At 68.6% G+C, this 55788-nt stretch carries 55 protein-coding genes (2 of these 55 running past the window's edge); 22 read left to right on the top strand and 33 right to left on the bottom strand.

Annotated elements, in window-relative coordinates; translation table 11 throughout:
- Positions 1–401 carry the 5' portion of a Uma2 family endonuclease gene (locus JUB11_RS16390; RefSeq protein WP_207459637.1) on the bottom strand. 202 nt of this gene lie to the left of the window's left edge, so only the first 401 of its 603 coding nucleotides appear in the window; its start codon is at positions 399–401; the stop codon falls past the left edge of the window.
- Positions 402–464: 63 nt separating this feature from the next.
- Complete coding sequence (locus JUB11_RS16385) at positions 465–2423, bottom strand: HAMP domain-containing methyl-accepting chemotaxis protein (RefSeq protein ID WP_207459636.1); 1959 nt, start codon at positions 2421–2423, stop codon at positions 465–467.
- A 246-nt stretch (positions 2424–2669) separates the two neighbouring features.
- On the opposite strand from JUB11_RS16385, the gene JUB11_RS16380 reads away from it, so the two are divergent.
- The 12 genes from JUB11_RS16380 to mazG all read left to right on the top strand — a co-directional run bounded on the left by JUB11_RS16380 (position 2670) and on the right by mazG (position 13051).
- Positions 2670–3467: a YdcF family protein gene (locus JUB11_RS16380; protein WP_247887099.1), complete on the top strand. Its 798-nt coding sequence runs from the start codon at positions 2670–2672 to the stop codon at positions 3465–3467.
- A 192-nt stretch (positions 3468–3659) separates the two neighbouring features.
- Positions 3660–4526: a septal ring lytic transglycosylase RlpA family protein gene (locus JUB11_RS16375; protein WP_348771449.1), complete on the top strand. Its 867-nt coding sequence runs from the start codon at positions 3660–3662 to the stop codon at positions 4524–4526.
- A gap of 62 nt (positions 4527–4588) precedes the next feature.
- A complete protein-coding gene (locus tag JUB11_RS16370; RefSeq protein ID WP_207459634.1) occupies positions 4589–5743 on the top strand; it encodes a D-alanyl-D-alanine carboxypeptidase family protein in 1155 nt (384 codons plus the stop codon).
- 43 nt (positions 5744–5786) lie between these two features.
- Positions 5787–6425, top strand: a complete 639-nt coding sequence (gene tmk / locus JUB11_RS16365) for a dTMP kinase (protein WP_207459633.1) — start codon at positions 5787–5789, stop codon at positions 6423–6425.
- Complete coding sequence (locus JUB11_RS16360) at positions 6422–7540, top strand: DNA polymerase III subunit delta' (RefSeq protein WP_207459632.1); 1119 nt, start codon at positions 6422–6424, stop codon at positions 7538–7540. The genes tmk and JUB11_RS16360 overlap by 4 nt, the downstream gene beginning before the upstream one ends.
- 51 nt (positions 7541–7591) lie before the next feature.
- Positions 7592–9151, top strand: a complete 1560-nt coding sequence (gene metG, locus JUB11_RS16355) for a methionine--tRNA ligase (RefSeq protein ID WP_207459631.1) — start codon at positions 7592–7594, stop codon at positions 9149–9151.
- A gap of 2 nt (positions 9152–9153) precedes the next feature.
- Positions 9154–9954: a TatD family hydrolase gene (locus tag JUB11_RS16350; protein WP_207459630.1), complete on the top strand. Its 801-nt coding sequence runs from the start codon at positions 9154–9156 to the stop codon at positions 9952–9954.
- Positions 9951–10757: an MBL fold metallo-hydrolase gene (locus JUB11_RS16345; RefSeq protein WP_348771448.1), complete on the top strand. Its 807-nt coding sequence runs from the start codon at positions 9951–9953 to the stop codon at positions 10755–10757. The genes JUB11_RS16350 and JUB11_RS16345 overlap by 4 nt, the downstream gene beginning before the upstream one ends.
- Before the next feature lie 100 nt (positions 10758–10857).
- Positions 10858–11103, top strand: a complete 246-nt coding sequence (locus JUB11_RS16340; RefSeq protein WP_207459629.1) for an AbrB/MazE/SpoVT family DNA-binding domain-containing protein — start codon at positions 10858–10860, stop codon at positions 11101–11103.
- A 193-nt stretch (positions 11104–11296) separates the two neighbouring features.
- Positions 11297–11584 carry a type II toxin-antitoxin system Phd/YefM family antitoxin gene (locus tag JUB11_RS16335; protein ID WP_207459628.1) on the top strand — a complete coding sequence of 96 codons (288 nt, stop codon included), beginning with the start codon at positions 11297–11299 and terminating at the stop codon, positions 11582–11584.
- Positions 11581–12054: a type II toxin-antitoxin system VapC family toxin gene (locus tag JUB11_RS16330; RefSeq protein ID WP_207459627.1), complete on the top strand. Its 474-nt coding sequence runs from the start codon at positions 11581–11583 to the stop codon at positions 12052–12054. Before JUB11_RS16335 ends, JUB11_RS16330 begins: the two co-directional genes overlap by 4 nt.
- Before the next feature lie 190 nt (positions 12055–12244).
- Positions 12245–13051: a nucleoside triphosphate pyrophosphohydrolase gene (gene mazG, locus JUB11_RS16325; protein WP_207459626.1), complete on the top strand. Its 807-nt coding sequence runs from the start codon at positions 12245–12247 to the stop codon at positions 13049–13051.
- A 28-nt stretch (positions 13052–13079) separates the two neighbouring features.
- Here the strand turns inward: mazG and JUB11_RS16320 are convergent, their stop codons facing one another.
- From JUB11_RS16320 to ccsA, 14 genes are all read right to left on the bottom strand, one after another.
- Positions 13080–13865 carry an inositol monophosphatase gene (locus JUB11_RS16320; RefSeq protein ID WP_348771450.1) on the bottom strand — a complete coding sequence of 262 codons (786 nt, stop codon included), beginning with the start codon at positions 13863–13865 and terminating at the stop codon, positions 13080–13082.
- A gap of 62 nt (positions 13866–13927) precedes the next feature.
- Positions 13928–14440, bottom strand: coding sequence for a hypothetical protein (locus JUB11_RS16315; protein WP_207459624.1), 513 nt, complete (start codon positions 14438–14440; stop codon positions 13928–13930).
- A 124-nt stretch (positions 14441–14564) separates the two neighbouring features.
- Entirely contained in the window at positions 14565–14825 is a 261-nt protein-coding gene (locus JUB11_RS16310) for a hypothetical protein (protein ID WP_207459623.1), read from the bottom strand.
- A 225-nt stretch (positions 14826–15050) separates the two neighbouring features.
- Positions 15051–16310 carry a GTPase HflX gene (gene hflX / locus JUB11_RS16305; protein WP_207459645.1) on the bottom strand — a complete coding sequence of 420 codons (1260 nt, stop codon included), beginning with the start codon at positions 16308–16310 and terminating at the stop codon, positions 15051–15053.
- 52 nt (positions 16311–16362) lie between these two features.
- The gene (gene hfq, locus JUB11_RS16300; RefSeq protein WP_035675971.1) at positions 16363–16611 is read right to left on the bottom strand and encodes an RNA chaperone Hfq; all 249 of its coding nucleotides are present in this window, start codon (positions 16609–16611) and stop codon (positions 16363–16365) included.
- A 59-nt stretch (positions 16612–16670) separates the two neighbouring features.
- Entirely contained in the window at positions 16671–17417 is a 747-nt protein-coding gene (locus JUB11_RS16295) for an HAD family hydrolase (protein WP_207459622.1), read from the bottom strand.
- Positions 17414–18274: a D-amino-acid transaminase gene (locus tag JUB11_RS16290; protein ID WP_207459621.1), complete on the bottom strand. Its 861-nt coding sequence runs from the start codon at positions 18272–18274 to the stop codon at positions 17414–17416. The genes JUB11_RS16295 and JUB11_RS16290 overlap by 4 nt, the downstream gene beginning before the upstream one ends.
- A gap of 76 nt (positions 18275–18350) precedes the next feature.
- Positions 18351–19727 carry a Trk system potassium transporter TrkA gene (gene trkA, locus JUB11_RS16285; RefSeq protein WP_207459620.1) on the bottom strand — a complete coding sequence of 459 codons (1377 nt, stop codon included), beginning with the start codon at positions 19725–19727 and terminating at the stop codon, positions 18351–18353.
- 124 nt (positions 19728–19851) lie between these two features.
- Complete coding sequence (locus JUB11_RS16280; protein ID WP_207459619.1) at positions 19852–21252, bottom strand: sigma-54 dependent transcriptional regulator; 1401 nt, start codon at positions 21250–21252, stop codon at positions 19852–19854.
- A complete protein-coding gene (locus tag JUB11_RS16275; protein ID WP_207459618.1) occupies positions 21242–23548 on the bottom strand; it encodes a PAS domain-containing sensor histidine kinase in 2307 nt (768 codons plus the stop codon). Before JUB11_RS16275 ends, JUB11_RS16280 begins: the two co-directional genes overlap by 11 nt.
- A gap of 180 nt (positions 23549–23728) precedes the next feature.
- The gene (gene ntrC, locus JUB11_RS16270; protein ID WP_207459617.1) at positions 23729–25174 is read right to left on the bottom strand and encodes a nitrogen regulation protein NR(I); all 1446 of its coding nucleotides are present in this window, start codon (positions 25172–25174) and stop codon (positions 23729–23731) included.
- Positions 25174–26418, bottom strand: coding sequence for an ATP-binding protein (locus JUB11_RS16265; protein ID WP_207459616.1), 1245 nt, complete (start codon positions 26416–26418; stop codon positions 25174–25176). The genes ntrC and JUB11_RS16265 overlap by 1 nt, the downstream gene beginning before the upstream one ends.
- On the bottom strand, positions 26418–27404 hold the full coding sequence (gene dusB / locus JUB11_RS16260) for a tRNA dihydrouridine synthase DusB (protein ID WP_207459615.1): 987 nt from the start codon (positions 27402–27404) through the stop codon (positions 26418–26420). The genes JUB11_RS16265 and dusB overlap by 1 nt, the downstream gene beginning before the upstream one ends.
- A 138-nt stretch (positions 27405–27542) precedes the next feature.
- Complete coding sequence (ccsA, locus tag JUB11_RS16255) at positions 27543–28370, bottom strand: cytochrome c biogenesis protein CcsA (RefSeq protein WP_207459614.1); 828 nt, start codon at positions 28368–28370, stop codon at positions 27543–27545.
- Positions 28371–28544: 174 nt separating this feature from the next.
- Between ccsA and JUB11_RS16250 the strand changes: the two genes are divergently transcribed.
- The gene (locus tag JUB11_RS16250) at positions 28545–29738 is read left to right on the top strand and encodes a bifunctional 2-C-methyl-D-erythritol 4-phosphate cytidylyltransferase/2-C-methyl-D-erythritol 2,4-cyclodiphosphate synthase (RefSeq protein WP_207459613.1); all 1194 of its coding nucleotides are present in this window, start codon (positions 28545–28547) and stop codon (positions 29736–29738) included.
- A gap of 29 nt (positions 29739–29767) precedes the next feature.
- Positions 29768–30247: a CinA family protein gene (locus JUB11_RS16245; protein ID WP_207459612.1), complete on the top strand. Its 480-nt coding sequence runs from the start codon at positions 29768–29770 to the stop codon at positions 30245–30247.
- A gap of 68 nt (positions 30248–30315) precedes the next feature.
- Here the strand turns inward: JUB11_RS16245 and JUB11_RS16240 are convergent, their stop codons facing one another.
- The 9 genes from JUB11_RS16240 to JUB11_RS16200 form a co-directional block, all read right to left on the bottom strand.
- Entirely contained in the window at positions 30316–30780 is a 465-nt protein-coding gene (locus JUB11_RS16240) for a type II toxin-antitoxin system RatA family toxin (RefSeq protein ID WP_207459611.1), read from the bottom strand.
- A 15-nt stretch (positions 30781–30795) separates the two neighbouring features.
- Entirely contained in the window at positions 30796–31752 is a 957-nt protein-coding gene (gene lipA, locus JUB11_RS16235) for a lipoyl synthase (protein ID WP_207459610.1), read from the bottom strand.
- A 62-nt stretch (positions 31753–31814) separates the two neighbouring features.
- Positions 31815–32300, bottom strand: a complete 486-nt coding sequence (locus tag JUB11_RS16230) for a DUF29 domain-containing protein (protein WP_207459609.1) — start codon at positions 32298–32300, stop codon at positions 31815–31817.
- Between the two features lie 37 nt (positions 32301–32337).
- Positions 32338–33735, bottom strand: a complete 1398-nt coding sequence (gene lpdA / locus JUB11_RS16225; RefSeq protein ID WP_207459608.1) for a dihydrolipoyl dehydrogenase — start codon at positions 33733–33735, stop codon at positions 32338–32340.
- 152 nt (positions 33736–33887) lie between these two features.
- Positions 33888–35288: a pyruvate dehydrogenase complex dihydrolipoamide acetyltransferase gene (locus JUB11_RS16220; protein WP_207459607.1), complete on the bottom strand. Its 1401-nt coding sequence runs from the start codon at positions 35286–35288 to the stop codon at positions 33888–33890.
- A 12-nt stretch (positions 35289–35300) separates the two neighbouring features.
- Positions 35301–36692, bottom strand: coding sequence for a pyruvate dehydrogenase complex E1 component subunit beta (locus JUB11_RS16215; RefSeq protein ID WP_207459606.1), 1392 nt, complete (start codon positions 36690–36692; stop codon positions 35301–35303).
- An 80-nt stretch (positions 36693–36772) separates the two neighbouring features.
- Positions 36773–37786, bottom strand: coding sequence for a pyruvate dehydrogenase (acetyl-transferring) E1 component subunit alpha (pdhA, locus tag JUB11_RS16210; RefSeq protein WP_207459605.1), 1014 nt, complete (start codon positions 37784–37786; stop codon positions 36773–36775).
- A 171-nt stretch (positions 37787–37957) separates the two neighbouring features.
- Complete coding sequence (locus JUB11_RS16205; RefSeq protein WP_207459604.1) at positions 37958–38341, bottom strand: septum formation initiator family protein; 384 nt, start codon at positions 38339–38341, stop codon at positions 37958–37960.
- A gap of 206 nt (positions 38342–38547) precedes the next feature.
- Entirely contained in the window at positions 38548–38946 is a 399-nt protein-coding gene (locus tag JUB11_RS16200) for an acyl-CoA thioesterase (protein ID WP_207459603.1), read from the bottom strand.
- A gap of 286 nt (positions 38947–39232) precedes the next feature.
- Between JUB11_RS16200 and parE the strand changes: the two genes are divergently transcribed.
- From parE to JUB11_RS16185, 3 genes are all read left to right on the top strand, one after another.
- Positions 39233–41221: a DNA topoisomerase IV subunit B gene (parE, locus tag JUB11_RS16195; protein WP_207459602.1), complete on the top strand. Its 1989-nt coding sequence runs from the start codon at positions 39233–39235 to the stop codon at positions 41219–41221.
- A 96-nt stretch (positions 41222–41317) separates the two neighbouring features.
- Complete coding sequence (locus JUB11_RS16190) at positions 41318–41584, top strand: hypothetical protein (RefSeq protein ID WP_207459601.1); 267 nt, start codon at positions 41318–41320, stop codon at positions 41582–41584.
- Positions 41585–41614: 30 nt separating this feature from the next.
- Positions 41615–42172, top strand: coding sequence for a hypothetical protein (locus JUB11_RS16185; RefSeq protein ID WP_207459600.1), 558 nt, complete (start codon positions 41615–41617; stop codon positions 42170–42172).
- Positions 42173–42330: 158 nt separating this feature from the next.
- Here JUB11_RS16185 and JUB11_RS16180 read toward each other — a convergent pair whose 3' ends face one another.
- Entirely contained in the window at positions 42331–43041 is a 711-nt protein-coding gene (locus JUB11_RS16180; protein WP_348771447.1) for an alpha/beta fold hydrolase, read from the bottom strand.
- Entirely contained in the window at positions 43038–43595 is a 558-nt protein-coding gene (locus tag JUB11_RS16175) for a hydrolase (RefSeq protein WP_207459599.1), read from the bottom strand. Before JUB11_RS16175 ends, JUB11_RS16180 begins: the two co-directional genes overlap by 4 nt.
- A 453-nt stretch (positions 43596–44048) precedes the next feature.
- On the opposite strand from JUB11_RS16175, the gene JUB11_RS16170 reads away from it, so the two are divergent.
- From JUB11_RS16170 to lptD, 3 genes are all read left to right on the top strand, one after another.
- Positions 44049–45614: a DEAD/DEAH box helicase gene (locus tag JUB11_RS16170; RefSeq protein WP_207459598.1), complete on the top strand. Its 1566-nt coding sequence runs from the start codon at positions 44049–44051 to the stop codon at positions 45612–45614.
- Between the two features lie 5 nt (positions 45615–45619).
- A complete protein-coding gene (locus JUB11_RS16165; protein ID WP_207459597.1) occupies positions 45620–45862 on the top strand; it encodes an Lrp/AsnC ligand binding domain-containing protein in 243 nt (80 codons plus the stop codon).
- 193 nt (positions 45863–46055) lie between these two features.
- The gene (gene lptD / locus JUB11_RS16160; protein WP_348771446.1) at positions 46056–48287 is read left to right on the top strand and encodes an LPS assembly protein LptD; all 2232 of its coding nucleotides are present in this window, start codon (positions 46056–46058) and stop codon (positions 48285–48287) included.
- 58 nt (positions 48288–48345) lie between these two features.
- Here the strand turns inward: lptD and JUB11_RS16155 are convergent, their stop codons facing one another.
- On the bottom strand, positions 48346–48873 hold the full coding sequence (locus JUB11_RS16155; protein WP_207459595.1) for an HAD family hydrolase: 528 nt from the start codon (positions 48871–48873) through the stop codon (positions 48346–48348).
- Positions 48874–49038: 165 nt separating this feature from the next.
- Here JUB11_RS16155 and JUB11_RS16150 point away from each other — a divergent pair, with 165 nt between their 5' ends.
- Complete coding sequence (locus tag JUB11_RS16150) at positions 49039–49764, top strand: hypothetical protein (RefSeq protein WP_207459594.1); 726 nt, start codon at positions 49039–49041, stop codon at positions 49762–49764.
- Between the two features lie 47 nt (positions 49765–49811).
- On the opposite strand, the gene JUB11_RS16145 is transcribed toward JUB11_RS16150, so the two are convergent.
- Genes JUB11_RS16145 through JUB11_RS33375 form a run of 4 tightly spaced genes read right to left on the bottom strand, consistent with a single transcriptional unit; the run spans position 49812 to position 54493 of the window.
- Entirely contained in the window at positions 49812–51872 is a 2061-nt protein-coding gene (locus JUB11_RS16145) for a tetratricopeptide repeat protein (protein ID WP_348771445.1), read from the bottom strand.
- 13 nt (positions 51873–51885) lie between these two features.
- Complete coding sequence (locus JUB11_RS16140) at positions 51886–52239, bottom strand: YdbL family protein (RefSeq protein ID WP_207459593.1); 354 nt, start codon at positions 52237–52239, stop codon at positions 51886–51888.
- Between the two features lie 20 nt (positions 52240–52259).
- Positions 52260–52490, bottom strand: a complete 231-nt coding sequence (locus JUB11_RS16135; protein WP_207459592.1) for a YnbE family lipoprotein — start codon at positions 52488–52490, stop codon at positions 52260–52262.
- The gene (locus tag JUB11_RS33375) at positions 52487–54493 is read right to left on the bottom strand and encodes a YdbH domain-containing protein (protein WP_348771444.1); all 2007 of its coding nucleotides are present in this window, start codon (positions 54491–54493) and stop codon (positions 52487–52489) included. Before JUB11_RS33375 ends, JUB11_RS16135 begins: the two co-directional genes overlap by 4 nt.
- Before the next feature lie 237 nt (positions 54494–54730).
- Here JUB11_RS33375 and JUB11_RS16125 point away from each other — a divergent pair, with 237 nt between their 5' ends.
- Positions 54731–55255, top strand: a complete 525-nt coding sequence (locus JUB11_RS16125) for a peptidylprolyl isomerase (protein WP_247887104.1) — start codon at positions 54731–54733, stop codon at positions 55253–55255.
- A 155-nt stretch (positions 55256–55410) separates the two neighbouring features.
- Here the strand turns inward: JUB11_RS16125 and JUB11_RS16120 are convergent, their stop codons facing one another.
- Positions 55411–55788, bottom strand: partial view of a serine/threonine-protein kinase gene (locus JUB11_RS16120; protein ID WP_348771443.1) — the 3' end only. Its footprint extends 2232 nt past the window's final position; the window shows 378 of its 2610 coding nt (coding positions 2233–2610); the start codon falls outside the window, past its right edge; the stop codon is at positions 55411–55413.

Genomic DNA, 55788 nt, shown 5'->3' with positions numbered 1-55788 from the left:
GCGCCGTAGACGTGAAGCTTCGCCCGCTGCTTGGCCTCATCCTCGGGGGAGAGGATTTCCACGAGCAGTGTGGGCGCGGTCGTGAAACGGCTCCCCGGCACATGCGGCTCACAGGTGGCCGCGATGTCCGCCTGCCTCCAATTGTGCTTCGGGTCCAGCGGAGTCGGAATGCCGGCTTCGGTCAGGGAGCGGCAGCGCATGCCGTCGCGTTTGTTGCGCGCGTCGAGCGCATTGCCGATGTGGCGGTCGAGCGCGGACTGGATGGTGCCGTGTTCCGGGGAGGGCGACGCCTGGGCCACGACCTCGCCGTCGATCAGCTCATAACGGCGGTCATCGCCGAATTCGAGTTCCAGGAACTCCTCGACCGTGGTGACCGGCCGTTTCCGTGCGGCTTCCCCCATGCGGCCCCTCCCTGCGAGCGCGTCGGCACGCGGGGATCCTAACAGAGGAGGGCCGGGCCGGCATCACCCCTTGATCGATGCCACGAACCGGTCGGCGTCGTTTTCCAGCTGCTTCAGCTCCTCCCCCAACCGCCCGGCGGAGTAGATCATCTCCACGGCGGACTTGCCGGTCTCCGCCGCGGTGATGGCCATGGTGCTGACGCTTTCCGACACTTCCTGCGCGTTGTGGGTCGCGCGGTCGACGGCGCCGACGATCTCGCGAGTCTGTTCGAGCTGCTGGGAAACGGCGGCGGACACCTCCAGCGACAGGCCCTCGACCTCCTCGATGGTGTTGCGGATGGCCTGGATGGCATCGACGACGTCGGCGGTGGCGTCCTGGATGGCGGAGACCTGGGCGCCAATGTCCTCGGTCGCCTTGGCGGTCTGGTTCGCCAGGCTCTTCACCTCGCTGGCGACCACCGCGAAGCCTTTTCCGGCCTCGCCCGCACGGGCCGCCTCGATGGTCGCGTTCAGCGCCAGCAGATTGGTCTGGCCAGCGATGCCGTTGATGAGCTTCACGATCTCCCCAATGCGCTGCGAGCTGTCGGCCAGCGCGCGGACGGCCGTGTCGCTCTGGCGCGCCCGTTCGACGGCCCGCTGCACGGCGGTGCCGGTGGTGGAAACCCGCCCGCCGATCTCCCCGATGGAGCCGGAGAGCGTGCGCGACACGCTGTTGACGATGCCGACGACGCTGGAGGTCTGGTCGGCCTTCTCTGCGGTGTCGAGCGCCTGGAGGCGCATCTTCTCCGCCGTGTCGCGCAGGATGTAGGCACCGGTGCGGATCTGATCAGCCGCACCGCTTACCGTGTGCAGCACCCGGTCGAAGGCACCGTCGAAATCCTCGCCGACCGCCCGCAGGGCAGACTTGCGCTCCTCCTCGGCGCGGCGCTCCGCTTCCCGCGCCTCCAGTTCCAATTCCTGATTGCGCTGGAGGTTGTCGCGGAAGACCGCGACGGCGCGCGCCATCGCCCCGATCTCGTCGCGCCGGGCCGTGCCCGGCACCGTCGCCGCGCGGTCGCCCCCGGCCAGCCGCTCCATCACCGCCTCGATCAGCCGGATCGGCGTCGTGATGCTGCGCGCGACGAACAGGCTGACGAGGATGAAGGCGAACAGCAAGGCCGAGCCGGCCAGCAGGATGTTGCGGACGACCTCGTCGCGGACGGCGTTCTGGGTGGCGACCGCGCCCGACATGCCGGCCTTCGCGGCCTCCAGCAGGGAGTCGAAGCGCGGGCCGAGCGCCTGGAAGGCTTCGTTGAAGGTGGCGGCTTCCTTCCGGAAGGCGGAGGTGCCCTCCACGAACTTGGCCAGATCGGCCCGGTAGCCGCGCGCCAGCGTCTCCAGCTTCGTCTGGGTCGCCGGGTCCATGCCGGCATCGGCCAGGAAGAAGGTGAATTCGTTGAAGGCCTTCCGGTGACCGGACAGCATCCCCTCGTCCTGGTAGATGATGAAGTCCTTCTCCATCTTGCGCATGGACTCCATGCGCCCGATCAGCTTGTCGGCGTTCGGCCACTGCTTCAGCTCGTCCTCGATCGCCTTGGCCGAGGCGCGCAGGCTGCCCCGCAGCCCATCCGCGTCGGTGAGACCGAGCGTGGTCGCCGCGGCGACCACCGCGCCGAACCGCTCCTTCACCGCCGCGACGCCGTCGGACAGGCTGTCCAGCTCATCCCCGGGAAGCAGCCCCGCCGACCCGCCCCGGATGTCCGACAGAAGACCGGCGACCTCCGTCACGGTGCCCTCGAAGGATCCCGCGGCCTCGGCGTCCCTCTCCGCGACGAAGCGCAGGGCCTGGACGCGCAACCGGCTGGCCCGCCGTTCCACCAGCGAGGTCTGCTCATGGACCTCCCGGTACCGCTCCAGCTCGGCCGCCGCGTCGAACACCCGCCGGGCTCCCATCGCGACGGTCCCGCCGAGCAGGCCGAGCGTGACGAGCGCGCCCGCGACCAGAAGCGCGATGCGGGTCCCAATGGAGATGTTCGACAGCATGGCCGTCCGGTCCTTCCTCGGAAATGGCAAAGGCCGGCCGTTCCCACAGGGGGAACGGCCGCGCCGCGGACAGTACCGCCAAGGTCAAGACGGCCATGTTGCAGACCCGTGGCGTTTTTGTTGCACGGTGCGGCCCGGCGCCGCCGCGCCTTCGGCATGCACCTAAGGTCAAGCTGGGCAGGCAGATCCTGCCCCCGTATCGTGGCGTCCTCATCGGGCATCATCGGGAACAAGGGGAGAGGGCGCTTGTCCTTCGTCGTTTCGAAGCTGTTCTGGGCGGTGGCCTCGCCCGGCAACCTCCTGGTCCTCGTGCTGGCGGCGGGCACGCTGTCACTGTTCCTGCGCCCGCTCCAGCGGATCGGAAAGGGGCTGCTCGTCCTGACGACGCTGGCCACACTCGCCGTCACGACGACGGGCCTGTCCTCCTGGGTCGTCATGCCGCTGGAGGAACGGTTCCCGCGCGCGGAGCTGCCGGAGCGGGTGGACGGGATCATCGTGCTGGGCGGCGCCGTGAACCCGCCGCTGGCGCTCGAACGGGACGAGCCCTCGGTGAACGACGCGGCCGAACGGCTCCTCGCCTTCGCCGAACTCGGCCGCCGCTACCCGGATGCCAAGCTGGTCTTCACCGGCGGTTCCGGCGTGCTGGGCGGGCAGGAGGAACATCACCGGGAAACGGCCGCCGCCCTCGGCGCCCTGCGCCAAGCCGGGCTGGACACCGACCGGGTCCTGTTCGAAAGCGAATCGCGCAACACCTGGGAGAATGCCGTCTACAGCCGCCGGCTCGTGAACCCCGCCGCCGGCGAGACCTGGCTGCTCGTGACCTCGGCCATGCACATGCCGCGGTCGGTCGGGATTTTCCGGCAGGTCGCATGGCCGGTGCTGGCCCACCCCGTGGATTACCGCACGCGCCCGCACGGGCTTCCGCGGCTGCGCTTCGAGTTCCTCAAGAACATGAGTCTCCTGACGGATGGCGTGCGCGAATGGATCGGACTCGCCTCCTACCGCGCCATGGGCCGCACGCCCTCGCTGTTTCCGGCCCCCTGACCCGGCCGGGCGGATAGGGGCCTGCGACTTCCTTGGGATATGGCCCTCACCCCATTGGCGGGGGGATCCAACTCGTCTAGAGTGCGCCGCATTCTTGAAGCAGGGGTTGGTTCGATGCGCCGTGTCCGTGGGCTGCGAGGGGCAATCGCTCTTTTGGGCGTCCTGTCGCTTGCCGCCTGCGCGGAAAAGCCCGTGGCGCCCGCTTCCGGGCTGCCGACGAGCGGCGTCTACAAGGTCGGCAAGCCCTACCAGATCAAGGGCGTCTGGCACTATCCGTCCGAGGATTTCACCTATGACGAGACCGGCATCGCGTCCTGGTACGGGCCGGACGTCAAGGGGAAGGCGACGGCCAACGGCGAGATCCACGACGAGAACGAGTTGACGGCCGCGCACCCGACGCTGCCGCTTCCCAGCCTCCTTCGCGTCACCAACCTCGACAACGGCCGCTCCATCGTCGTGCGGCTGAACGACCGCGGCCCGTCGGCGAACAACCGCGTCATCGGCCTGTCTCGGCGCGGCGCCCAGCTCCTGGGTTTCGAGGCCGCCGGCACTGCCAAGGTCCGCGTCCAGATCCTGGCCGATGAAACCCGCACGATCGCCGCCGCGGCGCGGCGGGGGACGCCGGCCGCGATCCTGGCGGAAAGCGACGGGCCGGCGCCGCAGGCCGCCCCGCGTGCCCGGGTGGAGATGGCCGGCGGAATGGCGGCACCCGTGCCTACGGCGATCCTGGCGACGGACATCCCGCCGCCCGGCAGCGTTCCGGGCGGCGTGGTCGGCGGGCGCTTCCTGCCGGCGCCGGTCGTGACCGAGCGTCCGGTGCGGCCGGGCGCGCAGATCTACGTGCAGGCCGGCGCCTTCGGCAGCGCCGAGGCCGTGAGCCGCGCCCGCGCCCGGCTCGCCGCCCTCGGGCAGCAGGCGAGCGTGACCAAGACCGTTTCCGGCCGGCAGACGCTGCAGCGCGTCCGCGTCGGCCCGATGAGGGACGTCGGCGCCGCCGACGCCCTCCTGAACCGCCTTTTGGACGTCGGCCTTACCGACGCCAAAATCATCGTCGATTGATCCCCTGGGAGAGGGCCGGATCCGCCGTCCCAGGTGCATGCGTTGTTGAAAAGGGAGTCATTATGATGGCTGTTGTCCGCACCCGGGCCGCTCTTGGGCTGGCGGCCGCGATGTTCACCGCGGCATTGAGCCTGCCGGCACAGGCCGCCAGCATCGAGACCATCGCCAAGCAGGCCATCCTCATCGACATGACCTCGGACACCGTGCTGTTCGAGAAGAACGCCGACGAGCGGATGGCCCCGTCCTCGATGAGCAAGATCGCCACCGCCTACATGGTGTTCGAGGCCATCAAGGAAGGCCGCGTGACCATGGAAAGCACCATGCCGGTCACCGAGAACGCCTGGCGGATGCAGGGCTCCAAGATGTTCGTGGAGCTGCACAACAACATCAGGGTCGAGGATCTGCTCAAGGGCGTGATCGTCCAGTCCGGCAACGACGCCTGCATCGTGCTGGCCGAGGGGCTGGCCGGTTCCGAGCGCGCCTTCGCCGAGCGCACGACCAAGCGCGTCCGCGAACTGGGCCTGAAGAACACCAACCTGGTGAACGCCACCGGCTGGCCGGACCCGAACCACTACATGACGGCGCGCGACCTTTCGATCCTGGCCGAGCGGCTGATCAAGGACTTCCCCGAACACTACCATTTCTATTCGATCCGTGACTTTCAGTATCACGGCATCAAGCAGGGCAACCGCAACCCGCTTCTGTACCGCGGCATGGGCGTCGACGGCATGAAGACCGGCCACACGGAAATCGCCGGCTACGGCCTGACCGCCTCGGCCGAACGCGACGGCCGCCGCCTGATCCTGGTGGTGAACGGCCTTCCCAGCATGCAGGCCCGCGCGGACGAATCCGCCCGCCTGATCGAGTGGGGCTACCGAGAGTTCGCCTCCTACGCGCTGTTCAAGAACGGCGACACGATCGAGCAGATGCCGGTCTGGCAGGGCGCGACCGAAACCGTGCCGGTCACGGTCGCGGACAACCTCGCCGTCACCATGTCGCGCGCCGACCGCCCCAACATGAAGGTGGCCCTGGTCAGCGACAAGCCGGTGGTGGCTCCGGTCAAGAAGGGCGACGTGGTCGGCAAGCTGGTGATCACCGCTCCCGGCTTCCCGGGCAAGGAGGTGCCGGTGGTGGCCGCCCAGGACGTCGCGGAGCTGGGCATGGTCGGGCGCGCCCTGTCGGCGGCCAAGTACCTCGTCTTCGGCGCCGATTCCTGATAGTCAGGGCCTGACGACGGGTCTGGCTGGAACAGGGCAGGGGATGGCACGCGGCCGCTTCATCACACTGGAAGGCGGAGAGGGGGCGGGCAAGTCCACCCAGCTCCGCCGCCTCGCCGAGGCGCTGTCGGCGCGCGGGATCGAAACCGCCGTCACGCGGGAGCCGGGCGGCTCCGGAGGCGCGGAGGAGATCCGCGCCCTGCTCGTGTCCGGCGAGACCGGACGCTGGAGCCCGACGACCGAGGCGCTGCTGCACACGGCCGCCCGCCGCGACCATCTGGAACGGACGGTCTGGCCCGCGCTCGACGCCGGAACCTGGGTGCTGTGCGACCGCTTCTTCGACAGCACGATGGCCTACCAGGGCTATGGCCTCGGCCTCGGGCGCGACTTCATCGGCTCCCTCCAGCGACTGGCGCTCGGCGATTTCCGGCCCGACCTGACGCTGATCCTCGACCTGCCGGTCGAGCAGGGGCTGGCGCGCGCCGCGGCCCGGCACGGAGGGGAGGACCGCTACGAGCGGATGGACCTCTCCTTCCACCGCGCCTTGCGCGACGGCTTCCTCGACATCGCCCGGCGGGAGCCGGAGCGCTGCGCCGTGATCGACGCCGCCCAGCCGATCGAGGCCGTCCAGGCCGCGATTTCCGACGCGGTGTCCCGCCGCCTGCCGGTTCCGGCCCCATGAGCCGCGCCCGCGCCGAAGCGGCCGGCAGCGAGGTCCACGGAATCCCGCCGCGCGCCAATCCCGACCTGTTCGGCCACGAGGACAGCGAGCGCATCCTGCTCGACGCCTGGAACTCGGGCCGGCTTCCGCACGCCTGGCTGATCGGCGGACCTCCGGGCATCGGCAAGGCGACGCTCGCCTTCCGCTTCGCGCGCTTCGTGCTGTCGCAAGGCGGGGAGGGGGGCGACATGGGCCTGTTCGGCGCGCCGCCACCGCCCTCCAGCCTGCGGATCGAGCCGGACCATCCGGTCTTCCGGCGCGTCGCCGCCGGCGGGCACGCCGACCTGCTGACGGTGGAACGGCAGCGCGACGAGAAGCGTGACCGGCTGAAGCGCGACATCGCCGTGGACGACGTCCGCAAGATAGGCCCCTTCCTGCGCAAGACCTCGGCCGAGGACGGCTGGCGCGTCGCCGTCATCGACGGCGCCGACCGTATGAATCTCAGCGGCCTGAACGCGATCCTCAAGATCCTGGAGGAGCCGCCGCCCGGCGCCCTGCTGCTGCTGGTCAGCGACAATCCCGGCGGCATGCTGCCGACCATCCGCTCACGCTGCCGCAAGCTGACGCTGAACCCGCTTCCGGAAGGCACGGTCATGGAGCTGCTGGCGGCACAGCGCCCCGACCTCGGTCCCGAGGACCGGGCGGCGCTCGCCCGCCTGTCCGAGGGCAGCGTCGGCCGTGCCACGGACCTCGCCGACGCCGGCGGGCTCGGCCTCTACCGCGAACTGCTGGAGTTGCTGGGCACCCTGCCGCGGCTCGACATCGCGGCGGCCCACGCCTTCGGCGACAAGCTGACGCGCAAGCAGGACGACGGCCTGTATGAAACGGCGACCGGCCTGCTGGTGTGGTGGCTCGCCCGTTTCGCCCGGTCTCTGGCCCGCGGCGCCTGGCCGGCGGAGGTCGTGCCCGGCGAGGCCGCCCTCATGACCCGTTTGGCGAACGCGCGCGGCCTTGAACGATGGGTGGAGGTGTGGGAAAAGACGCAGCGCCTGTTCGCGCGCGCGGAATCCGCCAATCTTGACCGCAAGCAGGTCGTCCTGAACGCCCTTGCGACGCTCGAAGCGGCCGCCAGCTGACTGAACCGGCGGATCGCCGCCGGACGATGAACCCTCGGGAGAGCACCGACAATGGCCGGGTCGCAGACCTATTATCTCACGACGCCGATCTATTACGTGAACGACGTGCCGCACATCGGCCACGCCTACACGACCCTGGCCTGTGATGTGCTTGCCCGCTTCATGCGCCTCGACGGCTACGACGTCAAGTTCCTGACCGGCACCGACGAGCATGGCCAGAAGGTGGAGAAGTCCGCGATGAACGCGGGCGTCGAGCCGCAGGCCTTCACCGACCGCGTGTCGAAGAACTTCCGCGATCTCGTGTCGTTGATGAACTATTCCAACGACGACTTCATCCGCACCACGGAGAAGCGCCACGTCGAATCCGCCCAGGCCTTCTGGCGCCGGCTGGAGGAGCGCGGAGAGATCTATCTGGGCTCCTACGCCGGCTGGTATTCGGTCCGAGACGAGGCCTTCTACGGCGAGGACGAGCTGACCACCACGCCGTCGGGCAAGAAGATCGCCCCGACCGGCGCCGAGTGCGAATGGGTGGAGGAGCCCTCCTACTTCTTCCGCCTGTCGGCCTGGCAGGACCGGCTTCTGGAGTTCTACGAGAAGAACCCGGATTTCATCGCACCGGCCGGCAAGCGCAACGAGGTGATCGCCTTCGTGAAGTCGGGGCTGAAGGACCTGTCGGTCAGCCGCACGACCTTCAAGTGGGGCATCCCCGTGCCCGGCAACCCCGAGCACATCATGTATGTCTGGCTCGACGCGCTGGTGAACTACATCACCGCCGTTGGCTATCCGGAGATGGGCGAGGGCAGCGAGTTCGCGAAGCGCTGGCCGGCCGACCTGCACATGGTCGGCAAGGACATCCTGCGCTTCCACACCGTCTATTGGCCCGCCTTCCTGATGGCCGCCGAGATGGCCCCGCCGCGCCGCGTCTTCGCGCACGGCTGGTGGACCATCGAGGGCCAGAAGATGTCCAAGTCGCTGGGCAACGTCATCGCGCCGGAAACGCTGGTCAACACCTACGGGCTCGACCAGACGCGCTATTTCCTGCTGCGCGAGGTTCCCTTCGGCAACGATGGCGACTTCTCGCACCGGGCGATGGTCAACCGGGTCAACGGCAATCTCGCCAACGATTACGGGAACCTCGTGCAGCGCGTCCTGTCGATGATCGGCAAGAACTGCGGGGCCGCCGTCCCGCAGCCGGGTCCCTTCACCGAGGCCGATCAGGCACTGCTGGGCGCCGCCCATGCCCTGCTGGACACGGTGCGCGGCGAGCTGAAGGCCCAAGCCTTCCACAAGGCTCTGGACGCCATCTGGGCCGTGGTCGGCGACGCCAACCGCTATGTGGACGAGCAGGCCCCCTGGGCGCTGAAGAAGACCGACCCGGCGCGCATGGCGACGGTGCTCTACGTGCTGGCCGAAACGATCCGGCATCTGGCGATCCTGACCCAGCCGGTCATGCCGGACGCCTCGTCCAAGATCCTGGACCAGCTGGCGCTGGGGCCGGACGAGCGCGGCTTCGGCCGTCTGGGCGAGGGCGGGGCATTGAAGGCGGGGACGCCGCTCCCGGCGCCGCAGGGCGTGTTCCCCCGCTATGTGGAAGAAACCAAGGGCGAATGATCATGTTGGTCGACAGTCACTGCCACCTCGACTTCCCGGACTTCGCCGAGGAGCTGGACGCGGTGGTCGAGCGCGCGCGTCAGGCCGGGGTGGGACGGATGGTGACCATCTGCACCTACGTCTCGCGCTTCGACCGCATCCGCGCGATCGCCGAGCGGTACGACGACGTCTACTGCACGCTCGGTGTCCACCCGCACCAGGCGGCGGAGGAGTTCGAGCACGCGACGGAGGAGCGGCTGCTGGAGCTGGCCGGGCACCCGAAGGTGATCGGGATCGGCGAGAGCGGGCTCGACTATTTCTACGACAAGAGCCCGCGCGACCTGCAGCAGGAGAGCTTCCGGCGCCACCTGCGCGTCTGCCGGCAGACCGGCCTGCCCATCGTCATCCACACCCGCGACGCGGACGAGGACACGATGCGCATCGTCCGCGAGGAGACGGCTGGCGGCCCGCCGGTGAAGGGGCTGCTGCACTGCTTCAGCTCGGGCCGGCAACTGGCCGAGGACGCGCTGGATTACGGCCTGTCCATCTCGCTGTCGGGCATCGTCACCTTCAAAAAATCGGAGGATCTCCGCGCCATCGTCCGGGACGTGCCGATGGACCGGATCCTGGTGGAGACCGACGCGCCCTACCTGGCGCCCGTGCCCTACCGCGGCAAACGGAACGAGCCCGCCTACGTCGCCCACACGGCGGCCTGCGTGGCCGAGGTGAAGGGCGTCAGCCCGGAAGAGCTGGCGCGCCGGACCACGGAGAATTTCTTCCGGCTGTTCGACCGGGCCGGCTCCACCGCGCAGGCCGCCGCGTGAGCGGACTGCGGGTCACCGTCCTGGGCTGCGGCGGCTCCCGGGGGGTGCCGGCGGTCGGCCCGGACTGGGGCAATTGCGATCCGGCGAACCCGAAAAACCGGCGCCTGCGCTCCTCGATCCTGGTCGAGGGTGAAGGCGGGGACGCCTCCGGGGGCGGGCAGGGCAGAGTGAGCATTTTGATCGACACCTCGCCCGACCTGCGCGAGCAGCTTCTGGCGGCGGAGGTGTCCCATCTCGATGCCGTGCTCTGGACCCACGCCCACGGCGACCACTGCCACGGCATCGACGACCTGCGCGAGATCTGCCGGCGGCGGATGGCGCCCCTGGACGTCTATGGCCTGCCGGAGCATCTGGACGACATCAAGACCCGCTTCGGCTATTGCTTCCGCCCGCCCAAGGCGAGCAACGAGGGCTTCTACCGGCCGGTGCTGGTGGACCATCCGCTGGAGCGCCGGCTCGACATCGGAGGCCTGGAGATCCGGTCCTTCGAACAGGACCATGGCTGGTCGAAGTCCGTCGGCTACCGCTTTGGAAAGTTTGCTTATTCGACTGACGTCGTCCGCCTGGACGAGAAGGCCTTCGAAGCGCTGGAAGGCACCGAGGTCTGGATCGTCGATTGCCAGCGCCTGGAACCGCACCCGGTCCACGCGCATCTCGACCTGACCCTGGAGTGGATCAACCGGGTCAAGCCCAAGCTTGCCTACCTGACGCACATGGACCAGAGCATGGATTACGACACCCTGCTCCGCCGGCTGCCCTCCGGGGTCGAGCCCGCCTACGACGGACTTCGCATCGCGCTTTGATGTCCGATTTTCCGCGCACCCGTGAAGGCCGCGCTTCCGTAAATTCCCTCGCACGCGGACGGCGGTTGGTTTGAACGACGCAAGCGAACACGGGGACGGAATGCCGAGCAAGGTGACGAACAAGGGGCAGGTGACCGTTCCCAAATGGGTCCGCGATCACCTGGGGCTTGAGCCGGGCGGCGCCGTCGAGTTCGAAATCACCGAGGACGGTGGAATCCGTCTCTCCCGCACCGACGCGTTGCCCGAGGCGCGCCGTTCCAAAAGCGGCGGTTACGCGGGCGGCACGCAGGCCGGCCTCAGCCGCGACGAAATCCGGGCGCTGACCCGGGGCGGCGAGGACTTTTGACGGAACCGGATGAGCATCATTCGGTAGCCATGCGGAAGCGCTTATGTTTTCCTTCGTTGGTTGAAGGTCATCGACGCGGCGTGCCGTCCTGACGCAAGCGCCTATATTTCAATCAGTCGGATTATGAATGGCCAGTTTTGGACAGACCGAACGAGGCTCGGCATTCACGGGGCGGCAAGCAAGGAGACGGTGCATGAGTGTGGATCAGATTCATGGCCGGGAGCACGGCAGGCGTCCGGATTGGAAGTTGGAAGACGCCGAAGCACAATTCAGTGAAGTTGTCCGGCGGGCGCGTTCAGACGGTCCTCAGCGTATAACCTTGCGCGGTAAAGAAGCCGTCATGATTGTTTCCGTCGAAGATTGGCGGCGCATGACCGAACCGCGCGCCGATGTTCCATTTGTCGCGTTCATGCAGGGATTGGAACTGGATGGCCTGGACCTCACCCGCGAGGCCGACAAGGGGCGAAATGTTGATCTATGATCGGATGGCTTCTCGACACCAATGTAATCGCGGAACTTGTTAGCCGCCGAGGCGACCCCAGAGTGTTGGCGTGGGCAGCGTCTCAGAGGGAGCGAACCTTCTTTTTGAGCGTCCTCACACTCGGAGAGTATGACAAGGGCATCCACAATCTGGCGCCGGATGACAGTGCGCGGACCCGCCATTCCGCTGCGTTGGCGGCCCTCGAGCAGCGCTTTGCCGATCGTGTTCTGTCGGTCAACGATGCGGTCGTTAGGCGCTGGGGCAGAATTAGCGGAGAGATCAAGCGCATGAGCGGTCACTCGCCCTCGGTGGTGGACACGCTGCTTGCCGCGACGGCGATTGAGCATCGGCTGTATCTGGTCACGAGGAATGTCCGTCACGTCCAGGGCACCGGAGCCGCCATCTTCAATCCTTGGACAGACGATCCCATCGACCATCCTCTCGAATTACCGTCCAGTTATTTTCCATAACACTGATTATGCGACCTTGTGCCGCCGGTTGAGCGGCTTGCTCCTGCCCCACGTCATTCTCCGCAACGGCCCATGCCATGCGACAAGCCATGGCCAAGTCCGCGGGCAGCCACGCCTACGGGCCACCTTCCCACTCTCCATTCCCTCCGTTAAGGTCGGGCGCTCCGTCAACCACTCCCCAGGGACGAACATGGCCCGCAACATCGACCGGCTCATCGAGGTTATGGCCCGCCTGCGCAATCCGGACGGGGGCTGCCCCTGGGACCTGGAGCAGACCTACGCCACCATCGTCCCGCACACCATCGAGGAAGCCTACGAGGTCGCGGACGCCATCGAGAAGAAGGACATGCCGGCGCTCCGCGAGGAGCTGGGCGACCTGCTCTTCCAGGTTGTCTATTACACGCAGATGGCGCGCGAGGATGGGCTGTTCGATTTCGACGAGGTTGCTGGGGTCATCACAGACAAGATGATCCGGCGCCATCCCCACGTCTTCGGGCCGGACGAAGTGAACACGGCCGACCAGCAGACCTCACGCTGGGAGGAGCACAAGGCCGCCGAACGCGCCGCCAAGGCCGCCGAGGAAGGCCGCACGCCCTCCGCGCTGGAGGGCGTCATTTCCGGGCTCCCCGCCCTCACCCGCGCGCTCAAGCTGCAGAACCGCGCCGCGCGGGTCGGCTTCGACTGGACCGACGCGCGCGACATCCTCGACAAGATCGAGGAGGAGATCCGGGAATTGCGGACCGAGATGGATTCGGGGTCGGCCCCGGAACGGGTCGCGGACGAGTTGGGCGACGTGCTCTTCGCTGTGGTCAACCTCGCCCGGCGCCTGAAGGTCGAGCCGGAATCCGCCCTGCGCGGCACCAACGCCAAGTTCGAACGCCGCTTCCACCGCATCGAGGCGCTGCTCGCCGAACAGGGCCGGACGCCGGGCGAGGCGACGCTCGATGAGATGGAAGCCCTCTGGATGCGGGCGAAAATGGAGGAGCGCGGCGCCTGAGCCGCGCCGCCCTTTCCGCCGCCGCCGGTCAGTCGAACCGGGTGTCGGTGCCGAAGATGTGCCGATGCAGCGCCCACCAGCTCGCCTCGTCCGGGGCCATCATGAGGCCGCCGCCCGTCACCGAGGGATTGTAGGGCGTGCCGTTCAGCATCGCCGCATATCCGCCGGCCTCCGCGTGCATCAGCACGCCGGCCGCGTGGTCCCAGGGCATGAGGCGATGGTACATGGTGGCGTGCAGGCTGCCATCCAGCAGGCGCAGATACTCCTGCGCGGCGCTCGCCAGATAGAAATACTGGCCGACCCCCTTGCTGCCCTCCTGGACCTTCAGCGAGATCTCTTCCGTGCAGTTGCGCGGCGACAGGGCGGCCGCCATGCGGTCCACGGGAACCGGCGGCGCCACGCGGGCGCGCTTGCCGTCGAGCCAGGCGCCCTCCCCCTTCACGGCGGTGGCGAGGCGGCCGTTGTTCGGGTCGTAGATCCAGCCGGCCAGCGTCTCGCCCCGGCACACAAGCGCCACGATCACGGCGAACAGCGGCTTGCCGTGGGCGAAGTTGTGCGTGCCGTCCACCGGATCGATGATCCAAACGGGTGCGTCGCCCTTCACACGCTCCAGCAGCCGGGGATCGGCCGAGGCCGCCTCCTCGCCCAGCACCGTGCTGCCGGGGAGCAGTGCGGCGAGCTGGGGCGTCAGGACCCGTTCGGCGGCCTCGTCGGCCAGCGTGACGAGATCGGCCGGGCCGTTCTTCTCGCGGATGCCGGCGTTCGCGAGATCGCGGAAATAGGGAAGGATTTCGGTTTCGGCCACGTCCCTCATCAGGGATGAAACGCGGTCGATATCCGGCATTTTGAAAGTGAGCATCGCGGGGGCTGTACCGGTTATTTCTGTGTGGTGGCGGGCGGACGGGCCTCGGCCGCCTTGGGAGGGTCGGAAACGAGGATCTTGCCCTCCAAACCTGTGGCTTTCAGGGCCTGCATCAACGCCTCATAAGTGGCACGGTCGGCCGCCGCCTGCGCGGGCGTCGGGCCGGGCGGCGGCGCGTCCAGCGGGCCGCCGCGGGCGGGCTGAAGCGGTGCGGCGGGATCCGGTGCGGAAGGCGCGCCCGTCCCCTTGGCCTTCTCCGGCTCGGGCGGCGGGGCCGGAGGCTCCCACATCCGGTAGCAGTCCGTGAAATAGTCCTGCTTGCATTCCGTCAGCAGGCCGTTCGCGTCGGGAGCGGTCACCAGCGGCCCGATGGGCGCTTCGGGCAGCTCCTCGGGCTCCGGCGGCAGGGGATCCTCAGGCAGCGTCTCCAACTCCTCCACAAGTCCCGGCGGGGGCAGCGCGCGTTCGGCCCGCGCCGGCAGGGCGGCGGCGAGCAGCAGGGCGGCGATGAGAGTGGGAAGGCGCACGGTAGGGCTATGACAAAAAAAGGGATGTGGCCCCATTATGGATCCACATCCCTTTTCCCACCATGCCCAATCTCCGGCGCGGAAGCCGTTGTCACGGCCCGGATTTCCGCGAGCGTATCGGTCCTCAGGCGGCGTAGCTGGTCCAGGCCGCGATTTCCGTCTGGATGGCTTCGATCTTGCTCAGTTCGGCGGGGTCCTTTTCCCGCTCGCCGGCTTGGCGGATGATCTCCATCAGCCGCGCGCGGCCGATGCCGTCGCGGGACAGTTCCTGCAATTTCAAAAGGGCGGCGCCGGGCGACAGGTCTTCATGGCGTGCCACCAAGGTGACCTGGTCCGACAGGAAAGCCGTAATCGAGAAGCGCGACGGATCCGTTTGCAGTCGCATTGGTGTATCTCCTCCCGAGAGCGCGCTTTGTGCCTGCCCACAATGCGAAATCGGAGGGGGGAAAACCATCGCGCTTACGGTCAATGGGGCTCGCACTTTTGGTTGTGGAGTTGCCCCTGACCTATGGCGCCGCCTACGCCTTTCGTACAGGCCTCGCCCGAGCGCGCGGGGAGGAGCGCCCGCCCCTCCCCTTGTCCCTCCCCTTGTCCCTCCACAGGTCCGGCCTCAGCCGCCTGCGAAGCGCTTCTCGAACCGGGCCAGGTCGGCCGGATCGAGCGAGACCTGAAGATGCGCGCTGGTCTCGTCGTCCCGCCGCTCCAGCACCTCGCCCCGGGCGTAGAGCCAGGCGAGCGCCGCACCATCCTCCAGCTCGACGGACAGCTCCACCACCTGCCTGTGCGCGTTCATCCGCTCGTCGAGCAGGTGGTCGAGCGCGTCGATTCCCTCGCCGGACAGGGCGGAGACGGCGACCGCACGCGGGTTGCGGGCGGTCTGGGCCAGAACAGCCTGCCGGCTCTCCTCGTCCAGGCAGTCCAGCTTGTTCAGCACCTCGACCACCCGGTCGTCCTCTTCCGGGTGGATGTCCATCCCGCCCAGCACCTCATGCACGTCGGCCTTCTGGGCGTCGGTGTCGGGATGGGCGATGTCGCGGACATGCAGGATGATGTCCGCCGCGTCCACCTCCTCCAGCGTGGCGCGGAAGGCGGCGACGAGGTCGTGGGGCAGGTCGGAGATGAAGCCCACCGTGTCCGACAGGATCACCTTGCGACCGGACGGCAGCGTCACCTGCCGCATGGTCGGGTCGAGCGTGGCGAACAGCAGATTCTTGGCGAAGACGTCGGCGTTGGCCAGCCGGTTGAACAGGGTGGACTTTCCGGCGTTGGTGTAGCCGACCAGGGCCACCACCGGATAGGGCACCTTGGCGCGCGCCTTGCGGTGCAGGCCGCGGGTGCGCCGGACCTCCTCCAGTTCCTTCTTGATCTTGATGATCCGGTCACCGATCAGGCGCCGGTCCATCTCGAGCTGCGATTCGCCGGGGCCGCCCAGGAAGCCGAAGCCGCCGCGCTGCCGCTCCAGGTGGGTCCAGGACCGCACGAGGCGCGACTTCTGGTAGCTCAGCGCCGCCAGCTCGACCTGAAGCTGGCCCTCGCGCGTGCGGGCGCGCGCGCCGAAGATCTCCAGGATCAGTCCGGTGCGGTCGATGACCTTGGTCTTCAGCGCCTTCTCGAGATTGCGCTGCTGGATGGGCGTGAGCGCATGATCGACGACGACGATCGTCGCCCCGCTCTGCTCGACGATTTCAGCGAAATGCTCAACCGTGCCGGAGCCCAGCAGCGTCGCGGGCTGCGGACGGCTTACCCGCGCGCATTCGGCGTGCAGGATTTCGAGGTCGATGGCGAGCGCCAGGCCCACCGCCTCCTCGAGACGGGCTTCGGGAGGGCGCGATGTCCCGTCCGCCGGAAGGCGGAGGACGGGGTGGACCACGATGGCGCGGCCGGTGCCCTCAGGCCCCGGACCCTCGCCATTGGTCGGATGCTCAGACGTTTTCACCTTCCTTGGGCGGCTCGAAGAGTTGGATCGGATGCGCCGGCATCACGGTGGAAATGGCATGCTTGTAGACCAGCTGCGAATGCGCGTCGCGCCGCAGAAGGACCGAGAAGTTGTCGAACCAGGTGATAATTCCTTGAAGTTTGACGCCGTTCACAAGAAAGACGGTTACGGGAGTCTTGTTCTTTCGGACGTGGTTCAGGAATACATCCTGCACGTTCTGGCTTTTTTCGGACATTTTTGTCGCCCCCTTCTTGAATGTTTTTGGGACCCTTCGTTGAGGATCCGCCGCTTTTTCTACTCTTTACGCGTTGTCCCGGATTCCAACCTCTCAGCCAAGCTTTGCAGTGGAATGGTAGCACCAATCGTCCCGATCAGGCCAGAGACGCTGTCGCAGTCGGCGTGCCGGTGGGCCGGCGGAAACCGTTCGAAGCCGCTGCCCTCCCCGGCCCCGATCAGCACCGGCACGATCCCGGCCCCATGGGCGCATTCCATGTCGATGTCGGCGTCGCCGATGAACCAGACGTCCGGCCCCGGCGGGATGCCCGCCGGGGCAAGCGCCATATGGACCGGGGCGCAGTGCGGCTTGTCCTGCTCGGCGTCCTGGGCGCCGACCAGACGGCCAAAATAACCGGTCCAGCCCAGCGCGTCCGCCTCCGCCCGCAGGAAGCGGCCGTTCTTGTTCGACACCACCCCCTGATAGACCCCCCGCTCAGCCAGGACGCGCAAAAGGGTCTCCGCTCCGGGAAGAGGGCGCAAGTACTCCAAGTGATGTGCCTCGAAATAGGCGTAGAAGAGGTCGCGCGCCTCGGTCCAACGCTCCCCGAACAGGCGGGGGAAGCTGTCGCGCAGGGATTGCTTGATGCGCACGCGCGCCTCGGCTTCCGTCCAGGGCTCGTGGCCAAAGCTGACCAGGGCATGGTTCAGCGCCGCCCGCACGGTCCCCCAATTGTCGACCAGCGTGTTGTCCCAGTCGTAGAGCACGGCGCGCGGCAGGCTGATCGCATCCTGCCGGATGTCTTCGGGTCGGATCGGATCGGTCATTGGGCAGTCCCCGCCACGGAGTCGAGATAGGCTTGGCGCAAGGCCATGGTCACCGGACCGGGCCGCCCGCCGGCGACCGGCTTGCCGTCGATGCGGGTGACCGGCATGGCGAAGGTTCCGGCCGAGGACAGGAAGGCCTCCCGCGCGGCGAGCGCCTCCTCCAGCGTGAAGGCGCGCTCCTCCACCGGGATGCCGCGCTCGCGCGCCAGCCGCAGGAGCGCCAGCCGGGTCACGCCGTTCAGGATGCTGTGGGACGGGGGGCGCGTCGTCAGGACGCCGCCGGGGGTCACGATCCAGGCGTTGGATGAGCAGCCTTCCGTGACCGTGCCATCGGGATCGATCATCCACGCTTCGAACGCTCCGGCTTCGGCCGCCTGCTGCTTCCCCATCGACTGTGCCAACAGCCCGACCGTCTTGATGTCGCGCCGGGCCCAGCGGATATCGGGAATGGAGATGACGGACACGCCCTGGTCGAGCTGAGCCGGCGTGGCGAAGGAGGCCGCGCGCTTGGCCGTCACGACCAGCGTCGGGCGCGCCTTCTCCGGGAAGCGGAAGTCGCGCGGCGCTTGGCCGCGCGTGACCTGGAGATAGACGGACCCGTTCACGATGCCGTTGCGGCGGACCAGTTCGCGCAGGATGAACTCGACCGAGCGGGGCGCCATCGGCCAAGCGATGCGCAGCTCGCCCAGGCTGCGGCCCAGCCGCTCCATGTGGCCGTCCAGGTCGGCGAAGCGCCCCTCCACGATCGTGACCACCTCATACACGCCGTCGGCGAACTGGAAGCCGCGGTCCTCCACATGCACGGCGGCGCGGTCGTGCGGAAGATAGCGGCCGTTGACGTAAGCCCATCGAGCCATGGTTGTTCAGGTGCCTTCGTTTGGCGGTTCGGAAAAGCGGCGGGCGGAGGAAACGGCAGGCCGGACGGGCGGGAGGTCAGAAGAACTCCAGCCGGACGGCGAACAGCTTCTCCACCTTCTTGACCTGCCCTATGGCGGCCAGAATGATGACCCTGTCCTTGGGCCGGATGATCGTGTTGGGGCGCGGCACGATCACCTCGTCGCCGCGGACGATGGCGCCGACGATGGAGCCGGAGGGCAGCTTCACCTCGCGCAGCGGCGTGTTGACGACGGCGGAGGTTTCCAGCGCCTCCGCCTCGATCACCTCGGCGAAGCCGTCGCGCAGTGAATGCACCGCGCGCACCCGCCCCCGCCGGACGTGCTGGAGGATGTTGGACACGGTGATGCCGCGCGGGGAGACGACGGCGTCGATGCCCAGCGGCGTGACCAGGGCCGAATATGTGGTCTTGTTGATGAGGGTGATCGCCCGCTTGGCGCCGTAGCGCTTGGCGAGCAGGGAGGAGAGGATGTTGCCCTCGTCGTCGTTGGTCACCGCGACCACGGTTTCCGTGGCGGCGACGTTCGCCTCCTCCAGGATCTCGCAGTCCAGCGCGTCGCCGTGCAGCACCATCGTTCCCGACAGGCGCCGGGCCACGTGCTGGGCCCGCGTCTTGTCCATCTCGATGATGCGGACGGTGACGTCCCGGTGCTTTTCCTCCAGCTCCTCGGCGAGGCACAGGCCGATGTTGCCGCCGCCCAGGATGATGATCCGCCGCGCCTCCGTCTCCTCATGGCCGAAGGCGGCCATGGCGCGGCTCAGGTGACGGGTGTCGCAGACGAAATAGACCTCGTCGCCCGGCAGCATCTGGTCGTCGCCGTGCGGAACGATGGTGTGGTCGTTGCGCAGGATCGCCACGACCTCCAGGGCGAGGTCGGGGAAGAGGCTGGTGAGCTGCCGGAGCGGCGTGTTCAGGACCGGGCAGCTCTCCGTGCAATAGACGCCGACCACGCTGACGCGCCCGTCGGCGAGCGGGATCATGTCGAAGGCGCCGGGCACGCGCAGCCGGCGCGCGATGGCCCGCGCCACCTCGATCTCCGGCGAGATGATGACGTCGATGGGCAGATGGTCGCGGCTGAACAGGTCGGCCCAGATCGGCTTCAGGTAGCTCTGGTTGCGGATGCGGGCGATCTTGGTCGGCACGTTGAACAGGGCGTGCGCGACCTCGCAGGCGACCATGTTGACCTCGTCCACCTGGGTGACGGCGATGATCATGTCGCTCTCGCCGGCCCCCGCCGCCTCCAGCACGTCCGGGTCGGAGGCATGGCCGACCATCGCCTGGACGTCGAGCGTGTCGCTGAGGCGCTGGACCAGCTCGGGCTTAAGGTCGATGACGGTGACGTCGTTGCCCTCGGAAGCCAGATAGCGCGCGATGTTGGCACCGACCTGGCCGGCGCCGCAGACGATGACCTTCATGTCTCTTGTCCGTTCCTTGCCGCCGTCATGCCGCGCGCCGGCCCCGACGGGACCGGCACCGCGCGAAGCCGGGACCGGGGCGCCCGGCCCCGGCCGTCATTCTCCGGCCGTCATTCCCCGGCCGCTATTCGACGTACAGCTTGCCCTTCTCGCTGCCGTGCACGCCCAGCGACTTCAGCTTGCGGTGCAGGGCCGAGCGCTCCATGCCGACGAAGGCGGCGGTGCGCGAGATGTTCCCGCCGAACCGCGTGACCTGGGCCAGCAGATATTCCCGCTCGAACACCTCGCGCGCCTCGCGCAGCGGCAGGCCCATGATCTCCCCGCCCTTGTCCCATTTCAGGACGGTGGGGGTGATGGCGCCGATTTCCGGCGGCAGCATGTCGGCGCGGATCGGCTCCTTCGGGTCGCCCTGCGCCATGATGAGCAGCCAGTCCACCACGTTGCGGAGCTGGCGGACGTTGCCGGGCCAGTCGTAGGCCTGGAGCGCCGCCATGGCGTCCTCCCCGAACTCGCGGGCCGGCAGGCCGGCCGCCTCGGCGGAACGCTGCATGAAGTGGCGGGCCAGCAGCGGGATGTCCTCGCGCCGCTCGGCGAGCGACGGCACCCGCACCGGCACGACCGCCAGGCGGTAGAAGAGATCCTGGCGGAAGCGCCCCTGCTCGATCTCGGTCTGGAGATCACGGTTGGAGGTGGCGATGACGCGCACGTCCACCTCGACCCGCTGGCCGCCGCCGACGCGCTCGAACACCTGCTCCTGGAGCGCGCGGACGATCTTGCCCTGGGTTTCCAGCGGCATGTCCGCCACCTCGTCCAGCAGCAGCGTCCCGCCATGGGCCTGCTCGAAAGTGCCGATCTTGCGGCCGGCGCCGTCGACCCCGGCTTCCGTGCCGAACAGCTCCATCTCCAGCCGCTCGGGCCGCATGGTGGCGCAGTTCAGCGCGACGAAGGGGCCTTCGTTGCGGCGCGAGCGGGTGTGGATCAGGCGCGCCACGACCTCCTTGCCCGAGCCGGCCGGGCCGGTGATCAGCACGCGGCTGCCGGTCGGCGACACGCGGTCGATCGACTGGCGGACGCCGCCCACGGCCGGGGAGCGGCCGATCAGCTCGACCTCGCCGCCGGCGCGCAGCTTCAGCTCCTCGTTCTCGCGCTTGAGCCGCGCCGCCTCGATGGCCCGGTCGACCATCAGCAGCAGCCGGTCGGCCTTGAAGGGCTTCTCGATGAAGTCGTAGGCGCCGACCTTGATGGCCTGGACCGCGGTCTCGATGTTGCCGTGGCCGGAAATCATGATGACCGGCAGGTTCGCGTGGTCCCGCTTCAGCTGCTCCAGGATCTGCAATCCGTCCAGACGGCTGCCCTGAAGCCAGATGTCGAGGATGACGAGGCTCGGCCGGCGTGATGCGACCTGGGCGAAAGCCTGGTCGGCATCGCCCGCCTCGCGCGTCTTCATGCCCTCGTCGTTCAGGATGCCCGCGATGAGCATCCGGATATCGGCCTCGTCGTCGACGATCAGAATATCATGCGCCATGGGCTGCTTGCCTCGCCTCTCCGCTGGTCTCCGCCAGCCTTTCACCCCCGCCGCGGGCATCGCCCTCGGCCGGAGCATCCTGTGGAATCACCAGGCCGACCCGCGCCCCGCCGCCTTCGCGGTCTTCCAGGGTGAGGGTGCCGCCATGGTCTTCCATGATCTTCTTGACGATCGCGAGCCCGAGGCCGGTGCCCTTGGCCCGCGTCGTCACATAGGGTTCGGTGAGCCGGTCGCGCTCCTCGTGCGGCAAGCCCTTGCCGTTGTCCTCGACGGACAGGACGACCCGTTCCTCCTCCGCGACGACGCGCAGGGTGATCTCGCCCGGCGGCAGTTCGCCGCCGTCCGCCGGGGGCGTGCGCCCTTCGATGGCGTCGGCGGCGTTCTGCAGAAGGTTGGTCAGCGCCTGGGAGATCTGCCGGCTGTCGCAGACGACCGGCAGCGGTCCCTGCGGCAGTTCCGTGTGGAATCGGATCTTGCCCGTGTGGGCGCTCGTCTGCAGAAACACGGCTTGCCGGGCGAGGTCGTTGATGTTGCAGGGCTTCATCACCGGCTGCGGCATGCGCGCGAAGGCCGAGAACTCGTCCACCATGCGCCGGATGTCGTCCACCTGCCGCACGATGGTGTCCGTGCACATGGTGAAGACCTCGGTGTCGCTGGTGATCTCCTTCAGGTACTTGCGGCGCAGCCGCTCGGCCGAGAGCTGGATCGGCGTCAGCGGATTCTTGATCTCGTGAGCGATCCGGCGGGCCACGTCGGCCCAGGCGGCCTTGCGCTGGGCGGAGACCAGTTCGGTGATGTCGTCGAAGGTGACGACGTAGCCGCGGACGTCCCCGCCGCGCCCTTCCGCCGCGATCCGCACCAGCAGCGTCAGCGGTGTCGTTCCCGGACGCCGGATCTGGATCTGGTCCTGCACGACGCGGCCGGGGCGGCGGGGCGCGTTCTCCAGCAGGCCGCCCATGTCCGGCGACAGCTCGGCCAGGGACCGCCCGATGAGCTGCTCGGGGTCGTCGACGCCCAGCAGGCGCGCGGCCGACAAGTTCGGCAGGTTGATCACGCCGTCGGCGTCCAGCCCGATCACGCCCGCCGACACGCCCCCCAGCACCGTTTCGATGAAGCGGCGCCGCTCGTCCATCAGCCGGTTCGCGGTCAGCAGCTCGTGCCGCTGGTTGCCGATCTCCGTGGTCATGCGGTTGAAGGCGCGTGACAGCAGGCCCAGCTCGTCCTCGCCCGGAGGCTCGTTGACGCGCACGTTCAGGTCGCCGGCGCGCACCCGCTCGGCCGCCCCGATGAGGGCGCTGATGGGGCGGGCGAGCTTCGTCGCGAAGTTCAGCCCGAACCAGACGGCGGCCAGCAGCAGGAGCAGCGCCACCACCACGAAGATCAGCGTGAAGGTGATCTGGAGCGTGCCGTGCCGGCTCTCCAGTGCTGCGTATTCCTTGACCGCCCCTTCGGCCGCCGCCATGTGCGACAGCACGCGCGGCTCCACCATGCGGCCGACATAGAGGAAGGTGTCGGCGAAGCGGTCGAGCCGGACCAGCGCCCGCACGCGGTCGCCCTCCTCGCTGACGATGAGCGCCACCTCCCCCTCGCGGGCGACGCGGAGCGCGTCGTCGGGGATGGGGTCGAACTCCAGCGTGAAGGTGAAGCCGGACCGGGCCAGGACCGCCCCTGTCGTGCCGTTGAAGACGATCGCTTCCGACAGGGTCCGCAGCATGGCCTGGGTGGTGACGATCTGCCCGAACCGTTGCGGGTCGCCGCCGAAGCGCGCCGCCTCCTGGTTCAGGTCGTTGGCCATGGCAAGCGCGTCGGCGCGGATGTTCTGCTGGTGCTCATGCAGATAGGCGCTGGCGACCGCCAGGGACTCGTTCACCGCCGTCCGGACCCGCTCGCTGAACCAGGACTGGACCCCGACATAGAAGAACACCGCCGAGAAGACGGCCATGATGATGGCCGGCGCCACGGCCAGAAGGCTGAAGACCAGGACGAGCCGGACATGCAGGCGCGAGCCCGCGAGGCCTCGGCGGCGCCCGATCCAGATCGTCACGAGGCGGCGGGCGACCAGCACGCCGAGCAGCAGCAGCAGGGCGACGTCGAGCGCCAGCAGCAGCGTGACGGTGCGGCGGTCGGCCACCCCGTGGGTCGCGCTTTCGGTCAGGGCCGTGTAGGTGGCGAAGCCGGCCGCGATGGCGGCGAGCGACAGGGCGACCGCCAGCCGCTTGGCCAGCCGCGCGCGGGCCGACCAGCGTGTCAGCCTTTGCCAAAGGGTCGCCTGGGCGTCTTGGGAGGACAGGGACATGAATCCGGCATCGAGTATGTTGCCGGAAAGATACACGAGCTGTTGCGGACCTGCCAAGCGTCAAGGAAATGACCAAAAGGCCAGTGCCGCCACAAGGCCCCTACCCCATGGGGGTGCGGAGCCCTGTCACAAAAAGGGCACGGACGCCGTTCGGCCCGTGCCCCTCCCCTGCCATCCGCCCTATTTCAGGCCGCGCACGACCTGGATGTCCAGGTCCCGGATCTTCTTGCGCAGCGTGTTGCGGTTGAGACCGAGAAGCTGCGCCGCCTTGATCTGGTTGCCGCGTGTGGCGGACAGGCTGAGTGAGATCAGCGGGCGTTCGATCTCCCGCAGCACGCGGTCGTACAGGCCGTTGGAGGGCATGCCGTCCTTGTGGGCGGAGAAGTAATCCTTGAGGTGACGCTCCACCGCCGAGGACAGCCCCTCCCCCTGCGGCTCCTCGACCGGCTGGGCGGTCGGGGCGGAGTCCGACAGCTCCGCCTCAATGACGTCCAGCCCGATGACCTCCTGGGAATAGAGGGCCGACAGCCGGCGGACCAGATTCTCCAGCTCGCGCACGTTGCCCGGCCAGCGGTAGCGCTTCAGCCGGTCCATGGCGGCCTGGTCGATGCTCTTGGCCGGCAGGCCCTGCGCGGCGCCGAGATTCAGGAAATGGCGCACCAGCAGGGGCACGTCCTCCGTCCGCTCGCGCAGCGGCGGCAGGCGGATCGGCACGACGCACAGCCGGTAGAACAGATCCTCGCGGAACAGTCCCTGGCGGATCAGCGTGCGCAGATCCCGGTGGGTGGCCGCGACGATGCGGACGTCGGTCTTGATCGGCGTGCGGCCGCCCACCGTCGTGTATTCGCCCTCCTGAAGGACGCGGAGCAGGCGCGTCTGCGCCTCGATCGGCATGTCGCCGATTTCGTCCAGGAAAAGCGTGCCGCCCTGGGCCTGCTCGAAGCGGCCGGTGGACCGGTTGGTGGCGCCGGTGAAGGCTCCTTTCTCATGGCCGAACAGCTCGGATTCGATCAGCTCGCGCGGGATGGCCGCCATGTTGATGGCGACGAACGGGCCGTTGCGGCGCTTGCCGTAGTCGTGCAGGGCACGGGCGACCAGCTCCTTGCCGGTGCCGGACTCGCCGGTGATGGTCACCGTCAGGTCGGTGCCCATCAAGCGCGCGAGGACCCGGTAAATTTCCTGCATGGCCGGGGAGCGGCCGATCAGCGGCAGCTGCTCGTCCGCCTCCGCCGCGTCCGCGGGCAGTGCTGCGAGCTGGGTGTTGGCGTTCAGCGCCCGCTCGACGACGGAGACCAGCTCCTTCAGGTCGAAGGGCTTGGGCAGATACTCGAAGGCGCCGCGCTCGGCCGCCTTCACGGCGGTGATCAGCGTGTTCTGCGCGCTCATGACGATGACCCGCAGCTCCGGGCGGATCTTCTTCATGCGCGGGATGAGGTCGAGGCCGTTCTCGTCCGGCATCACCACGTCGGTGATCACGAGGTCGCCCTGCCCGTCGGCGACCCAGCGCCAGAGGGTGGAGGCGTTGCCGGTGGTCCGGACCTCGTGGCCGAGCCGTGCGAGCGCCTGGGTCAGCACCGTGCGGATGGCGCGATCGTCATCCGCGACCAGGATCGTGGCTGCGCTCATCAGCGATCCCCTCGCTCGCCCTTGAGTTCGCCCTTGAATTCACCCCTCAGTTCACTCCCGGGTTCGCCCTGCAGCCGCGGGGCGTGCGATGCCGTGTCACCGGTGTTGCGCGATTCGTCGTACATGGGCAGCGAGACCTTGAAGACGGTTCGGCGCGGCTGGCTATCGAAGTCGATGACGCCGCCGTGGTCGCCGATAATTTTCGCCACCAATGCAAGACCAAGGCCAGTCCCGTTGACCTTCGTCGTAACGAAGGGGTCGAACAGGTTGGACCGCAGGTCCTCCGGTATGCCGTCGCCGTTGTCTTGGATGGACACCTGCAAAGGCAGATGCATGCGCGCGTCGCCGCCCGGCAGCGCCATGCGGACGCCGTGCTGATAGGATGTGCAGAGAATGATCTCGCCGCCGCTGGCCGGCACCGCTTCTGCCGCGTTTTTAATCAGATTGAGGAAAATTTGAACGAGTTGATCACGGTTCCCATAGACCGGCGGCAAGGACGGGTCGTAGCGCTCGATGAAGCGGACCTTCCGGGCGAAGCCGCTCTGGGCGACTTTGCGGACATGCTCCAGCACGGAATGGATGTTCACCGGGTCCCGTTCCGGCGGGCGCTGGTCGGAGAAGACCTCCATCCGGTTGACGAGCGCCACGATACGGTCGGCCTCGTCGCAGATCAGCCGCGTCAGCACGCGGTCCTGGTCGCTGGCGTTCTCCTCCAGGAGCTGTGCCGCCCCGCGAATGCCCGACAGCGGGTTCTTCACCTCATGCGCCAGCATGGCCGCCATGGCCGTGACCGAGCGGGCGGCGTGCCGGTGCGTCAGGGAATTGTCGATCTTGCGGGCGATGGTCCGCTCGTTGATCGTGATCACGACATGGTCCGGTGGTTCTCCCAGCGAGGTCACCTGCACCGTGACGTGATGGGCGCCGATGCGCGGCGTGTCGATGGTGACGCCCTGGAGCGAAACGCTGTTGCTGTCCCGCTGCACCTGCCGGATCAGCTCCATGACGGGGCTGGCGGGCGGCAGAAGCTCGGCGAAGGACATGCCCTCCATCACGCTGGCGGACAGGTCGAAGAACTCCTGCGCCTCCAGATTGACGTGACGGATGTCGCCATTCTCATCGACGACGATGACGGGGTCCGGCAAGGCGTTCAGCACGACCGAGGGATCGATCGGGCCGCGCTTGGGCGAGGAGGAGCGCGGCGCGCGGCGCGGCTCCGCGGAGGAGGCGACGGACGTGCGGGGCATCAGGCTGCCATCCTTTCGAGAGCCGGACCGTAGAAGGCGCGGATGCGGTCGCGGACCGCCTGCGGGTCGGCCATGCGGTTGACCTCCTCCCGGAATTCGGCCGATCCGTGGAAGCCTTTGGAATACCAGGAGATGTGCTTGCGGGCGACGCGCAGGCCGGCATCGGTCCCATAATGGACCAGCATCGCCTCGTAATGCTCCAGCAGGATGGCCAGCTGCTCCGCCACGGGCGGGTCGGGCAGACGCTCGCCGGTGCGCAGATAGTGCATCACCTGGCCGGGGAACCAGGGCCGCCCGTAGGTGCCCCGCCCCAGCATGACGCCGTCGGCACCGGATTCGGCCAGCGCGCGGTCCACCTCGTCGAAGCCGTTGATGTCGCCGTTGACGACGACCGGGATGTCGACCGCCTCCTTCACCCGGCGCACGAAGCTCCAGTCGGCGGAGCCATGGTAGAACTGGTTGCGCGTGCGGCCGTGCACGGTGACCATCTGGATGCCGCACTCCCGGGCGATGCGGGCGAGCGACGGCGCGTTGCGGTTGGTCTCGTCCCAGCCCGTGCGCATCTTCAGCGTCACCGGGATGCCGACCGCCTTGACCGTCGCCTCCAGGATGCGGGCGGCCCCGACCTCGTCGCGCATCAGGGCCGATCCGGCATGGCCGTTGACGACCTTCTTCACCGGGCAGCCGAAATTGATGTCGATGATCGCCGCACCCCGGTCCTCGTTCAGCTTCGCCGCCTCGGCCATGACCTCCGGCTCGCAGCCGGCGAGCTGGACCGACATGGGAAACTGCTCAGGCTCGCAGGCGACCATGCGCAGGGTCTGCTCGTTCTCCCGGATCATCGCCTGGCTGGCGATCATCTCCGACACGACCAGCCCGCAACCGGACTTCTTGACGAGGCGCCGGAAGGGGAGATCGGAGACGCCGGACATGGGCGCCAGGATCACAGGGGATTCCAGCGTGATGGGGCCAATCCGAATGGCCATGGCTACCTATCCCGTTTCCGCTCTGCCGCTTTGCTGGGCACGCAGCTTGTATGATGAGATTTTGGGCAAGGTATCACGGCATTTCGGCATGCCGCAAGCGCGAAGCCCCCGCCGGAACGGGCCGCAAGCCCCTCTTTCCTATCCGAGAAGGACGTCCGTCACGAACTTCACGCCAGGATAGGCGAGTGTGAGCAACAAATAGGCAATCAGCACCATGCGCGCGGCGGTGCGCCCGCGCACCCCGGACCGCATCTGGGCCAAAAGAAGTCCACCAACGACGGCGAAGGTGGCGAGCGACAGCAGGATCTTGTGGTCGAGGCGCAGCGCCACGCCCTGCTCGTAATGCAGCACGGCCATCCCGGTGGCCAGCCCCGCGCCGAGCACCAGCTCGCAGGCAGCCAGCAGCCGAACCTGCAGCCGCTCGCTCTCGGCGACCGGCGGCAGGAAGCGGCTCAAGGGCGTCGGGCGCTTGGATTTCAGGGCGCGCTGCTGCAGGAAGGCGGCGAGCGACGCCACGGCGGCAATGGTCAGCAGCGCGTAGGTGACGACCGACACGGCGATGTGCAGGTCGATCCAGACGCCGGGGACGCCGCCCCGCAGCGACGGCGATGGCGCCCCCTGGCTGATCGTGGCGAGCGCGCCGACGAGGAACAGGTAGGGCAGCAGGAGCGGCGACAGGCGCCAGGCCGAACGGGTGCCCAGGCACAGGGCCGTGTAGAGCAGCATGCAGGCGGCGATGGTCACCCACAGCGCGGTCGACAGGCCGGTGTGCCATTGCCCGCCGATCTGCGTCAGGGCGAAGGCGACCGAACCAACGGCCGCGAGCAGCAGCCCGATCCAGAAGGCCGCGGAACGCCCCTCCCCGGAATCCGGCGCGGCATGGCCGACGATGCGGCGGAACGGGTACAGCGATGCCGGAAGCAGCGTCAGCAACGCCGTCAGGCTGTAGATCAGGTTGTGCGACATGCGATCGTCCTGTTCCTTTCCGCCCACGGACTCCACGCCCCGGCGCCAGACCCATGTCCGGCGGTCGGCGGGCCTTGGCGGAACCCCGGCGACAGGCTAGGCTCCGCCGCAACGCCGTCAAGCCTCCAGATCGATCCGGAAACCTGCCATGCCGAGCCGCAGCCCATATCGCCCATGCCGTCCTGCGTCGTCCTGATCGTCGCCGCCGGGAGCGGCCAGCGTTTCGGCGCCGAGCGCCCGAAACAGTATCTCGACCTAGCCGGGCGCCCGCTGCTGCGGCGCACGGCGGAGGCCTTCCTGCGCCATCCCCACGTCGGCGCCGTTCAGATGGTGATCAATCCGGCCTTCCGCGACCTTTATGACGAGGCGGTCGCCGGGCTCGGCCTTCCGGAGCCGGTGGCCGGCGGCGCCACGCGGCAGGAGTCCGTGCGTCGCGGGCTGGAACGGCTGGCGGCATCCGCGCCCGACCTCGTCCTGATCCATGACGCCGCCCGGCCGCTGGTGGACCCGGAGACCATCGACGCCGTCATCGGCGCGCTGGCGGCCCATGACGGCGCCATCGCCGCCGTGCCGGTGGTCGACACGCTCAAGCGCGGGCGCGCCGGGCTGATCGACGGCACCGTCGACCGTGCCGGCCTGTGGCGGGCCCAGACGCCCCAGGGCTTCCGCTTTCCCGCCATTCTGGACGCCCACCGCGCCGCGGCCGGGTTCGACGCCGAACTGACGGACGACGCAGCCGTGGCCGAACGGGCCGGGCTGGCCGTGGCGCTCGTTCCATCCAAGGAGGAGAATTTCAAGGTGACCACCCCCGACGACCTGACCCGCGCGGAACGCGCGGTCGCGGCCCAGGCCGGAACCGCGTCCGGCGGCTCCTTCAGCGGCCTGGACGACATCCGCACGGGCATGGGCTACGACGTGCACCGCTTCGCCGAGGGCGACCATGTGACGCTGTGCGGCATCAGCATTCCCCACAGTCACCGGCTGGAAGGCCATTCCGATGCCGATGTCGGGCTGCATGCCCTGACCGACGCGATCCTCGGCGCGCTCTGTTCCGGCGACATCGGCAGCCACTTTCCCCCGTCGGACCCGCAATGGCGCGGCGCGGACAGCGCCCTGTTCCTGCGCCACGCGGCGGAACTGGTGCGCGCGCGCGGCGGGCGCATCGCCCATGTGGACGTCACCGTAATCTGCGAACGCCCGAAGGTCGGCCCGCACCGCCCCGCGATGGTGGCGCGGATCGCCGGCATCCTCGGCATCGCCGAGGACCGCGTCAGCGTCAAGGCGACCACCACGGAGCGGCTCGGCTTCACCGGGCGCGGGGAAGGCATCGCGGCGCAGGCCGTGGCGACGGTCCGGCTGCCGGGCTGAGGCTCCCCACCACCGAAAGGAATCGGCCCATGTTTCCCGAAGACATCCAGACGCTGGCCGACGCGGTCCTCGACGCCTGCCGCGACTCGAGCGTGATGGTGGCGGTCGCCGAATCCTGCACGGGCGGCCTGATTGCCGGGGCGCTGACCGACCGGGCGGGCTCCTCCTCGGTGGTGGAGCGCGGCTTCGTGACCTACTCCAACGAAGCGAAGACCGAAATGCTGGGCGTGCCGGCCGAGCTGATCCAGGCGAAGGGGGCCGTCAGCGCCGAGGTCGCCGCCGCCATGGCGGTGGGCGCTCTGGCGAAGTCACGGGCCGGCGTGGCGGTCTCCGTCACCGGGATCGCCGGGCCGGGCGGCGCCACCGAAACCAAGCCGGTGGGCCGGGTCTACATCGGGCTCGCCGTGCGCGGCGGCGAGGTCGGCGCCGAGGAATACACCTTCCCCGGCGACCGTCAGGCCGTCCGGCTCGCCACCGTCCGCGCGGCGCTGGAAAAACTGAAGCGCTGAAACGCGAAAGGGCGCCGAACCCAGAGGCCGGCGCCCTTCCCCGTGCGGATCCCCGCCGTGCCGTTCGTTCAGGCCGTGCGGGCGGCGGGAGCCGCTCCCGCGCCGCCATAGAGCTGGTTCGCGCGGGTCTCGAAGGCCTGCACCATGCGCCGCACCGCCTCATTGAAGAGCAGCCCCATGATCTTCTGAAGCATCTTCGAGCGGAACTCGAAATCGACGAAGAAGTCGACGCAGCAGCCCTTCTCGTGCGGCTTGAAGATCCAGTGGTTGTTCAGATACTGGAACGGCCCCTCGGTGTACTGCACGTCGATCCGGCAGCCCGGCTCGTTCAGTTCGACGCGCGAGGTGAAGCGTTCCCGCACCATCTTGAAGCCGATCACAAGATCGGCGTAGAGGACGTTGCCCTCGCGCCGGCGAATGCGGGCCGCCATGCACCAAGGCAGGAATTCCGGGTACCTCTCCACATCGGCCACGAGCCGGTACATCTGCTCCGGCGTGTAGGGAAGCACCTTCTGTTCCGCGTGGGTCGGCATGCCGTTGTTCGCTCCTCAGGTTGCCGCGGCCGCCAGCTTGCGGGCGCGGGCTTCGCGCATCTTCTCGAAATCCTCGCCCGCATGGTAGGAGGACCGGGTCAGCGGCGTGGCCGCGATCATCAGGAAGCCCTTCCCGCGGCCGAGCGTGGCGTAGCTGGCGAACTCCTCGGGCGTCACGAAGCGGTCCACGGCCGCGTGCTTGGTCGTCGGCTGCAGGTACTGGCCGATGGTCATGAAATCCACGTCGGCGGCGCGCAGATCGTCCATCACCTGCGCCACCTCCTCCTTGGTTTCACCCAGCCCGACCATGATGCCCGACTTCGTGAAGATCGAGGCGTCCAGCTCCTTCACCCGTGCCAACAGCTGGAGCGAGGTGAAGTAACGCGCGCCCGGGCGAATTGTCGGATAAAGGCGCGGCGCCGTCTCCAGATTGTGGTTGAACACGTCCGGACGCGCCTCCACCACGATCTCGACCGCACCCTTCTTCTTCTGGAAGTCGGGCGTCAGGATCTCGATCGTCGTGCTGGGCGACGCCGCGCGGATGGCGCGGATGGTCCGGGCGAAATGCTCGGCACCACCGTCCTCCAGATCGTCGCGGTCCACCGAGGTGACGACGACGTGGCTGAGGCCGAGCTGGGCAACCGCCTCCCCCACCCGCTCGGGCTCGTGCGGGTCCAGCAGGTCCGGGCGGCCGGTCTCGACGTTGCAGAAGGCGCAGCCGCGCGTGCAGATCGAGCCCAGGATCATGAAGGTCGCGTGCTTCTTCTTCCAGCACTCCCCGATGTTCGGGCAGGCCGCCTCCTCGCACACGGTGCTGAGCTTCAGCCCGCGCATGAGCTGGCGCGTTTCCTGGTATTCCTGGCTCGTCGGCGCCTTCACGCGGATCCAGGCGGGCTTGCGCTGGACCGGGTTGTCGGGCTTGTGGGCCTTTTCCGGGTGGCGCAGCTTGTCGGTCGGGGTCAGCACGGTCATGGTCTCAATGGCTCCCAGCGGCGCGGAGCTCGTGCCCGGCCGCTGCTGAACGGGGTCGGCGCTCAAGCGCGCCACTCCGGCGGAAACAACTCCGCCGGATAGGCCGGATCGAGCGCCTGGTCAAGCGTGAAGGTCGGATGGACAGGAATGCGGTCGAGCGGAACCTCGGCTTCGACGGCGGCTCGAAGCCGCGCGTCCTCGTGGCATTCCGCAAAGACGTCGGCGACGAAGGCCCGGAGGCTCGGGCTGTCCTTGACCTCCCGCGCCAGCCGCTTGCGCTGCTCACGGACAGTCAGGCGCCAGCCGCGTTCGCAACGCTCCCGCAGCTCCGGGCAATGCAGCCATTTCAGGAGATGCACAAGGAGCACCGTGAGGCGGCTCTCAATCTCGGCCTTCTGGCTGCGCCCCATGCTCTCAATCTCCTCGGCGACGTTCTCCCAGTCGACGGGGGCGTTGTTCCGCTCGGCACCGGCACGACGGAGAGCCTGCGCCTGGTTTTGCGTCCAGGCGTAGAAATCCTCGTCGTATGCGGCGCCCGTGCGTGCCATGGCCTCTCTTCCGGGAGAAATCGCCTCGGAAACTTCGTTAGAAATGGATAGCCCGTCCGTAGGCATCAAGGACGGACTCGTGCATCATTTCCGACAGGGTCGGGTGCGGGAACACCGTGTGCATCAGCTCCTGCTCGGTGGTCTCCATGGTCTTGGCGATGCCGTAGCCCTGGATCAGCTCCGTCACCTCGGCCCCGACCATGTGGGCGCCCAGCAACTCGCCCGTCTTGGCGTCGAACACGGTCTTCACCATGCCCTCGGGCTCGCCGAGCGCTATGGCCTTGCCGTTGCCGATGAAGGGGAAGCGCCCGACCCGGACCTCGTGGCCGAGTTCCTTGGCCTTCTTCTCCGTCAGGCCGACCGAAGCCACCTGCGGGTGCGAATAGGTGCAGCCCGGGATGTTGCGGACGTCCAGCGGGTGCGGGTGCTTGCCGGCGATGTGCTCGGCGACGATCACGCCCTCGTGGCTGGCCTTGTGGGCGAGCCAGGGGGCGCCGGTCACGTCGCCGATGGCGTAGAGGCCAGGCTCCTCCGTCTCGCACCACTGGTTGGTGACGATGTGGCCGCGGTCGAGCTTCACCCTGGTGTTCTCGAGGCCGAGATTTTCGGTGTTGGGCGAGATGCCGACGGCGACGATCACCCGGTCCACGGTGATGTCCTCGGTCTTGCCGCCATGCTCGATGGCGGCCGTGACGCTGTCCGGGCCCTTGCGCAGGTTGCCGGCCTTGCCGCCGGTGATGATGCGCATGCCCTGCTTCTCGAACTGCTTGCGGGCGAAGGCAGAGATCTCCTCATCCTCGACGGGGAGGATGCGGTCCATCACCTCGACGATGGTCACCTTGGCGCCCAGCGCGCTGTAGAAGCTGGCGAACTCGATGCCGATGGCGCCGGAGCCGATGACCAGCAGCGACTTCGGCATGACGTCCGGGGTCATGGCCTTCTTGTAGGTCCAGACCAGCTTGCCGTCGTCCTCCAGCCCGGGGAAGGTGCGGGCGCGGGCGCCCGTGGCGACGATGATGTGCTTGGCGCTGTAGCTGCCGACGGGCGCGCCGGCCTTCTCCACCGTCACCGTGCCCTTGCCGGCCAGCTTGGCGCTGCCCTCGATGACCGTGACCTTGTTCTTGCGCAGCAGCCCCTTGACGCCGGCGTTGAGCTGGCCGGCGACCTTGCGCGAGCGCTCGACGACCTTGGGCAGGTCGAAGGACACGCCCTGGGCCGACAGGCCGTAGGCGGCGGCGTTCTTCATGGTGTGCAGCACCTCGGCCGAGCGCAGCAGCGCCTTGGTCGGGATGCAGCCCCAGTTCAGGCAGATGCCGCCCAGATGCTCGCGCTCGATCACCGCCGTGCTCAGGCCAAGCTGGGCGGCGCGGATCGCCGCGACATAGCCGCCCGGACCGCCACCGATCACGATGACGTCGTAGTTCATGTCGGCCAAGGGTGTTCTCCCCAAAGATTCCAAGGCGCTGCGTCGGACGGCTTCGCCGGCCATCAGCGGCGGATCAGCCCCATCCACCCGGCAGGCCTTCGTTGATCGTCAAAACCCGGCATCCGCCGGGCCGGGGAGCCCGGCCCGGCGGAAGGCTCCGGTCACAGCAGCATGCTGAGCGGATCCTCGACCATCTTCTTCAGCGCGGCCAGGAACTCCGCCCCCTGCGCGCCGTCGGCCACGCGGTGGTCGACCGTGACGGTGCAGGTCATCACCGTGGCGATGGCGAGCGCGCCGTTCTTCACGACCGGGCGCTGCTCGCCCGCGCCGACGGCCAGGATGCAGGCCTGCGGCGGGTTGATGATCGCCTGGAACTCCCGGATGCCGTACATGCCGAGGTTCGAGATGGAGAAGGTCCCGCCCTGGTACTCTTCCGGCTTCAGCTTGCCGTCGCGGGCACGGACGGCGAGGTCCTTCATCTCGTTGGAGATCTCGGCCAAGCCCTTGGTCTCCGCCTTCTTGATGATCGGCGTGATCAGGCCCGTCGGCGTCGCCACGGCGACCGAGATGTCGGCGTGGTCGAAGCGCAGGATCGCCTCCTCGGACCAGGCCGAGTTGATCAGCGGGAACTTCTTCAGCGTCAGCGCCGCAGCACGGATGACGAAATCGTTCACCGACAGCTTGTAGTCCTTGGAGCGGCTGTTCAGGTCGGCGCGGACCTTCAGCAGCTCGTCCAGCTCCATGTCGATGGCGAGGAAGTAGTCCGGGACCGTCTGCGTCACCTCGGTGAGGCGGCGGGAGATGGTCTTGCGCATGCCGCTGTTCGGGATGGCCGTGTAGGCCATGCCGAGCTTGTCCGAATACTCCTTGGCGTCGATGCCCGCCGGCTTCACCGCCGGGGCGGGTGCCGCGACGGGGGCGGCGGATGGAGCCGCCGGAGCCGGAGCGGCCTTCGGTGCCTCGGCGGACGCCGGCTTGGCGCCGCCGCCGGCCTTGGCGGCCTCGACGTCGGCCTTAACGATGCGGCCGTTCGGGCCGCTGCCCTTCACGGCGCCGAGATCGATGCCGGCCTGCTCGGCGACGCGGCGTGCCAGCGGGCTGGCGAAGACGCGTTCGCCCCCGGCGGTGCCCTGGCCGCCGCTCGCCGCCGGCTGGGCCGGAGCCGACGCCGGGGCTGCGGACTTCGGCGCCACGGCGCCGTCCTGGTCCGCCGGAGCGGCGGCCGGAGCGCCGTAGCCGGCCGGGCCGGAGGCCGTGGCGGCACCGCCGCCGGCCCCACTGCCGGAGCCGCCGGCGGAAGCCAGGGCGCCCTCGTCCTCGCCCTCTTCCAGCAGGACCGCGATGGGGGTGTTCACGGCCACCCCCTGCGTGCCCTCCTGGACGAGGATGCGGCCGATGCGGCCCTCATCGACGGCCTCGACTTCCATCGTGGCCTTGTCGGTCTCGATCTCGGCGATCACGTCGCCGGCCTTGACCTCGTCGCCTTCCTTCTTGAGCCAGCGGGCGAGGTTGCCCTCCGTCATCGTCGGAGAGAGGGCGGGCATCAGGATCTGTACGGTCATGTGCGTGCCCTCTCAGCGGTAGCAGACCTGCTTCGCGGCCGCGACGATGTTGTCGGGCTGCGGCAGGGCCAGCTTTTCAAGGTTCGCGGCGTAGGGCAGCGGCACGTCCACGCCGTGCACGCGGACGACCGGCGCATCGAGATAGTCGAAGGCGTGCTCCATCATCAGCGCGGCCATCTCGGCGCCGATGCCGGCGAAGGGCCAGCCTTCCTCGACGGAGACGAGACGGTTGGTCTTCTTCACGCTGTTGACGATGGTCTCGACGTCCAGCGGACGGATCGTGCGCAGGTTGATCACCTCCGCCTCGATGCCCTGCTGGGCCAGCGTCTCGGCGGCGGCGAGCGCGTGGCCGACCATGTAGGAATAGGCCGTGATGGTCACGTCCTTGCCCTCGCGCATGATCTTGGCCTTGCCGATCGGCAGGACGAAATCCTCGTCCTCCGGCACCTCGAAGGAGTGGCCGTAGAGGATCTCGTGCTCGAGGAAGACAACCGGGTTCGGGTCGCGGATGGCGGCCTTCAGCAGGCCCTTGGCGTCCGACGCCGAATAGGGCGCGATCACCTTCAGGCCCGGGCAGTGCGCGTACCAGGAGGCATAGTCCTGGGAGTGCTGGGCGCCCACGCGGGAGGCGGCGCCGTTGGGGCCGCGGAACACGATCGGGCAGCCCATCTGGCCGCCGGACATGTAGAGCGTCTTGGCAGCGGAGTTGATGATCTGGTCGATCGCCTGCATGGCGAAGTTGAAGGTCATGAACTCGACGATCGGCTTCAGCCCCTTGAAGCCGGCGCCGACGGCGAGGCCGGCGAAGCCGTGCTCGGTGATCGGGGTGTCGATGACGCGGTCGGCGCCGAACTCCTGGAGCAGCCCCTGGGTGACCTTGTAGGCGCCCTGGTACTCGGCGACCTCCTCGCCCATGACGAAGACCTTGGCGTCACGGCGCATTTCTTCGGCCATGGCGTCGCGCAGCGACTCGCGGACCGTCTTCTTCACGGTCTTGGCGAAGAACTTGTCCTCGTCCATGGCGGGGGCGGCGGCCGGACCCTTGGACGGGCCGGTCGGCAGCGTCGCGTCGGGGCGGGCGCCGCTGTCCTTGACCACCGGCTCGGCCACGGTCTTCGGGGTGGACTCCTCGATGTTGGACAGGTTCTCGACCGCGCTCTCGCCTTCCTCCAGCAGGACGGCGATGGGGGTGTTCACGGCGACGTTGTCCGTGCCCTCGGCGACGAGGATCTTGCCGATGCGCCCCTCGTCGACCGCCTCGACCTCCATGGTCGCCTTGTCGGTCTCGATCTCGGCGAGCACGTCGCCGGACTTGACCGCGTCACCCTCTTTCTTGAGCCACTTGGCCAGCTTGCCCTCCGTCATGGTGGGCGACAGCGCCGGCATCAACACTTCGATCGGCATTCCTCAACCTCCGGCGGCGCGCGAGTCCCGGGTCATTGCCCGCCCGGGCTGCGGCGCCGCTCCCGCTTTGTGGTTTCGACTCAGGATTCGACGAGGACGTCGGTCCACAGCTCCGACGGATCGGGCTCCGGGCTCTGCTGGGCGAACTCGGCGGCCTCGGTGACCACCGCCTTCACCTCGCGGTCGATCTCCTTGAGCTGGTCCTCGGTGATGTGACCGCCCTCGAGCAGGGTCGCCTTCATCTGGTCGATGGGGTCGGACTCCGTCCGCATCTTCTCGACCTCCTCCTTGGTCCGGTACTTGGCCGGGTCGGACATCGAGTGGCCGCGGTAGCGGTAGGTCTTCATCTCAAGAATGACCGGGCCGTTGCCCTCGCGGATGTACTTCACCCACTCCTCGGCGGCGGCCTTCACGTCCAGCACGTTCATGCCGTTGACCTGGACGCCCGGAATGCCGTAGGCGGCGCCGCGCTGGTGCAGCTCGCCGGCCGAGGCGCGCGCCTGGGCGGTGCCCATCGCGTACTTGTTGTTCTCGATGATGTAGAGAACCGGCAGCTTCCAGAGAGCCGCCATGTTGAAGCTCTCGTACACTTGGCCCTGGTTGATGGCGCCGTCGCCGCTGTAGACCGCGGCCAGCCCGTCATCCTTGTTGTACTTGTGCGAGAAGGCGAGCCCCGTGCCGAGCGGAACCTGCGCGCCGACGATGCCGTGGCCGCCGTAGAAGTTCTTCTCGCGGCTGAACATGTGCATCGAGCCGCCCTTGCCCTTGGAATAGCCCCCGCGGCGGCCGGTCAGCTCGGCCATAACGCCCTTGGGGTCCATGCCGCAGGCCAGCATGTGGCCGTGGTCGCGGTAGCTGGTGATGACGTCGTCGCCCTCCTTGAGGGCCGCCTGAACGCCGACGACGACGGCTTCCTGGCCGATGTAGAGGTGGCAGAAGCCGCCGATCAGGCCCATGCCGTAGAGCTGGCCCGCCTTCTCCTCGAAGCGGCGGATGAGCAGCATTTCGCGATAGTACTTAACCAGCTCCTCGGCCGAAGCGGCGGGAGCCTGAGCAGTGTCATCCTGCTTGGGGCGGCGTCGGGACGCGACCATGTTTCCTCCAGGGGCTTTGCGATGCTCGCAAACGAACAGCCAAGGACGCCTCTGGTCACGCGGGCATGACGCAGCGGACCGGGCGTGAACACGGCCGGTACCCTACAACACGGAAACAGTTCGCGCAAAGAGTTGTTTTTTCTAGCGAATTTCGGATTAACCGCTTTCCGGTTAATTGGCTGATTCTGGCTGCTTCTCGGCCACGTTCCGGCCGAAGGGCGTCTCCAGCTTGATGACGACGTCGCGCTGGCCGGTAAGGTTCAGCATCGTACGGGCCCGCTCGTCCAGCATGTCCGGGTCGAGATTGTCGCCGCGCAGCAGCTGGGCGCGGCGGTCCATGCGCTCCCGCTCGGCCTTCACCTGCTCCAGCGTCGCCTCCGCCTGGGCGATCTCGCCCTGGATCTGCTTCAGCGCGATCAGGCCGCGGTCGCCCTGCACCGCGTAATAGACGAAATAGGCCACGACGCAGGCGCCGATGGCTGGGCCGATGGTGTGCCGGAAGGCGCTTTTGGCGGCGCGTTTCAGCGTGCTGGTGAGGGAGTCGAGCATCGTCATGGGGCGCATGGAATCACAGCGCGAATCGGGCCGTCAAACGAAAAGCGGGCGCGAAAGGGGTGGTTTCAAAGAACTCACCGGACCGCGTTGTTTGCGCCACAGAGTAATGGCGCGAACAGCCTCTATGACCGCGAACAAAACGGAACCGCCGCCCGCCTTTCCGCCGGCCGGTCCAAAGACGGGGTGAAAAGAAGGACCGGAAAGGGTCAGCCCGCCGGGACCTCGCGCGGGCGCCGCTCGGCGTCGATGGCCACATAGGTGAAGACGCCCTCGGTGACTTTCATCGTCTCCACGCCCTCCGGCCGGATCCGCCGCACCCAGCTCTCCACCTTCACGCGGATCGAGGTGCGCCCGACCTTCTCCACCGTGCCGAAGCAGCTCACCTCGTCCCCAATCAGCACGGGCTTGTGGAAGGTCATCGCCTCGATGCCGACCGTGACGCAGCGCCCGGCGGCCCGCTGCATCGCGACGATGCCGCCGGCGAGATCCATCTGCGACAGCAGCCAGCCGCCGAAGATGTCGCCGTTGGGGTTGGTGTCCGCGGGCATGGCGATGGTGCGCAGCGCGGGGCCATGGTTCAGTTCGGAGGGCGTGACGTCCGGCATGTCGGTTCCCGGTCCTGGTTGGCTCAAGGCCGCCAGTATTCGACAGACGCCCTCCTTTCACCACGGAAAAGCCGGAGACCGTCCGCCGCCCCGCCCTTCGGCCCGGGATGCTCACATGATCCTCACATGCGCCGGAGGCCCGCTTCGTGGTAAGGCGAGGGGAAAGCCAGCCGATCCGCATGCCCGCCTCGTCCACACTGGACAGCGGAACATAAAGAGAACATTTTGCGGCCATGGCGCGCCGCATCCGCTTGCACCCCTCTGACGAAATTCCTACTATTGGCTCATGAGCGACCTTTTCGAAAACACGGCCCGCAAGGCCGAAAGCTACTCCGCCCAGGACATCGAAGTCCTGGAGGGGCTGGAGCCTGTCCGGCGCCGTCCGGGCATGTACATCGGCGGCACCGACGACCGTGCGCTGCACCATCTGGTGGCGGAGGTGCTGGACAACGCGATGGACGAGGCGGTGGCGGGCCATGCCAGCCGCATCGACCTGGAGCTTGGCGCGGACAACACCGTGACGGTGCGCGACAACGGCCGGGGCATCCCCATCGACGACCACCCGAAATACCCCGGCAAGTCGGCGCTGGAGGTCATCCTCACCACGCTTCATTCCGGCGGCAAGTTCTCGAACAAGGTCTACCAGACCTCGGGCGGCCTGCACGGCGTCGGCCTGTCGGTCGTGAACGCGCTCTCTGACCGGTTGACGGTGGAGATCGCGCGCGACCGCCAGCTCCACGTCCAGAACTACAGCCGCGGCACCCCGCTCGGGCCGCTGGCAAAGCAGGGCGGCGCCAACCGGCGCGGCACCACGATCCGCTTCCATCCGGACGCGGAGATCTTCGGCGAGGCCGCCCGGTTCGAGCCCTTCCGGCTGTACCGGCTTGCGCGCTCCAAGGCCTATCTCTACCGGGGCGTGGAGATCCGCTGGAGCTGCGACCCGTCCTTGCTGTCGCCCGACTCGACGACACCCGCGCAGGAGACGCTGCATTTTCCCGGCGGCTTGCTCGACTATCTCAGCGCGGCGCTGAAGGATCGGCGGACGCTGACGCCCTCGCACTTCGCGGGCGCGCTCGACTTCCCGAACGCCCAGGGGCGCGTGGAGTGGGCCATCGCCTGGCCGGAGGATGAGGAAGGCTTCTCGCACACCTACTGCAACACCGTGCCCACTCCGCAGGGCGGCACGCACGAGGCGGGGCTGCGCTCCGCCCTGACGCGCGGCCTGAAGGCCTATGGCGAGCTGACGAACAACAAGCGCGCCGGCCAGGTCACCGCGGACGACGTGATGGGCGAGGCCTGCATCCTGCTGTCCGTCTTCATCCGCGAGCCGCATTTCCAGGGCCAGACCAAGGAGAAGCTGGTCACGGCCGAGGCGCAGCGCCTCGTGGAAACGGCCGTGAAGGACCATTTCGACCATTGGCTCTCCGGCGATCCCGCCGCCTCCAACGCCCTGCTCGAACGGCTGATCGAGAAGGCGGAGGAGCGCGCGCGCCGCAAGCAGAGCAAGGAGATGACCCGCAAGACGGCTACCCGCCGCCTGCGGCTGCCGGGCAAGCTCGCGGACTGCTCGCGGAACTCGCCGGAGGGCACGGAGATCTTCCTGGTCGAGGGCGACTCGGCGGGTGGATCGGCCAAGCAGGCGCGCAACCGCGAGACCCAGGCGATCCTCCCGCTGCGCGGCAAGATCCTGAACGTCGCGAGCGCCTCGCTCGACAAGATGAAGGGGAACCAGGAGCTGAACGACCTGGGCCAGGCGCTCGGCTGCGGGATGGGCAAGGATTTCTCCAGCGACAAGCTGCGCTACGAGCGGGTCATCATCATGACCGACGCCGACGTGGACGGCGCGCACATCGCCTCGCTGCTGATGACCTTCTTCTACCGGGAGATGCCCGGCCTGATCCAGAACGGCCACCTCTACCTGGCCCTGCCGCCGCTCTACCGTCTGTCGCACGGCTCCAAGACCGCCTACGCCCGCGACGATGCCCACAAGGACGAGCTGATGAAGAAGTCCTTCGCCGGCAAGAAGGTGGAGATCAGCCGCTTCAAGGGCCTGGGCGAGATGATGCCCGCCCAGCTCCGCGACACGACGATGGACCCGTCCAAGCGCACCCTCCTGCGCGTGGTCGTGCCCAACGCCGCCGACCCGGAGGAGCAGGAGGAGTTTCAGCGCACCAAGGGCCTCGTCGAAAGCCTGATGGGCCGCAAGGCGGAGCTGCGCTTCCAATTCATCCAGGAGAACGCGAAATTCGTCAGCGCGGACGAAATCGACGTGTGATCGGCGCTTTTCTCCACAGCCGGTCGAGGGACCTCTGGATCACCCTGTGGCAGAACATCGAACGGTTTCCTTCGACGGGCTGCTGGTGGATGCGTCATGGAACTGTCGAGGGACCTGCTTGAACAGGCGTTCGAAATGTTCGGCGAGTTGGCTGGCCAAGAGGGCAAGGTCATCGACATTGCCGTCTATCCGACGAGCCGAACCGGTTTCTTCGCCGGCCCTGGTTTCCGCCGGGCGCCGATGCCGAGAAGCCGATCCTTCTGGTCAACGGAAACGACGGTCCAGACCCGGGTCGCCGTCGGTCGAATCGCCCAATATTTGGCTGTTCGCCTTGCCGCGCCCTGCCCCGCTTCCCATTCTTGAGCGTGGCTTCAACCTGATCGCGGTTTTCCGATGAGCGTTCCTTTCCGCATCGCGGTGCTCGCCCTGGCCCTCGCCACGGCGGCCTGTTCCGAACGCGTCGTCTCGGACCTTCCGGCACCGGCCTACACACAGGGTGAGGTGGCCTATGCCGCCGCCGACCGCGACCTGCGGGTGGTCGTGCACGGCAACCCCTTCCCCATGAACCAGCAGGCCTTCGGGCGGCTGGTGACGGATTCCATGCAGAACCGCATCTTCGGTGTCCGCACCAACTTCACCACCACGCCGAACGAGACGGCCCGGCGCGACTACCGCGTCGTTCTGGCCTTCAATCCGACGGAAAACCTGCTGAACTCCTCGCTCTGCGGTATGCCGACCATCCCCACCGCACCGCCGGGCGGACCGATCGTGGTGCAGGGCGCCTTTTGCCGCTCCTCCGGCACCCTGACCTCGGCGACCGGCTGGATGGACGAGGTGCGCTCGCCCGACGACCCGTCCTTCCGCCAGTTGATCAGCGACATGACCTTTTCGCTGTTCCCCGCGCACCGTTCCGAGAACGATTTCGACTCCTGTTCCGGCACGGACTGCTGAACCTTTCCGGGTGGAGCCGGGAGGGTCCGCCCACGAAGCCTTCTTATACGATTTTCATGAAGTCCTGACCTGTGGTCGGGACTTCCGCGCCACGGGGCGCGGGGCCGCAGTCGCGGCCCCATACCGGGTTCGGAGGTCGGAATTTTCCGAACCCGGTATCACCCGTGGACGAGCCATTCGCGCAGCAGCGCCGTCACCGCCTGCGGGCGCTCCATGGGTGCCAGATGGCCGCAATCCTCGATGACGGCCATGCGTGCTCCCGGTATGGCGTCGGTCATCTCGGCGTGCAACTCCGGCGGGGTCAGCGCGTCCTGGCGCCCGCAGAGGACCAGGGTCGGGCAGCGGATCGCGCCGAGGTCCGGGCGGCTGTCCGGCCGGTTCATGTTGGCCGTCTGCTGGCGGGCGTAGGCCTCCGGCCCGACCCTCTGCGCCTGGGCATGGATGGAGGCGACAAGCGGCTCGTCCGACAGGCGGTCGGGATGGATCAGCTTCGCCATCCCGACGGACACCACCTGGCGCAGCCGCCCCTTCAGGACGAAGCCGATGGCCTGCTGGCGGTTGGCCGTTTGCTCCGGCAGGTCCGCGCGGGCGTTGGTGTCCAGCAGCGCCAGCTTGATCACCCGTTCCGGCGCGCGCCGCATGATCTCCAGCGCGACATAGCCGCCCATCGACAGGCCGGCGAGCGCGAAGCGTTCGGGCGCCGTGTCGAGCACGGCGCGGGCGAGCCCATCCACCGAGTCGTGGCCGGTGATGTCGGCCACCTGCGGATCGGCGACATCGGCCAGATGGGCCGTCTGGTGCTCCCAGAGCGCCGCGTCCAGATGCATTCCCGGCAGCATCACGAGGGCCGGCCTGTCACTGATGCTCACGCTTCTTCCTTTCCCTTGATGAGGCCGATGAGGGCCTTGAAAGACGGCGTGTCGGCTCGCTCCAGCCATTCGAAGGCGACCATCTCCGTGGTCACCGCCGACACGCCGTTCTGGCGCATCCGCTCGACCGCCAGGCGCGCGTTCTCCGGCACCCGCGACGACACCGCGTCGGCCACGAGGAAGACGTCATGCCCCCGCATGCGTAGCCCGAGCGCCGTCTGAAGCACGCAGACATGCGCCTCCATCCCGGCGACCACGATCTGGTCGCGTCCGCCTTCCGCCAGCCGGTCGAGGAAGGGCAGCGCGCCGATGCTGGCGAAGCTGATCTTCTCGATCACGGCGGCGTCCGGTGCCTCGTCCAGGATGGCAGCCACGGTCGGGCCGAGGCCCTTCGGATAGTGCTCGGTGATCAGCACGGGCACGCCGAGTTCGCGCGCCGCCCGCAGCAGAATCCTAAGGTTGCCGAGCACGCGGCCCGCCTCGTGGATGGCGGGGGCGACCCGTTCCTGCACGTCCACGATGACGAGGGTGGAGCGCTTGGCCGACAACAGCATGGAACCCTCCTCCGGAAATCCGCAGGCCAGGAGGATAGGGACATCCGCCGGAAACGGCAAAGCGGAACCGGGCAAACCCGATTCGACGCATCCCCGTACTCTTTCACGCTGCGGAAGCGTCCGGCACCATGGCGAGCTGTTGGTCCCCGAAAGCGGCGAGGCCAAACGCGTTTTATTTAAGAAACATGCCATTCACCAGAATCCTATTGCCGCATGTCAAGTAAAAATCAGGATCTTGTCTTGGCTTAGACACGCATGCCTCGCCGATTCCGTTGGACGCCCTTCGATGGCGTCCGGCACGCCGGACCGGCGAAAATCACCCTGAAGCGTGGGATTTCACGCCCTGACGCGCGAGATATGTTGACTCCTCCATTTGACTTCATATTCTGCGGCACCATCTAATCGTCGGGCTATGAGGCCCGATTCTCGTACTCCAGACAGAAATCAGGTTGGATGCTTTTTTCGGAACTTGGGCTTGGCCCTGAAGTCCTGCGCGCCATTGAGGACAAGGGTTACACCCAGCCGACACCGATTCAGGAACAGGCGATCCCCCTGGTCCTCCAGGGCCGGGACGTCCTCGGCTGCGCGCAGACCGGAACCGGCAAGACGGCGGGCTTCACACTGCCGATGATCCAGATCCTGGCGTCCGGCCGGGCACGGGCGCGCATGCCGCGTTCGCTGATCCTGGAGCCGACGCGCGAGCTGGCCGCCCAGGTCGCCGAAAGCTTCGAGACCTACGGCAAGTACAACAAGATGAGCATGGCCCTGCTCATCGGCGGGGAAACCTTCTCCGAGCAGGTCAAGAAGCTCGACCGCGGCGTGGACGTCCTGATCGCGACGCCAGGCCGCCTGATCGATCTGTTCGAGCGTGGCAACATCATGCTCAACGACATCAAGGTCCTCGTCATCGACGAGGCGGACCGGATGCTCGACATGGGCTTCATCCCCGACATCGAGCGTATCGTCGGCATGCTGCCGAAGATGCGTCAGACGCTGTTCTTCTCGGCGACGATGGCGCCTGAGATCCGGCGCCTCGCCGACGCCTTCCTGTCGAACCCGAAGGAAGTGACCGTGGCGCCCCCCGCTTCCACCGCGGAGACGGTGACGCAGGCGCTGGTCGTGGTCCAGGAGGAAGACAAGCGCAAGGCGCTGCGGCACCTGCTGCAGACGGAGGACGTGAAGAACGCCTTCATCTTCTGCAACCGCAAGCGCGACGTCGCCATCCTGCAGAAGTCCCTGGTTCGCCACGGCTTCAACGCCGGCGAACTGCACGGCGACATGCCGCAGTCCAAGCGCACCGAGACGCTGGAGGCCTTCAAGCAGGGCGAGATCACGCTGCTCGTCTGCTCCGACGTCGCCGCGCGCGGCATCGACGTGCAGAGCGTCAGCCACGTCTTCAACTTCGACGTTCCGGTCAGCGCCGAGGACTACGTCCACCGCATCGGCCGCACGGGCCGCGCCGGCAAAGCCGGCCGCGCCTTCACGCTGGCCGCCCCGGACGACGGCAAGCAGGTCGCCGCGATCAACCGCCTGATCAAGCGAGAGATCCCGCTGATTTCCATCGACGGTCTCGAATCGCCGGAACTGAGCGAGGAAGACAGCCGGGGCCGGGGCCGTGGGCGCAAGCCCGCCGCGGCCCGCGAGGAGCGCAAGCCGCGCGAGGAGAGGCCGGAGCCCCAGGCGCGCGAGGAACGGCAGCCCCGCGAGGCGAGGCCGGAGCGTCAGCCTCGGGAAGAACGGCAGCCCCGAGAGGAGCGCCAGCCGCGCGAGGTCCATGTCCGGGAAGAGCGCCAACCCCGCGAGGAGCATGCGCACCCGCGCGAGTTGGCACCGGCCGCCGAGTCCCGGCGGGCCGATCCGCGGCGCGACCGCGATCGCGATCGTGGTGACCGCCGCCGCCGCCATGAGGACGAGGACGATTCGCCCGTCGTCGGCTTCGGCGACCACATGCCGGCCTTCATGCTGCGCTCCGCCCGCCCGCGGCCGGTGGAGAACGTCGACCCGCCCCAGGAGGGCTGATCCCGATGCAGACCATCTTCGTCATGGTCAAATGCGAGCTGGGCAAGGCGTATCTCGTGGCCGACCAGGCCGTGCAGGAGGTCGAACAGGTGTCGGAGGTGCATTCCACCTCCGGCCAGTACGATCTCCTGATGAAATGCTACCTGCCGCAGGACACCGACATCGGCCGATTCGTGACCGAGAACATCCAGACGCTGTCCGGCGTGCGCGACACCTTCACGTTGATCGCCTTCAAGGCCTTCGCATAACGCCGGGCCTCCGCGCAGGCGCCGGGGCGGAGCCCGGATTTCGCCCCGCCCCTCAGGGAAAGCGTTGACTTGGCGCGCCGCTTACCTCAAACGTTCAGGCATGTTCCCGCACCCCTCGCGACATGCCCGGCGGCGCTCCTCCAGACCGCCTGAGCCCCCCCGGAACGCTGTCCGGAGCGCCACACGGAAGACCGTGGCGTGCGCCGGCGTCGTCGGCCTGATCCTCGCCTGCGGGCTCGCGTCCGCCGACCTTGCCGTCGCGCAGGCTCCGCCACAGCCCGCCCCCGAAGCGCCTGCTTCCGGGGAGCAGCAGCCGGTTCTGCTCGCCGCCGACCAGATGACCTTCGACGAGCAGCGTGGTGTCGTGACAGCGACCGGCAACGTCGAACTGTCGCAGGGCGACCGCGTCGTCCGCGCGGACAGCATCGTCTACGACCGGAACACCGGCGTGGTCACCGCGACGGGGAACATCCGCCTGCAGGAGCCCGGCGGCGACGTGATGTTCGCCGACTATGCCGAGCTGACATCCGATCTGCGCGACGCCTTCGTCGAGCAGATCGGCGTGCTCATGACGGACAACAGCCGTCTCGCGGGTGCGGAGGGCGAGCGCCGGGCCGGCACCCTGACCCGCCTCAACCGCGCGGTCTACAGCCCCTGCAACCTCTGCAAGGAGGACCCCACGCGGGCACCCCTGTGGCAGATCCGCGCCGTCCGGGTCGTCCACGACAAGGAGGAAAAGGAGGTCCGCTACAGGGACGCGGTGATGGAGATCTTCGGGATCCCCATCGCCTACACGCCCTATCTGTCGCACCCAGATCCCTCCGTCGACCGTCGCAGCGGCCTGCTGACCCCGACCGGCGGCGTGCGGTCCGAGATGGGCGTCTTCCTGCGGACGCCCTACTACATCGACATCGCGCCCGACCAGGACGCCACGCTCGAACTCGGCACCTTCTCCAGCGGCAGCCTTCTACTCGGCGGCCAGTACCGGAAGCGGTTCGACAACGGCAGGCTCGAACTGAACGGCAGCGTCGCCCGCGGCGACTTCGAAACGCCGCGCCAGGACAAGGGCACCCGGCTGCGCGGCTATGCCGCCGCGAACGGCCTGTTCGACATCGACGAGACCTGGCGCTGGGGCTTCGACGTCAAGCGCGCGAGCGACGAGACCTATCTGCGCCGTTACCACGACGACCGGACCGACGTGCTGACCAGCCGGGCCTTCGTCGAGGGGTTCCGCGGGCGCAACTACGCCGCCCTGAACGGCTACGCCTTCCAGGACCTGCGCTTCGGCAACCCCGTGCAGGAGCCGGTCGTCCTGCCGATGGGCGTCTACAGCGCGCTCGGCCAGCCGGGCGGGCTGCTGGGCGGACGCTGGTCGTTCGACAGCAGCGTGCTCGCCACCGCCCGCTCGGAGGGCGGCGCCGACACGCGGCGCCTCGCCATTCAGCCGGGCTGGGAGCGCGAATTCCATTCCGACACGGGGATCGTGACCACCCTGTCCGGCAGCCTCCTGTTCGCCGGGTACATGGCGAGCGACGTCAGCCGGGCGAACCCGGCCCTGTCGGGCGACGACAGCATCGAACGCGCGCGCCTGTTCCCTCAGGGCCAGCTGACGGTCCGCTATCCCTTCGTGCGCTATGGCGAAAGCTCGCAGCAGCTGATCGAGCCGATCACGCAGCTGACCGTTGCGCCGAACGTGGACAACAGCCGTTTCCCGAATGAGGAGAGCCTCGACGTCGAGTTCGACGAGGTGAACCTCTTCATGGCCAACCGTTTTCCGGGCATCGACCGGCTCGACGGCGGCAGCCGGGTTTCCTATGGCCTGCGCGGCTCGATCCAGGGCTACAACCAGGGATCGGCCAGCCTTTTCCTCGGCCAGAGCTACCGCTTCACGGACGACGACAACTTCGGGGGCGGCACCGGCCTCGACCGCAAGCAGTCGGACTATGTCGGCCACCTGTCGTTGCGGCCAGCGGGCTGGCTCGACCTCGATTACCGCTTCCGCTACGACCAGGAAACGCTGGAGCCGCGCCGGCATCTGCTGAACGCGACGGTCGGCACCAGCCTCCTCAATGTCTCCACGGCCTACACCTTCATCGACCAGACGCAGGACCGCAGCGCCACCCAGCGCGATATGCTCGAGCAGGCTCTGGTCAGCGTCGGGACGCGCTTTTCCAGCAACTGGTCGTTCAACGTGGCGCACATCCAGTCGATCGAGCCGGATCCCGGCCCCCGCGTGAGCCAGGCGGTGCTGAGCTACGAGGACGAGTGCCTGATCTTCCAGACGGTCGCCCGCCGCGACTACACGGAGGACGTGAACAGCCAGGAGGTCGAGGGCAGCACGCTGTTCTTCCGCTTCGTCTTCAAGAACATCGGCGAGTTCGTTACCCCCGGCATAAGCACCAGCTTCCTGGGGCCGCAGCCCTGATCCCCAAGGCCGGCGGCGCCCCGGAAAGCGGGCGCTGCCGGCCAGTATAGACGCGCGATCAGGCGAGATGCGGGATCAACTCGTTCGGCCGTGAGATGCGCAAGTCCGCCGTTCCGGCGCCGTCGCCCAGCAGGACCTTCAACCCGACGCCCGCCGCGCGCGCGGCCCGCATGTCGGTGTCCTGGTCGCCGAGGAACACGCAGCGCGGCAGGTCCAGGTCGAAACGCCGCGCCGCCTCCAGGATCATCCCATGCGCCGGCTTGCGCCAGAAGCTGTCGCGTGCGTAGCGGGCGACCGTGCCGTCCCGGTGCCAGGGACAATGGAAGACCCCGGCCAGTGCGACGCCCCGCGCGGCGAACTCCGCCTTCATCCAGTCCGTCAGCTGATGAAACGCCTCTTCCGTGTAGAGACCACGCGCGATCCCCGACTGGTTCGTGATCACGGCGATGCGGTAGCCCCGGTCCATCGCGTGGCGCGTCAAGGCGAAGATGCCGTCCAGGAAGGTAAAGCGCTCGCGGCTTCCGACATAGCCATGGTCGAGGTTCACCACCCCGTCGCGATCCAGAAGAAGCGCCCTGCCCGCCATGTCACATCCTAGTTGCCGGAGCCGGCAATCCCAGCCCCCTTGGACCCCATCATAGCACGCCCGCACCGCCACGGCGCCGCACCCGAATCGGATCAGGGGGTTGCATCGCAAAGGCTGAGCCGTTAGCCATAGCAGCCCTTTCATACGATCGGATCGCAACGCACCATGTCCCTGGGACGCTACGACTACGACCGACGCTACCGGCGCCGCTTCTGGCGCGGCTTCTTCAAGGTCCTGCTGATCGTCGGGTTTTTGCTGGGTGTCGCCCTCTTCTCCTACCAGATGGGCATTGAGCAACTGAAAGGGCGCGATGCCACCCTGCGCGAGGAGATCGCCGTCCTGTCCCGCCAGAAGGCGGAGCTGGAGCTCCTGGCGAGCCAGATGCAGCACGCCGCCCGCACGGCCGAAGGCCGCGCCGCCGAGCTGGAGGCCCGACTGCGCCGCGAACTGCCGACCGGCGACCTCGCGGCGCTGACCAAGCTCGTGTCCGAACGGCTCCAGTCGGGGCTGGACGCCCAGCGCCTGTCCTTCGTGATCGCGCAGACCCAGGCCAACCGCGACTGCCAGCCGCCCGAGACCAAGCGCTTCAACGTGAGCACGCCCCTGCTCCGCACGGGCAACCGCTCGACCACCTTCGGCAACGGCAAGGTCGTGGTCACCGCGGAGGGCACCTCGGCCCGCGACCCGAAGGGCGCGCCCGAGAGCTGGTTCGATCCGGCCGAGCCGGTGACGATCAAAATCACCACGCTCGGCGGGAAGCAGAGCGTCGCGACCGGCGTGCTGCCGCTCCGCCACGCGGTCGTGGCAGAGGACACCGAATACCGCTTCACCTTCAACGCCGGCCAGCGCTCCTTCCTGGAGGTCACGGCCGACCGCTGCGCCTTCCCCTGACCTATGCTCCCCGCGCGGCGCGCGGGGCGGCACCTCAGGCCCTGCTCTCAGGCGGTCGCATCCAGGGCCGGAACCCGGAAGGGCCGTGGCGGCTCGCCCGCCGCGTGCCGGTCCCAGATCGCCCGGTAGGCGCGCTCCAGCGAACGGGCGAAGCGGTCCGTGTCGAACAAGGGAGCCGCCCGGCCCGCCGCGGCCAGCCGCGCCCGGTGGCCTGCCAGCTCCGCCGGATTCCGCGCCAGCCGCAGCGCCGCCGCCTCGTACTCGGCGGCCGAGGCGACGGCCAGTTCGGGAAGGCCCACCGCGTGCAGAAGGCTCGCCGCGACCCGCGAAGCGAAGCCCTCCCCCATCACCGTCAGGACCGGCAGGCCGGCCCACAGCGCGTCGCTCGCGGTGGTGTGCGCCCCGACCGGGGCGGTATCCAGGAACAAGTCGGCAAGGCGATAGCGGGCCAGATAGTCCGGCAGCGGAAGCCTGGGCGAGAAGACCAACCGCTCCGGAGCGACGCCGCGCCGGGCGGCCTCGCGGCGCAGGTTGGCCGTGGCCTCCGGCTGACCTTCCAGGAGCCAGAGGACGCTTCCCGGCAGTGCCATGAGCAGACGGATCCACAGGTCGAGCTGCGCCGGCGTGATCTTGTAGGCGGCGTTGAAGCAGCAGAAGACGAAGCCCGTCTCCGGCAGCCCGCAGGCGGCGCGGCTCGGCGGCGTCCCGACCGGCCGGTTCCGGTCGTTCGGCTGGTAGCAGTCCGGTAGCTGGAGGATCCGTTCCGCGAAGGCCGGCTGCATCGAGAAGGGCGCCACCACCGGGTCGGCGATGACATAGTCGATGAAATCCGCTCCCATGCTGCCGGGATAGCCCAGCCACTGGATCTGAAGGGGTGCCGGCCGGAGCGCCGGGATCTCGACGCGGGCGCCCTGCGTGTAGCCCTTCAGGTCGATCAGGATGTCGATGCCGTCCTCCCGGATGCGCCGCGCCGCGTCGGCGTGTGCCAGTCCGGACAGGTCGGTGAAACGGTCGAAGGCGCGCATCAGACGGCGGCGCATCGGCCCGCCGTCGTCCGGGCCGTAGGAATAGCCGGCGACCTCGAAGCCCGAGCGGTCATGGACCTCGATCAGCTCCGCGATCAGCACGGCGGTCGCGTGCTCCTGGAAGTCCGAGGAGAGATAGCCAAGGCGCAGCCGCTCGCCCGGACCGCGCCGCGTGGTGGCAGACGGTGCGGCGGACGGCCCAGCGTGCGCCAGATTCCGGGTCCGCCAGGCGGTGTAGCGCCGGGCGCAGACAAGTTCCAGCTCCGGCCCGGCGCCCTCGCCCAGGAAGATCCAGGGATGGACCTGCCGCGTCGCGCCCTCGCGCACCAGTCGGCGCAGCCGCTCCGACCGTTCGGGCAAGCCGTCCCAGAGGCAGAGATGGCGCTGCTGCTGGACGAGCTGGGCGAGGACGCCGCCCGGATCCGGCAGGCCGATGGCGAGCGCGCGGGCGAGCGGAGCCATTGACTCCGCGACCCGGCCCGCCTCCTTCAGCGCGATGCCCAGGTTGGCCTGCATCTCGGCCAGATCGGGCCGGAGTGCGGCAGCGTTGCGGAAGGCGCGGGCGGCGTCCGCCGGCCTGCCCTGGTCGCGCCACACCGATCCGAGATTGAGCCAGCCCGGCGCGAGCGCCGCGTCGAGAGCCACCGCCCGGCGCAGGGCGGCCTCCGCCTCCGCCAGCCGGCCCAGTTCCCGCAGCATGGCGCCCTGGTTGCAGGGAGCCGGGGCATAGGCGGGCATCAGGCGCCCCGCCTCGGCGTAGGCCGCCTCGGCCTCCGCGACCCGTCCCTGCGCCTGCAAGGTCACGGCAAGCTGGAAATGGTTGCCGCCGAATCCGGGAAGCCAGGCCAGGGCGCGGCGCTGATGCGCCTCCGCTTCCGCAAGGCGTCCCTGGCGGCGCAGCCGGTCTCCGAAATTGGCGCGGGCGACGGCCTCCTCGGGCTGCCCAGCCTCCCCCAGCGCGTCGAGCAGGGCGAAGAGCCCCGCCAGGGCCTCGCGGTTCGCCGGGTCGGACGCCAGCGCCTGGCGCCGCGCCCGCAGCCCGGCGCGGAGTTCCGCCCCGGACGGGGGAGGAGCGCCGTTCACCGGGACCCCGGCCTTACTTGCGCACCCACTGCCCGGCCGCGTTCATGATGAACTGGCCCGGCGGGGTCCGCTCGATGAGCTGCTGCCCGGCGACGGCCTGAACCTTGTCGATGGAGGTGCCGTTGGACTGGGCGATCTGCGCGTAACGCGCCTTGCGCTGGGCGTTGATCTTGTCGGCCAGGGCTTGCGCCTGGGGCGAGATGGCGCCGACCAGCCCGTCCGGCTTCTCCCCGATCTGGCCGGAGGCCTTGGCGGTCGCCAGCGCGTCCTGCGCGTGGGCGGTCGCCGGAAGCAGGGCCGGAAGCAGGGCCGGGCCGCCGGCGTTCAGCAGCAGGGCAAGTGCGAGGGTGGCGAAAAGGCGTTTCATGGTCGCTACCTTCCCAGTCTTCACTTGGGGGCCTTCCCGGCGGGCGGGGCCGCCGGCACGCCGAACAGGGCGGGATCGTTCACGATGGCGTCCTCCAGGTCGCGTTCGACCTTCACGCGGACCTCCTGCTCGATCTTGATGTTCAGGTTGATCTCGATCGGCCGCTCCGGCGGCTCGATCCGGACCGTCGGTGCGCAGGCTCCGGCGAGCGCCAGCCCCGCGGCGAGGGGAATGATTCGGATGATGGTCATGGGTCCTTTCGTCCGAATTCGGACATGCGGTCGCGGACCGTGTCCGGAATGCGGTAGGCGTCGAGGCTCTGGCGCAGGATCCGGTCGAGCGCGCCGGAGACATTAAGATTAAGTTTGACCGGATAGCCATCGTAGAATGCCGGGTTCGAGCCGAGGATTCCGAAGCCGATGCGAAGCTCTCCTCCCGCCTCCCCGTCCAGGGTGGCGCGCAGCTCGCTGTAGCGGAAGTCGGTCAGCGCTCCCATCAGCAGCGCGGTGGGGCTGCCCTCGTCCCCCTGGAGGAAGCCCGGCGGCTCGGCCGGGTCATAGCGCAGGGTCCCGGGCTCCACCGCCTCAAGCAGGCCGCCGTCGAGGCTCACCCGTTCCGGCACGATCGAGACCGGCAGCCGTCCGCTGAGCCGGCCGGTGGCGGCGAGCCCGTCCACCGCGACCAGCTCCAGCATCCGCCCGAGATCGATGCGCTCCGCATGGAGTTCGATGATCCCCCGCGGCTCGGCGGGAGCGATGACGAAGGGGGAGGCGCGCAGCAGCCCGCCGGCCCAGCGCCATTCCGCGCCTTCCACATTCAGGCGCCCGTCCCGGCCATAGCCGAAGGTCACCGTGCCGTCCGTCAGCGGCACCCCGACATCGAGCAGTTTCACCGCAAGGACCTGGCCGGCGGGGATCACCGGCGGGGACAGGCTCGACAGGCGGATGGCGCCGTTGACGCCGGCCAGCGAGACGGGGCCGGCGGTGCCCGCCACCTCCTCCAGCAGCAGCTCCCCACCGGACCTCAGACCCTTGGCGTTCCAGTCCAGACGCGCCTTGGCCGCCAGCCGGCCGGAAACCTTGGAGACCTGCGCGCCGTAACCCGGCAGGAGCTGCGCCGGTCCCGGCCCGTCCGGCTTCAGCGTCATCGGCCGGAGGCGCACGTCCATGCGCCCCGTGCCGGTATCGGTGTCGTGGGTTCCCGATGCTTCGAGCGTGAGGAGCCCCGAGGCATCCGCCGCACGGCCGTTGAAGGACAGGGGCCTCCCAAGCTCCCGCCGGACGCCGCCGGTAAAGGCCAGCGGCGCGAAGAGGGCGGGTTTTCCGGTGCTGCGCAGGGTCTCGATCCTGACCTCCGCCGCCAGAGGCTCGGAGGCGGCCGGGTCCAGCGCCAGGGACAGGGACACATCCTCCGCCGCGAGCCCCCGGGCCGGCAGGGACACTCTTTCGGCCTCGGCCAGCGCCTGCACCCGCAGCCCTTCCCCGGACCAGTCGAGGAGCGGAGCCTCCTCCGGCGCGCGCAGGCACAGCGGCTCCGGCAGGCCGAGCCGCTCCCCGGCGACCACGAGGTCCTTGGCGGCCAGCAGCAGGCAGTCCGTGGGCACGGCCTGGACCTCCTGCGCGCCGAGTGTCAGCGCGACCGTCCCTTCGACGCTGCCCATACCCGCGAGTTCGGTGCCGAGAAGCGCGCCGACGGCGCGCAGGTCCGCCGCCGGGATGCGGACGTCGGCTTGGCCGCGGAGCAGGCCTCCTTCCTCGGCCAGCCGCAACCGCAGCGGAACGGTCAGCGTTCCCCCGCCCGCCTCGACCGCCAGCGCGCTCTCCTCCACCAGGATCTCGCTCACGGGCAGCGCGAGGCCTTCGCCGGGCTCCCCGCCTTCCCCGACCCCCCTGTTTCCATCTGGCAGGCCGGGGAGCCGAACCGTGCCATCCTCCTCCAGGACCAGCCGCAGGCGCGCACCGCTGACGGCAATCCGGTCGAGACGCCCCTGGAGCAGGCCGCCGGCCGACCAGCCGGCGGACACCCGCCCGAGGGTCAGGCCCGAGGCGGGGTCGAGCCGGACCAGGGCTCGAGCGGAGGACAGGCCGATGTGTTCGACGGTGACTTCGGCCGCCGGGAAGCCGGCGTGGCGCAGCGCCATCGCGGCGGCGCCTTCGGCCAGCCCGTGCGCGGAAAGGGCAAGCACGGCCACGCCCGTCACGCCACCCGCCAGCACGCCCGCCAGAATGCCCTTCCGGCCCCAACGCCGCCCCACGCCCGTCCTCCCGGCCACCGTTCCCTCACCCGTCATGAACACGCGCGGGCGACGATACCTTCCATGGAGCAGCCCATCCAGCGGGGGCGCCAGGGAGCCGGCCGGAGCCGGCCGCCTGCCCATAAAGGTCACATAGTCCGCCCGGCGGCTTTGCATCGCGGCGGGATTCGCCTATGGTCCGCACCGCGGGATCGGCACATCGGAGAGTTTCGCATGTTTCGGTGGACGCGAATCGTCATGGCGGCCCTGGCCGCCTTCTTCATCTTCGTTCAAGGGGAGGCCAAGGCCTTGGATCCGGAAAACACCCTCTACCTCGACCTCAAGGACGGCCGTGTCGTCATCGAGATGCGTCCCGACCTCGCGCCGAACCACGTCGCGCGCATCAAGGAGCTGGTGCGCCAGGGCTTCTACGACGGCATCGTCTTCCATCGCGTGATCGCGGGCTTCATGGCCCAGACCGGCGACCCCACCGGCACCGGCATGGGCGGCTCGGGCAAGAAGCTGAAGGCCGAGTTCAACGCCGAGCCGCACGTCGAGGGCACGCTGTCCATGGCCCGCGCCCAGGACCCGAACAGCGCCGACAGCCAGTTCTTCATCTGCTTCGCGCCCTCCTCCTTCCTCGACCGCCAGTACACGGTCTGGGGCAAGGTCGTCGAGGGCATGGAGCACGTCCACAAGATCAAGAAGGGCGCCGGTTCCAACGGCCAGGTCAGCGACCCGGACAAGATCATCAAGATGCAGGTCGCCGCGGACGCCAAGTAAGGCACCCGGCACGGCCGGGCGCGCAGCACCCGGCCCGCTTCCGCCGCCCCGATCATTCACGGTTCCGCCGGGGCGGCGGCGGCCGGCCCAGGCCGGCCTCGTTACAGGAACCCTTTTCCAGGCACACTTTTCCGGCGCCCTCCGAAGGCGGCCCTCTACCGCCTGCCGAACGCGGCCAGAAGCTCGCGCATCGATTGCGGGCGGTCCTGGTGGCGCATGCACAGGCCGGCCATCAGCGTGGCCTCCAAGCCGCGCGGCGCCACGACGCCGAACTCGCCCAGGGCCGGGACCTTGTCGCTGAGGAAGCGGGTGGTCGCGTCGGGCGGCACTTTTCCGGTCAGGGCGCGGTAGAAGGTCGCGCACAGGGCATAGACGTCCGTCCAGGGCCCCTGATGCCCGTCCTCGGCATATTGTTCCGGCGGGGCATAGCCCGGCTTCAGGATCACGGTGAAGTTCGCGGCCTGGAGCCCCGGCCGTGCCGCCGTCGTGCGGGCCGCGCCGAAATCCAGCAGCTTCGGGCCGTCCGACGGCGT

The organism is Azospirillum sp. SYSU D00513, assembly GCF_017356015.1.
Lineage (GTDB): Bacteria > Pseudomonadota > Alphaproteobacteria > Azospirillales > Azospirillaceae > Azospirillum.
This window is presented reverse-complemented; position numbering and strand designations above follow the sequence as displayed.

What these genes read in the sequence shown, in the direction of transcription:
- JUB11_RS16385 (WP_207459636.1), bottom strand. Translation starts at nt 2,423, where the DNA reads ATGCTGTCGAACATCTCCATTGGGACCCGCATCGCGCTTCTGGTCGCG.
- JUB11_RS16370 (WP_207459634.1), top strand. Translation starts at nt 4,589, where the DNA reads ATGATGGCTGTTGTCCGCACCCGGGCCGCTCTTGGGCTGGCGGCCGCG.
- tmk (WP_207459633.1), top strand. Translation starts at nt 5,787, where the DNA reads ATGGCACGCGGCCGCTTCATCACACTGGAAGGCGGAGAGGGGGCGGGC.
- JUB11_RS16360 (WP_207459632.1), top strand. Translation starts at nt 6,422, where the DNA reads ATGAGCCGCGCCCGCGCCGAAGCGGCCGGCAGCGAGGTCCACGGAATC.
- metG (WP_207459631.1), top strand. Translation starts at nt 7,592, where the DNA reads ATGGCCGGGTCGCAGACCTATTATCTCACGACGCCGATCTATTACGTG.
- JUB11_RS16350 (WP_207459630.1), top strand. Translation starts at nt 9,154, where the DNA reads ATGTTGGTCGACAGTCACTGCCACCTCGACTTCCCGGACTTCGCCGAG.
- JUB11_RS16340 (WP_207459629.1), top strand. Translation starts at nt 10,858, where the DNA reads ATGCCGAGCAAGGTGACGAACAAGGGGCAGGTGACCGTTCCCAAATGG.
- JUB11_RS16335 (WP_207459628.1), top strand. Translation starts at nt 11,297, where the DNA reads ATGAGTGTGGATCAGATTCATGGCCGGGAGCACGGCAGGCGTCCGGAT.
- JUB11_RS16330 (WP_207459627.1), top strand. Translation starts at nt 11,581, where the DNA reads ATGATCGGATGGCTTCTCGACACCAATGTAATCGCGGAACTTGTTAGC.
- mazG (WP_207459626.1), top strand. Translation starts at nt 12,245, where the DNA reads ATGGCCCGCAACATCGACCGGCTCATCGAGGTTATGGCCCGCCTGCGC.
- JUB11_RS16320 (WP_348771450.1), bottom strand. Translation starts at nt 13,865, where the DNA reads ATGAGGGACGTGGCCGAAACCGAAATCCTTCCCTATTTCCGCGATCTC.
- JUB11_RS16310 (WP_207459623.1), bottom strand. Translation starts at nt 14,825, where the DNA reads ATGCGACTGCAAACGGATCCGTCGCGCTTCTCGATTACGGCTTTCCTG.
- hfq (WP_035675971.1), bottom strand. Translation starts at nt 16,611, where the DNA reads ATGTCCGAAAAAAGCCAGAACGTGCAGGATGTATTCCTGAACCACGTC.
- JUB11_RS16295 (WP_207459622.1), bottom strand. Translation starts at nt 17,417, where the DNA reads ATGACCGATCCGATCCGACCCGAAGACATCCGGCAGGATGCGATCAGC.
- JUB11_RS16290 (WP_207459621.1), bottom strand. Translation starts at nt 18,274, where the DNA reads ATGGCTCGATGGGCTTACGTCAACGGCCGCTATCTTCCGCACGACCGC.
- trkA (WP_207459620.1), bottom strand. Translation starts at nt 19,727, where the DNA reads ATGAAGGTCATCGTCTGCGGCGCCGGCCAGGTCGGTGCCAACATCGCG.
- JUB11_RS16280 (WP_207459619.1), bottom strand. Translation starts at nt 21,252, where the DNA reads ATGGCGCATGATATTCTGATCGTCGACGACGAGGCCGATATCCGGATG.
- JUB11_RS16275 (WP_207459618.1), bottom strand. Translation starts at nt 23,548, where the DNA reads ATGTCCCTGTCCTCCCAAGACGCCCAGGCGACCCTTTGGCAAAGGCTG.
- ntrC (WP_207459617.1), bottom strand. Translation starts at nt 25,174, where the DNA reads ATGAGCGCAGCCACGATCCTGGTCGCGGATGACGATCGCGCCATCCGC.
- JUB11_RS16265 (WP_207459616.1), bottom strand. Translation starts at nt 26,418, where the DNA reads ATGCCCCGCACGTCCGTCGCCTCCTCCGCGGAGCCGCGCCGCGCGCCG.
- dusB (WP_207459615.1), bottom strand. Translation starts at nt 27,404, where the DNA reads ATGGCCATTCGGATTGGCCCCATCACGCTGGAATCCCCTGTGATCCTG.
- ccsA (WP_207459614.1), bottom strand. Translation starts at nt 28,370, where the DNA reads ATGTCGCACAACCTGATCTACAGCCTGACGGCGTTGCTGACGCTGCTT.
- JUB11_RS16250 (WP_207459613.1), top strand. Translation starts at nt 28,545, where the DNA reads ATGCCGTCCTGCGTCGTCCTGATCGTCGCCGCCGGGAGCGGCCAGCGT.
- JUB11_RS16245 (WP_207459612.1), top strand. Translation starts at nt 29,768, where the DNA reads ATGTTTCCCGAAGACATCCAGACGCTGGCCGACGCGGTCCTCGACGCC.
- JUB11_RS16240 (WP_207459611.1), bottom strand. Translation starts at nt 30,780, where the DNA reads ATGCCGACCCACGCGGAACAGAAGGTGCTTCCCTACACGCCGGAGCAG.
- lipA (WP_207459610.1), bottom strand. Translation starts at nt 31,752, where the DNA reads ATGACCGTGCTGACCCCGACCGACAAGCTGCGCCACCCGGAAAAGGCC.
- JUB11_RS16230 (WP_207459609.1), bottom strand. Translation starts at nt 32,300, where the DNA reads ATGGCACGCACGGGCGCCGCATACGACGAGGATTTCTACGCCTGGACG.
- JUB11_RS16220 (WP_207459607.1), bottom strand. Translation starts at nt 35,288, where the DNA reads ATGACCGTACAGATCCTGATGCCCGCCCTCTCTCCGACGATGACGGAG.
- JUB11_RS16215 (WP_207459606.1), bottom strand. Translation starts at nt 36,692, where the DNA reads ATGCCGATCGAAGTGTTGATGCCGGCGCTGTCGCCCACCATGACGGAG.
- pdhA (WP_207459605.1), bottom strand. Translation starts at nt 37,786, where the DNA reads ATGGTCGCGTCCCGACGCCGCCCCAAGCAGGATGACACTGCTCAGGCT.
- JUB11_RS16205 (WP_207459604.1), bottom strand. Translation starts at nt 38,341, where the DNA reads ATGACGATGCTCGACTCCCTCACCAGCACGCTGAAACGCGCCGCCAAA.
- JUB11_RS16200 (WP_207459603.1), bottom strand. Translation starts at nt 38,946, where the DNA reads ATGCCGGACGTCACGCCCTCCGAACTGAACCATGGCCCCGCGCTGCGC.
- parE (WP_207459602.1), top strand. Translation starts at nt 39,233, where the DNA reads ATGAGCGACCTTTTCGAAAACACGGCCCGCAAGGCCGAAAGCTACTCC.
- JUB11_RS16190 (WP_207459601.1), top strand. Translation starts at nt 41,318, where the DNA reads ATGGAACTGTCGAGGGACCTGCTTGAACAGGCGTTCGAAATGTTCGGC.
- JUB11_RS16185 (WP_207459600.1), top strand. Translation starts at nt 41,615, where the DNA reads ATGAGCGTTCCTTTCCGCATCGCGGTGCTCGCCCTGGCCCTCGCCACG.
- JUB11_RS16175 (WP_207459599.1), bottom strand. Translation starts at nt 43,595, where the DNA reads ATGCTGTTGTCGGCCAAGCGCTCCACCCTCGTCATCGTGGACGTGCAG.
- JUB11_RS16170 (WP_207459598.1), top strand. Translation starts at nt 44,049, where the DNA reads ATGCTTTTTTCGGAACTTGGGCTTGGCCCTGAAGTCCTGCGCGCCATT.
- JUB11_RS16165 (WP_207459597.1), top strand. Translation starts at nt 45,620, where the DNA reads ATGCAGACCATCTTCGTCATGGTCAAATGCGAGCTGGGCAAGGCGTAT.
- JUB11_RS16155 (WP_207459595.1), bottom strand. Translation starts at nt 48,873, where the DNA reads ATGGCGGGCAGGGCGCTTCTTCTGGATCGCGACGGGGTGGTGAACCTC.
- JUB11_RS16150 (WP_207459594.1), top strand. Translation starts at nt 49,039, where the DNA reads ATGTCCCTGGGACGCTACGACTACGACCGACGCTACCGGCGCCGCTTC.
- JUB11_RS16140 (WP_207459593.1), bottom strand. Translation starts at nt 52,239, where the DNA reads ATGAAACGCCTTTTCGCCACCCTCGCACTTGCCCTGCTGCTGAACGCC.
- JUB11_RS16135 (WP_207459592.1), bottom strand. Translation starts at nt 52,490, where the DNA reads ATGACCATCATCCGAATCATTCCCCTCGCCGCGGGGCTGGCGCTCGCC.
- JUB11_RS16125 (WP_247887104.1), top strand. Translation starts at nt 54,731, where the DNA reads ATGGCGGCCCTGGCCGCCTTCTTCATCTTCGTTCAAGGGGAGGCCAAG.